The organism is Bradyrhizobium sp. Cp5.3, assembly GCF_000426265.1.
Lineage (GTDB): Bacteria > Pseudomonadota > Alphaproteobacteria > Rhizobiales > Xanthobacteraceae > Bradyrhizobium > Bradyrhizobium neotropicale.
Genome location: NZ_AUFA01000022.1, coordinates 1 through 57671 on the forward strand (window position 1 = coordinate 1; position 57671 = coordinate 57671).

General features: G+C 61.3%; 50 protein-coding genes and 1 pseudogene. 25 read left to right on the forward strand and 26 right to left on the reverse strand.

The window, feature by feature from the left end:
* The 3 genes from K289_RS48920 to K289_RS0125800 form a co-directional block, all read left to right on the forward strand.
* Nucleotides 1-332: transposase (locus tag K289_RS48920; protein ID WP_198024764.1), on the forward strand; the 332-nt coding region annotated here is incomplete at its 5' end.
* Nucleotides 333-342: 10 nt separating this feature from the next.
* Nucleotides 343-1128 carry a LysR substrate-binding domain-containing protein gene (locus K289_RS45040; protein WP_035685753.1) on the forward strand — a complete coding sequence of 262 codons (786 nt, stop codon included), beginning with the start codon at nucleotides 343-345 and terminating at the stop codon, nucleotides 1126-1128.
* A 215-nt stretch (nucleotides 1129-1343) separates the two neighbouring features.
* On the forward strand, nucleotides 1344-1742 hold the full coding sequence (locus tag K289_RS0125800) for a cupin domain-containing protein (RefSeq protein WP_027554186.1): 399 nt from the start codon (nucleotides 1344-1346) through the stop codon (nucleotides 1740-1742).
* Between the two features lie 27 nt (nucleotides 1743-1769).
* Here K289_RS0125800 and K289_RS0125805 read toward each other — a convergent pair whose 3' ends face one another.
* From K289_RS0125805 to K289_RS0125815, 3 genes are all read right to left on the reverse strand, one after another.
* Entirely contained in the window at nucleotides 1770-2399 is a 630-nt protein-coding gene (locus tag K289_RS0125805) for a GntR family transcriptional regulator (RefSeq protein ID WP_027554187.1), read from the reverse strand.
* A gap of 113 nt (nucleotides 2400-2512) precedes the next feature.
* Nucleotides 2513-2917 carry a RidA family protein gene (locus tag K289_RS0125810; protein WP_027554188.1) on the reverse strand — a complete coding sequence of 135 codons (405 nt, stop codon included), beginning with the start codon at nucleotides 2915-2917 and terminating at the stop codon, nucleotides 2513-2515.
* 34 nt (nucleotides 2918-2951) lie between these two features.
* Complete coding sequence (locus tag K289_RS0125815; protein WP_027554189.1) at nucleotides 2952-3986, reverse strand: PotD/PotF family extracellular solute-binding protein; 1035 nt, start codon at nucleotides 3984-3986, stop codon at nucleotides 2952-2954.
* Nucleotides 3987-4120: 134 nt separating this feature from the next.
* Here K289_RS0125815 and K289_RS45045 point away from each other — a divergent pair, with 134 nt between their 5' ends.
* Genes K289_RS45045 through K289_RS0125835 form a run of 4 tightly spaced genes read left to right on the forward strand, consistent with a single transcriptional unit; the run spans nucleotide 4121 to nucleotide 7924 of the window.
* Nucleotides 4121-5218, forward strand: a complete 1098-nt coding sequence (locus tag K289_RS45045) for an ABC transporter ATP-binding protein (protein ID WP_051310785.1) — start codon at nucleotides 4121-4123, stop codon at nucleotides 5216-5218.
* The gene (locus K289_RS45050) at nucleotides 5215-6105 is read left to right on the forward strand and encodes an ABC transporter permease (RefSeq protein WP_084788704.1); all 891 of its coding nucleotides are present in this window, start codon (nucleotides 5215-5217) and stop codon (nucleotides 6103-6105) included. The genes K289_RS45045 and K289_RS45050 overlap by 4 nt, the downstream gene beginning before the upstream one ends.
* Nucleotides 6106-6155: 50 nt before the next feature.
* Nucleotides 6156-6893, forward strand: a complete 738-nt coding sequence (locus K289_RS45055; RefSeq protein WP_198024765.1) for an ABC transporter permease — start codon at nucleotides 6156-6158, stop codon at nucleotides 6891-6893.
* Nucleotides 6894-6928: 35 nt separating this feature from the next.
* On the forward strand, nucleotides 6929-7924 hold the full coding sequence (locus K289_RS0125835; RefSeq protein WP_063614180.1) for a tripartite tricarboxylate transporter substrate binding protein: 996 nt from the start codon (nucleotides 6929-6931) through the stop codon (nucleotides 7922-7924).
* Nucleotides 7925-7926: 2 nt separating this feature from the next.
* Here K289_RS0125835 and K289_RS0125840 read toward each other — a convergent pair whose 3' ends face one another.
* The 11 genes from K289_RS0125840 to K289_RS0125890 all read right to left on the reverse strand — a co-directional run bounded on the left by K289_RS0125840 (nucleotide 7927) and on the right by K289_RS0125890 (nucleotide 19059).
* Nucleotides 7927-8928, reverse strand: coding sequence for an ornithine cyclodeaminase family protein (locus K289_RS0125840; RefSeq protein WP_245283992.1), 1002 nt, complete (start codon nucleotides 8926-8928; stop codon nucleotides 7927-7929).
* Nucleotides 8915-10075: a 3-isopropylmalate dehydrogenase gene (gene leuB, locus K289_RS45060; RefSeq protein ID WP_371260854.1), complete on the reverse strand. Its 1161-nt coding sequence runs from the start codon at nucleotides 10073-10075 to the stop codon at nucleotides 8915-8917. Before leuB ends, K289_RS0125840 begins: the two co-directional genes overlap by 14 nt.
* A 41-nt stretch (nucleotides 10076-10116) precedes the next feature.
* Complete coding sequence (leuD, locus tag K289_RS0125850) at nucleotides 10117-10728, reverse strand: 3-isopropylmalate dehydratase small subunit (protein ID WP_051310791.1); 612 nt, start codon at nucleotides 10726-10728, stop codon at nucleotides 10117-10119.
* Nucleotides 10703-12094 (reverse strand): 3-isopropylmalate dehydratase large subunit, encoded by a 1392-nt coding sequence (gene leuC / locus K289_RS0125855; protein WP_051310793.1) that lies wholly within the window; start codon nucleotides 12092-12094, stop codon nucleotides 10703-10705. The genes leuD and leuC overlap by 26 nt, the downstream gene beginning before the upstream one ends.
* A 116-nt stretch (nucleotides 12095-12210) precedes the next feature.
* A complete protein-coding gene (locus K289_RS0125860) occupies nucleotides 12211-13155 on the reverse strand; it encodes a LysR family transcriptional regulator (protein WP_051310795.1) in 945 nt (314 codons plus the stop codon).
* Between the two features lie 23 nt (nucleotides 13156-13178).
* Nucleotides 13179-14915: a putative 2-aminoethylphosphonate ABC transporter permease subunit gene (locus K289_RS0125865; protein ID WP_051310797.1), complete on the reverse strand. Its 1737-nt coding sequence runs from the start codon at nucleotides 14913-14915 to the stop codon at nucleotides 13179-13181.
* Nucleotides 14908-15999 (reverse strand): putative 2-aminoethylphosphonate ABC transporter ATP-binding protein, encoded by a 1092-nt coding sequence (locus tag K289_RS0125870; protein WP_027554196.1) that lies wholly within the window; start codon nucleotides 15997-15999, stop codon nucleotides 14908-14910. Before K289_RS0125870 ends, K289_RS0125865 begins: the two co-directional genes overlap by 8 nt.
* A gap of 107 nt (nucleotides 16000-16106) precedes the next feature.
* Nucleotides 16107-17177 carry a putative 2-aminoethylphosphonate ABC transporter substrate-binding protein gene (locus K289_RS0125875; RefSeq protein ID WP_051310799.1) on the reverse strand — a complete coding sequence of 357 codons (1071 nt, stop codon included), beginning with the start codon at nucleotides 17175-17177 and terminating at the stop codon, nucleotides 16107-16109.
* Nucleotides 17174-17920: a GMC oxidoreductase gene (locus K289_RS0125880; RefSeq protein WP_035685757.1), complete on the reverse strand. Its 747-nt coding sequence runs from the start codon at nucleotides 17918-17920 to the stop codon at nucleotides 17174-17176. Before K289_RS0125880 ends, K289_RS0125875 begins: the two co-directional genes overlap by 4 nt.
* 171 nt (nucleotides 17921-18091) lie before the next feature.
* A complete protein-coding gene (locus K289_RS50680; protein ID WP_156918184.1) occupies nucleotides 18092-18286 on the reverse strand; it encodes a hypothetical protein in 195 nt (64 codons plus the stop codon).
* A 185-nt stretch (nucleotides 18287-18471) separates the two neighbouring features.
* On the reverse strand, nucleotides 18472-19059 hold the full coding sequence (locus tag K289_RS0125890; protein ID WP_156918185.1) for a hypothetical protein: 588 nt from the start codon (nucleotides 19057-19059) through the stop codon (nucleotides 18472-18474).
* Between the two features lie 225 nt (nucleotides 19060-19284).
* Between K289_RS0125890 and K289_RS0125895 the strand changes: the two genes are divergently transcribed.
* A complete protein-coding gene (locus K289_RS0125895) occupies nucleotides 19285-19881 on the forward strand; it encodes a hypothetical protein (protein ID WP_027554201.1) in 597 nt (198 codons plus the stop codon).
* A gap of 51 nt (nucleotides 19882-19932) precedes the next feature.
* Here the strand turns inward: K289_RS0125895 and K289_RS45065 are convergent, their stop codons facing one another.
* Together K289_RS45065 and K289_RS50685 are read right to left on the reverse strand one after the other, a co-directional pair.
* A complete protein-coding gene (locus tag K289_RS45065) occupies nucleotides 19933-21129 on the reverse strand; it encodes an XRE family transcriptional regulator (protein ID WP_035685762.1) in 1197 nt (398 codons plus the stop codon).
* Nucleotides 21130-21176: 47 nt separating this feature from the next.
* Nucleotides 21177-21902 (reverse strand): hypothetical protein, encoded by a 726-nt coding sequence (locus tag K289_RS50685; protein WP_156918186.1) that lies wholly within the window; start codon nucleotides 21900-21902, stop codon nucleotides 21177-21179.
* A gap of 303 nt (nucleotides 21903-22205) precedes the next feature.
* Here K289_RS50685 and K289_RS0125910 point away from each other — a divergent pair, with 303 nt between their 5' ends.
* On the forward strand, nucleotides 22206-23753 hold the full coding sequence (locus K289_RS0125910; protein WP_198024767.1) for a Fic family protein: 1548 nt from the start codon (nucleotides 22206-22208) through the stop codon (nucleotides 23751-23753).
* A 328-nt stretch (nucleotides 23754-24081) separates the two neighbouring features.
* On the opposite strand, the gene K289_RS0125920 is transcribed toward K289_RS0125910, so the two are convergent.
* From K289_RS0125920 to K289_RS0125935, 4 genes are read right to left on the reverse strand one after another with little or no spacing between them, the layout of a single operon-like run.
* Nucleotides 24082-24549, reverse strand: coding sequence for a nuclear transport factor 2 family protein (locus K289_RS0125920; RefSeq protein ID WP_027554205.1), 468 nt, complete (start codon nucleotides 24547-24549; stop codon nucleotides 24082-24084).
* 1 nt (nucleotide 24550) lies between these two features.
* Nucleotides 24551-25330 (reverse strand): ribonuclease activity regulator RraA, encoded by a 780-nt coding sequence (locus K289_RS0125925; protein ID WP_027554206.1) that lies wholly within the window; start codon nucleotides 25328-25330, stop codon nucleotides 24551-24553.
* A gap of 11 nt (nucleotides 25331-25341) precedes the next feature.
* Nucleotides 25342-26541 (reverse strand): mandelate racemase/muconate lactonizing enzyme family protein, encoded by a 1200-nt coding sequence (locus tag K289_RS0125930; RefSeq protein ID WP_198024768.1) that lies wholly within the window; start codon nucleotides 26539-26541, stop codon nucleotides 25342-25344.
* 37 nt (nucleotides 26542-26578) lie between these two features.
* Nucleotides 26579-27940, reverse strand: a complete 1362-nt coding sequence (locus K289_RS0125935) for an MFS transporter (protein ID WP_027554208.1) — start codon at nucleotides 27938-27940, stop codon at nucleotides 26579-26581.
* Nucleotides 27941-28099: 159 nt separating this feature from the next.
* Here K289_RS0125935 and K289_RS0125940 point away from each other — a divergent pair, with 159 nt between their 5' ends.
* Nucleotides 28100-28984 carry a LysR family transcriptional regulator gene (locus tag K289_RS0125940; RefSeq protein WP_027554209.1) on the forward strand — a complete coding sequence of 295 codons (885 nt, stop codon included), beginning with the start codon at nucleotides 28100-28102 and terminating at the stop codon, nucleotides 28982-28984.
* Nucleotides 28985-29368: 384 nt separating this feature from the next.
* Here K289_RS0125940 and K289_RS0125945 read toward each other — a convergent pair whose 3' ends face one another.
* The 3 genes from K289_RS0125945 to K289_RS0125955 all read right to left on the reverse strand — a co-directional run bounded on the left by K289_RS0125945 (nucleotide 29369) and on the right by K289_RS0125955 (nucleotide 33929).
* Nucleotides 29369-31396, reverse strand: a complete 2028-nt coding sequence (locus tag K289_RS0125945; RefSeq protein ID WP_027554210.1) for a methyl-accepting chemotaxis protein — start codon at nucleotides 31394-31396, stop codon at nucleotides 29369-29371.
* An 86-nt stretch (nucleotides 31397-31482) separates the two neighbouring features.
* Entirely contained in the window at nucleotides 31483-32382 is a 900-nt protein-coding gene (locus tag K289_RS0125950) for a TRAP transporter substrate-binding protein (RefSeq protein WP_371260855.1), read from the reverse strand.
* Between the two features lie 596 nt (nucleotides 32383-32978).
* The gene (locus K289_RS0125955; RefSeq protein WP_027554212.1) at nucleotides 32979-33929 is read right to left on the reverse strand and encodes a LysR family transcriptional regulator; all 951 of its coding nucleotides are present in this window, start codon (nucleotides 33927-33929) and stop codon (nucleotides 32979-32981) included.
* 112 nt (nucleotides 33930-34041) lie between these two features.
* Here K289_RS0125955 and K289_RS0125960 point away from each other — a divergent pair, with 112 nt between their 5' ends.
* The 15 genes from K289_RS0125960 to K289_RS45085 all read left to right on the forward strand — a co-directional run bounded on the left by K289_RS0125960 (nucleotide 34042) and on the right by K289_RS45085 (nucleotide 53987).
* Entirely contained in the window at nucleotides 34042-34827 is a 786-nt protein-coding gene (locus K289_RS0125960) for an SDR family oxidoreductase (protein ID WP_027554213.1), read from the forward strand.
* A gap of 69 nt (nucleotides 34828-34896) precedes the next feature.
* Nucleotides 34897-36192 (forward strand): MFS transporter, encoded by a 1296-nt coding sequence (locus tag K289_RS45070; protein ID WP_198024769.1) that lies wholly within the window; start codon nucleotides 34897-34899, stop codon nucleotides 36190-36192.
* Nucleotides 36193-36233: 41 nt separating this feature from the next.
* The gene (locus K289_RS45075; protein WP_051310801.1) at nucleotides 36234-37211 is read left to right on the forward strand and encodes a dihydrodipicolinate synthase family protein; all 978 of its coding nucleotides are present in this window, start codon (nucleotides 36234-36236) and stop codon (nucleotides 37209-37211) included.
* Between the two features lies 1 nt (nucleotide 37212).
* Nucleotides 37213-38202, forward strand: a complete 990-nt coding sequence (locus K289_RS0125975) for a threo-3-hydroxy-L-aspartate ammonia-lyase (protein ID WP_051310803.1) — start codon at nucleotides 37213-37215, stop codon at nucleotides 38200-38202.
* Entirely contained in the window at nucleotides 38165-39418 is a 1254-nt protein-coding gene (locus K289_RS0125980) for an amino acid aminotransferase (protein ID WP_245283994.1), read from the forward strand. Before K289_RS0125975 ends, K289_RS0125980 begins: the two co-directional genes overlap by 38 nt.
* A 17-nt stretch (nucleotides 39419-39435) precedes the next feature.
* Nucleotides 39436-40500: a hydroxyacid dehydrogenase gene (locus K289_RS0125985; RefSeq protein WP_027554216.1), complete on the forward strand. Its 1065-nt coding sequence runs from the start codon at nucleotides 39436-39438 to the stop codon at nucleotides 40498-40500.
* 14 nt (nucleotides 40501-40514) lie between these two features.
* Nucleotides 40515-41477, forward strand: coding sequence for an ornithine cyclodeaminase family protein (locus tag K289_RS0125990; RefSeq protein WP_027554217.1), 963 nt, complete (start codon nucleotides 40515-40517; stop codon nucleotides 41475-41477).
* 192 nt (nucleotides 41478-41669) lie between these two features.
* Nucleotides 41670-44702 carry an FAD-binding and (Fe-S)-binding domain-containing protein gene (locus tag K289_RS0125995; RefSeq protein WP_027554218.1) on the forward strand — a complete coding sequence of 1011 codons (3033 nt, stop codon included), beginning with the start codon at nucleotides 41670-41672 and terminating at the stop codon, nucleotides 44700-44702.
* Between the two features lie 325 nt (nucleotides 44703-45027).
* A complete protein-coding gene (locus K289_RS0126000; RefSeq protein WP_027554219.1) occupies nucleotides 45028-46680 on the forward strand; it encodes an acetolactate synthase large subunit in 1653 nt (550 codons plus the stop codon).
* Between the two features lie 11 nt (nucleotides 46681-46691).
* Nucleotides 46692-48077, forward strand: a complete 1386-nt coding sequence (locus K289_RS0126005) for an aldehyde dehydrogenase family protein (RefSeq protein ID WP_027554220.1) — start codon at nucleotides 46692-46694, stop codon at nucleotides 48075-48077.
* A 38-nt stretch (nucleotides 48078-48115) separates the two neighbouring features.
* On the forward strand, nucleotides 48116-49306 hold the full coding sequence (locus K289_RS0126010) for an iron-containing alcohol dehydrogenase (RefSeq protein WP_156918190.1): 1191 nt from the start codon (nucleotides 48116-48118) through the stop codon (nucleotides 49304-49306).
* On the forward strand, nucleotides 49299-49958 hold the full coding sequence (locus K289_RS0126015) for a poly(R)-hydroxyalkanoic acid synthase subunit PhaE (protein ID WP_027554222.1): 660 nt from the start codon (nucleotides 49299-49301) through the stop codon (nucleotides 49956-49958). Before K289_RS0126010 ends, K289_RS0126015 begins: the two co-directional genes overlap by 8 nt.
* Complete coding sequence (phaC, locus tag K289_RS0126020; RefSeq protein WP_027554223.1) at nucleotides 49955-51052, forward strand: class III poly(R)-hydroxyalkanoic acid synthase subunit PhaC; 1098 nt, start codon at nucleotides 49955-49957, stop codon at nucleotides 51050-51052. The genes K289_RS0126015 and phaC overlap by 4 nt, the downstream gene beginning before the upstream one ends.
* Nucleotides 51053-51076: 24 nt before the next feature.
* Nucleotides 51077-53023, forward strand: coding sequence for an acyl CoA:acetate/3-ketoacid CoA transferase (locus K289_RS45080; RefSeq protein WP_035685772.1), 1947 nt, complete (start codon nucleotides 51077-51079; stop codon nucleotides 53021-53023).
* Between the two features lie 94 nt (nucleotides 53024-53117).
* Entirely contained in the window at nucleotides 53118-53987 is an 870-nt protein-coding gene (locus tag K289_RS45085) for an alpha/beta fold hydrolase (protein WP_035685777.1), read from the forward strand.
* Between the two features lie 176 nt (nucleotides 53988-54163).
* On the opposite strand, the gene K289_RS0126035 is transcribed toward K289_RS45085, so the two are convergent.
* From K289_RS0126035 to K289_RS53110, 3 genes and pseudogenes are all read right to left on the reverse strand, one after another.
* The gene (locus tag K289_RS0126035; protein ID WP_027554224.1) at nucleotides 54164-55165 is read right to left on the reverse strand and encodes an amidohydrolase family protein; all 1002 of its coding nucleotides are present in this window, start codon (nucleotides 55163-55165) and stop codon (nucleotides 54164-54166) included.
* Nucleotides 55166-55342: 177 nt separating this feature from the next.
* Nucleotides 55343-56752, reverse strand: coding sequence for an IclR family transcriptional regulator C-terminal domain-containing protein (locus K289_RS45090; RefSeq protein ID WP_245283995.1), 1410 nt, complete (start codon nucleotides 56750-56752; stop codon nucleotides 55343-55345).
* A gap of 51 nt (nucleotides 56753-56803) precedes the next feature.
* Nucleotides 56804-57010, reverse strand: a pseudogene (locus tag K289_RS53110) (helix-turn-helix domain-containing protein); the annotation flags it as partial.
* Nucleotides 57011-57671: the final 661 nt, after the last annotated feature.

Consider the following 57671-nt stretch of genomic DNA (forward strand, 5'->3'; position numbering starts at 1 on the left):
AAGACAACCTCTCGATCCATGCCCCCGGCGCCCTCTACCAGGCCTTTGCGCCCGCTGAGGCCCGCCGTATCCTGCGTCGCCTCGAGTTCCACTACACCCCGAAACATGCCAGTTGGCTTAACATGGTCGAGATCGAGATCGGCGTTCTCCAAGGGCAGTGTCTCAGCCGCCGAATCGACGATCCAAAACACCTCAGAAATGAGATCGCAGCATGGGAGCGGCAGCGAAACAAAGCTCGCGCCCGCATCAACTGGATGTTCACAACAGACAAAGCTCGCGCCAAACTGGGCCGCGCCTATCCAGATACGTCCAAAGAGTCAAAATCACGGTGACGAGCCACTAGTGCTCTTCAGGCGCTCGAGCCGAGGGATCGAACCGACTGAATACGGCCAGCGGCTAATTAACTGCGCGCGCGATATCACGGCCAAGATCGCGGATGCCGAAAAAGACCTCCGCGATATGAAGGAGGGCCGAGTGGGCCGCATTTCACTGGGTGTGTTGCCCGCCGCGGCGGTTCATCTCATTCCGCGCTTCATCGCCAAGCTCGAACAGGAGGACGTGTCGACGTCGGTCTTCATTCGCGAAGGAACGATGGACGCCCTGCTGCCAGGACTACGAGTGGGCGAATTCGACATCATCGTGGGGACGCTGCCGCAATCACCGCTTGGGCCGGAATACGCAACCGAGGTTCTCATGGACGAGCAGATCATCGCCGTCGCCCGCCGCGGACACCCACTGGAACGCAGCAGCAAGGTGAGTTGGCAGGACATCCAGAAATTTCCGATGGTACTACCCCCGCCAACGACGATGACGCGTGGCGCAATCGACGCAACGTTTTCACGCCACAGCACACGCATCCTGCACACAAACATCAACTCCACGTCCACGATGACGAATATCGGCACGCTGCAGCTCACCGATTCCATCGGCTTTCTGACCCGCTCGCTCGCCAGGCACTTCTCCGACTTGTCCGAACTTCATCTGGAGGTCCCGGGCATCCAGTTGCATGTCGGCCTCGTCTGGATGGTCGACCGGCCGCAGACCAACTCGCATCGTCTGACGCGCCGATTGATGCAGATTGCCTCCTCGGAAGTTCTGGGTATGAGCGGGCAACAACTTCTAGCCTGATAGCCAGCCGAACGAATTAACAGGCTGCGGCAAGCCTTGCGACCACGAGAGCACCTTGACAGCCACCCGCGGCCAGCCGCGATTCATGACGGCGGGCAACTGCACCACAAGAAATTTTACGCGCAGCTGCAGGCTCCCTCGCCTCTATAATGGCTTGACCGGTTTTGCGAAGTATCGTATTTTCAGTGAAATTTTACTGCGTCCATGAAACGCCGATGACCCAGGAACTGCTGATCCAGCTCAAGGATGTCGCGCCAGACCAATGGATCGACTTCCCCGACTACGGCTTCCGCCAATACTTCTTCTGGAAGAATCCGCAAACGGGCGCGAGCATGGCCGCGCTCGATTTCCAGGAGGGAGGCGGCGTGCCTGTCAAGCATTCGCACGCGTCCAACCAGTTCATGTACTGCATTGAAGGAGAGTACGAGTATACGGACAGCAAGCTCGTCCTCTTGCCCGGGTCTTTCTACATGAACCCGAAGGACCATCCCCACGGCCCTACCCTCGCTCGCAAACGAAGCCTGCTGATCGAGACCTACGACGGCCCGCACTATTACGAAAAGCCGACGTTCCACACGGACCAGACCATCGGCGGTTTTCTGGCAAAGAAATAGAGAGCCACCGCATCTGGTGCGGCGGCGTCAGGTCACAATGCGCGCGTCGACGATATTCTTGCGCAACGTATCGAGATGCGCGCGCATGGCCAGCGCTGCAGCATCGCCGTCCCGTGCGGCGATGGCACGAAACACCGTCGTGTGCTCTTCCTGGGTCTTCTGCAGATGATCCAGCTTCCAAGTCCGCAGGTGCCAGATCCTGGCTATTCGGTCATGCAGCGCCTTTAGCGTCTCGGAAAGAATGATGTTGCCGGCTGCGACGGCCACGATCTCGTGAAAACTACGATCGATTTGCGTGAAATCCTCGAAATCCTTCTGCTTGATGGCACGGCGGCCCAGGGCTAGATTTTGTTCGATTTGGTCGATAATCCGCGTATCGGAGCGATGAGCGGCAAAGCGGGCGAGTTCGCCCTCGATCACGCTCCGCGCCTCCAGGACATCAAGCGCGTCATGCAACGTATCGGGCATGATCCTGATGCCCTTGCGCGGAATGATCTGCACGAACCCTTGCGCACTCAACATCTGCAGGGCTTGGTGGACCGGCGTCTTGCCGATCCCGATCCGATCGCTCACAATCTGTTCATTGATGCGCTCCCCCGGCCGCAGTTGCAGGGTGACGATCAGGCGGCGAATTTCGTCGTACGCAGCCTGCTTCAAGCTTGGCTTCGTCTTTCGTCCCCCACGATCAGACGGCGAAACGCTTTGCACTCGTGAGGGGCGACTACTCCGCATGAGGATACTCCCGGCCAGACTTTCGGACGGCCACGAGTTCAGGCGCGGCTGGCCCCGATGTGAGCAACGCCCTCTATTTCCACGTTAATCGACGGATCCGCAAGGGCCGCAACCTGGACAAGCGAGCACGCAGGAAAATCACCGGTGAAAGACTCGCGTCGCGCGCGCCAGACCAACTCTCGCTTGGAGATGTCGGTTACGAAGATCGTCAGTTTAACGATATCAGCCATGGCGCCTCCGGCTGCCTCGACCATCCCTTTGAGCTTGCCGAAGATGATCTTTGCCTGTTCGTATTCGTCGAGTCCGCCGACCGGCTGCATCGACTTGTCGCGCGCGGTCATCCCGGAAAGATAGGCGATTCCATCGACCACGAGGCAATTCGACCAAAGGCCCGCGGGGGGTTCCGAAACGTCTGCGCTGATGGGCCGATTGATCTTGGACATTACGATTTTCCTTGAGATTTTCGACGAAAGGGTTTCAGCGGTTCACGACATCATTCCAGCTCGCAACCAGCGCACTGCGATTCTGCGAGAAATAATTCCAGTCGATTCGCCTCAGCTTGCTGATTTCGGGCGTGGCTTCCGCGATCTCGGCAGGCACTGGAACGTTGCGATTGGCAGGGCGCGTCCGACCGTTCTGGGTCCAGGCACTTTGGGCGGCATCGCTCAGGACGTGATCGATGAAGCGGTCAGCCATGGGATCGTTCGGCGCGCTGGCAGCCTTGGTGATGTTGAGCGGCACTGCATACCCCCCTTCGCTCGGCACCACAAACTTCAGGTCCGGGACGTCCTTATCCTGCATCAGCGCGAGGACGCTACCGCTGAAATAGGGCGTGGCCCAGATCTCCTCGGTCTTCAGCCATCCGATCGCGACGCTGTCCTGCTCCCAGAGCCCCGGGCCGGATAGCCGAATTTGCCGGATCGCCTTCATTCCTGCCTCGGGAGACCGCAAGCCTCCACTCGCAAGACTGGCGAGCGCGTCCAGCGAATAGATCGACGAATTGTATGTCACGTTCGGATGCGTCACGCGCCCCTTGAGATCGTCGCGCAACAAGTCCGCCCAGGAGACGATCGGCTTGCTGACCCGTTTTGCATTATAAACGATCCCCCAACTTCCGTAGGCCGCGGGAACGGCAAAGCTGTCCCAGATCATCAGCGCAGGGTCGACATTCGCAAGGTTCGGAATGCGCACAGGATCGAGCTTCGCCACGAGACCGGAGCGGGCAACCAGCGGCATCAAGACGTCGATGAAAGCCGCAACGTCGGTGTTAGGCCTGGCCCGGCTCGCTTGCATCTGGGTAAAGCGCGGACTGTCGAAGGACTCGGTGACGACCACCCGATCCTTGTCGGCAAATGTGTCCAGAAAGGAACGACGGAAGTTGGCACCCAGCACCCCCGGATACCAACTGACAGACAGCTTCGCCTCCTGCGCGCAAAGACGCCGCATGGGAGCAGCCAGCACGACAGACGCCAGCGAGGCGAGCGCTGTGCGGCGGTTGATCGACACCCTCATCACAAACACCTCTCGAACGCCGAAAATTGTAAAATTTCACTGGATGTGAATACGTACTGCAACTCATGTGATCTTGACAAGAAAATAGTGTAGATGAGAGTTTTGTAAAATTTCTTAAATCGGATTGCGTGACCATGTCCGAACTTCCCAGCAGGCCGCCCGCCCCTCTCAAGGTGTCCGTCAAAGGCCTGGATAAATCGTTCGGCAGCTACCGCGCGCTGCGCACGGTGGACCTTGACATCCACAACGGCGAGTTTCTGACGCTGCTCGGCCCGTCCGGCTGCGGCAAGACTACCCTGATGCGGGTCATTGCGGGCCTCGAAACGAGCGATGGCGGCAGGGTGACGATTGATGGTCGAGACGTCACGCACGAGAGCCCACGCCGGCGCGGGCTCGGGATGGTGTTTCAGAGCTATTCATTGTTCCCTCACATGAGCATCGCCGACAATATCGGCTACGGACTGAAGGTCGGCAAAAGGCCGAAGCAGGAGATCGCAGACAGGGTCCGCGAGATGCTGGACTTGATCCGCCTGCCGCATATCGCAGACCGGCGCCCGAAGGCGCTGTCCGGAGGGCAGCAGCAACGTGTCGCCCTGGCCCGCGCACTGGCAACCCGTCCTTCGCTGCTCATGCTCGACGAACCGCTCGGCGCCCTGGACCTCAAACTGCGCCGGCAATTACAGAGCGAGCTGAAGCGTATCCATCGCGCCACCGGAATGACCTTTCTGTTCGTAACGCACGACCAGGAGGAGGCGCTTTTCCTCTCGGATCGAATTGCGGTGATGCGAGACGGCTGCATCGAACAACTCGACGTCCCCGAAGCAATCTACCGCAGGCCAGTAAGCGATTACGTTGCCGATTTCATCGGTGACGTCACCCTTCTCGTCTGCAGCGCCATAGGACCGGACAGACGTCATGCCACGGTCCACGACTGGCCAGGCGCCGCGCCGGTCATCATCGAACAGCCGACGTGGCTCGATCGGTTTCGACTGGTGGTGCGCCCGGAGCAGGTCGAACTCGAGCCAGCCAGCCGCGGAGGCGGGCTACCCGCTGAAATCACCGAGATCATCAACGAGGGAAGCACGACGCTGGTTCTTTTGAAAGGCGCTGGCGAGACACAATTGAAGGCGAGACTGATCGGGCGACCGCGCTTTTCGTTGCAACGCGGCACGCCGGTTTGTGCGTATATCCGCGGTGCCGAGATTTGCCTTCCCATGGCGGTGGCAGCATGACGCCGCTTCCGACGGGCCGCTCCGTCGCACCACGCCGCCATGGCACGCTTATGGCAGTGCTTTTGGGTGTGCCGGCACTCGCCGTGATCATAGCGCTAGTCGCTATCCCCCTTATGCAAATGTTCGGCGCCAGCCTGCGACACCAGGAATTCGGCGTGTTGCAAACTGGCCTGACCTTGGACAACTACCAATCCCTGTTCAGCTCTTCTCAATACGCGGAACTGTTCGGAAAGACGATTCTGGCCGCCGCCCTGGTCACGGCGCTGTGCGCAGTATTCGGCTTCCCGGTGGCCCTGCATATCTCAAGCGCGCAACCGCGTCGCCGGGCGCTTCTGTATTTCCTGGTAACGGCTCCGCTGCTGATCAACACCGTGGTGCGCAGTTATGGGTGGCTGCTCATGCTCGGGAACCGCGGCCTGATCAACTCACTTCTGCTTGCGACGGGCATGATCAACGAGCCGCTGCCATTGTCGGGCAACCTGTTGGGCATGGTGATCGGCGCCACACAGGTGTTTCTGCCGTTCATGATCCTCTCGTTGACAACATCGCTCGATGGGCTCGACCCGAGGCTCCTCGAATCGGCAAACATCCTGGGCGCCGGCAGGGTCCAAACCTTTCTCGATATAACACTGCCTCTGACAATTCCGGGACTCATCGCCGGGTCTGTATTGGTCTTCAGCCTGATGCTCGGGGCGATCGTCACTCCTCTGATGCTCGGTGGCAGCGCCATCCGCTATCTGTCGGTCACCATTTATACGGACGCCCTGGTCTTGTTCGACCTGCCGCGTGCGACCGCCTCCAGCGTCGTGCTCCTGCTCGCGGTGGTCTGCCTCTATGGTTTTCAGCGCCGCTTCATCCGAAGCTACCAGGAAAAAGGCGCAGCATGACCCCACCTTCGCTGCTGGTGCGGATTGTCGCTATCGTCACATACGCCTTCATGCTGCTGCCGCTGGCAGTGATCGTCCTGTTCTCGTTCAGCGACCGCTCCTATTTCATGTTTCCACCGAGCGGCTTCTCGCTGCGATGGTACGTGCTGGCCTGGGAAGGCGGTCAGTTCCTGCTGCCGGCCATCCGCAGCATCGTCGTCGGAGTCCTTACCACCGGGATCGCCGCCCTTTTGGCGGTCGGTGGAGGTCTCGCCATTCGACGCCTGAAAGATCGTCCGGTAGCGCGCGTCGTGGAATTCGCGTTCCTTTCACCACTGATCGTGCCGCACCTGATCCTCGGTATCGCCCTGCTGCACTTCTTCAATCCACCAGGCCTGATCGACACGTTCATGGGCGTCCTGCTCGCCCATGTGGTGATCGTCTTTCCATTCCTCTTTCGTACGGTCCTCGTGAGCATCCACGATCTCAATCCCCAGTTAGAGGAGGCGTCAGCATTGCTCGGCGCATCGAGCGTGCAAACCTTTCGCCACGTGGTGCTCCCTGCGCTCATGCCCGGCCTTGCTGCCGGCAGCGTGCTTGGCTTCATCGTATCATTTGACCAATTCACGATATCGATGCTGATCACACAACGTGACGAGATCACCCTGCCGGTGGCCATCTACAAGTATCTCTACGACGTCAACGATCCCGTCGTGGCTGCGGTCTCCTCCGTGCTGGTCGCCTTTGGATTCGCGGTGACGCTGGCTATTCAGGGAATGCATCGAATGAAGGCGCCGCCGGCGGCCTAACCATCGTCTTCAACAGCAGATACCGGAGTTCGCCGATGACGACTTCCCGCCATTCCTCACTGGGGACGTTGAGCCGGCGAAGATTGCTGACGCTCTGTGCGTTCCTAGCCACTGGACAGGGACAGGCCATCGCTTATCCAAGACGCCAGGCTACGGTGGTTGTTCCCTATGCCGCGGGCGGCACCGCCGACATCATCGCGCGCCTGCTTGCTGAAGACCTGCAAAGGAGGGTGGGAACCACATTCGTGGTCGAGAACAGGGGTGGAGCAGGCGGCACGCTCGGCTGTGCCGCCGTAGCCAAGGCGGCACCTGACGGCGGTACCCTGCTCTTTACGGCGGGCGGCCCTCTCACCATTGGCCCGAGTTTGATGAAGACGGTGCCCTACTCCGCTGCGCAAGATTTCACGCCGCTGGCATTGATCTGCGAGGTGCCGAGCATGCTGGTCGTCAATCCAAAGGACTCGTCCCGAAGCCTGAAAGGTCTCATCGCCCGCGGGCGATCAAAGCCCTATGAACTGCGTTTTGCATCGCGGGGAATCGGCACTTCGGTCCACCTCATCGCCGAATTATTCCGGCTCGAGGCCGGGTTTGACGCCGTCCATGTGCCTTATCGTGGCGGCGCCCCTGCGATGAACGACCTGCTGTCCGGACAGGTCGACTATATGTTCGAAAACGTTCCGCAGTTGTTGCCGCAAGTGCAAGCCGGCGCGCTACGAGCGCTGGCGGTGACGTCGTCAACGCGGCTGCCATCTGTGCCTGACGTACCGACACTCAACGAAGCCGGCGTCGCCGGCGTCGAAGTCGGGACATGGTATGGCTTGCTTGGCCCCGCCGGACTTCCACCGCCCCTTCGCCTGGAATTGATCGATGCCGCAACCGCGTCATGCCGCGACGGTGGGTTTGGACGGCGGCTCGCCGAACAGGGCGCACAGGTCGATCTGCGCACCGGATCTGACTTCGAGGCCTTCATCCGTGGTGACGAAGCGCGGTGGCGCAACACGATCGAACGGGCCAATATCCGCCCGGGATGATCTCAGGACTGCTGGTCCGGAGGCGGATTACCAAGCGGGATACCAACAAGTAACGATGCGGCTGCCAGGTCCTCGAGCGCCGCCCCGACCGACTTGAAGAGCGTGATTTCATCGTCGTGGATGCGGCCGGGCCTTGCTCCGCGCGTGAGCTCGTGAAGGTCGCCACAGATCTCAGAAGGCTGCCAGGAGCCGGCCGAAATCGGCTGGAGGAGATCACCAGCCTCGGCCAGCGCTCCCCCATAGGTGTCAACGAAGACACGGCTGCGGCAGACGGCTTCATCATCACTCTCGCGCATGGTCGGCCTGAATGATCCAATCAGGTCGAGATGAGTTCCCCTCTTGACATGTTTGCCCATGACCAGCGGCTCGGTCGATGTCGTGGCGCAGCTGACGATATCGGCCTCGGCAATTGCTGCCGGCAGATCGACAACGGCCTGCGCCTCAAATCCTTCCCGCGAGAGTGCTGCTGCGAGTGCCACTGCTCGCTGTGGATTTCGACCCCAGACAAGCACCCGTTTGATCGGTCGTACGACCCGATGCGCCATCGGCAGAGACGCCGCAACGCGCCCAGTTCCGATGACCAGCAGCGTGTGGGCGTCCTTGCGAGAGAGATGCCGCGACGCGCGCGCGGATGTGGCCGCTGTACGCCGATTGGTCAATGCCTCTCCATCTATCATCGCCCGCGGCTGACCCGTCGTGCCATCGAGCAAGACATAGAGGGAGGACACCGCGCCGAGGCAACGGGAGGCATTCCCCGGAAAGACGGTTACGAGTTTGACGCCCAGCGCCGTTCCTCGCTGCCAGGCCGGCATCAAAAGCAGATGGCCGGGAGCGCCGAATGCTCCCACCTCATGACTTTGCCGTACCGGCATCGCCTCGCCGCCGCGCCGAAAGGTTTCGAACAAGGCATCGATCAGTCGCGGATAGTCGAGACCGGCCTCGACCTCGGCCGCGGAGAAAAAACGCAACAAGAGTTCCTCGTGTTTCAGTTCAGCGAGATCCAACTGAGGATCGGCAGATGGATCCAGAACCCGCCCCCGTGCCCTCGTGTTCGACCAAGGCGAGGTCAAGTTCAGCTACGAAGGCGCCCAATACCCTGTCACCCATCTCTTCCGTACCGATAGTTGCTTCGCCAGACCTGGCGATATCGGACGTGCGATAGCCCTCCGCCAGGGTCTTGCGCACGGCGCCCTCTACAGCGGAGGCGGCGTCCTCATGGCCAAAGCTCATTCTCAACATCATTGCGACAGAAAGAATGGCGGCCAGCGGGTTGGCGATGTTCTGGCCGGCGATATCAGGCGCGCAGCCATGCACCGGCTCAAAAAGCCCCTTGCCGGAGGCATTAAGAGAGGCCGAGGGTAGCATGCCTATGGATCCGACGAGCATCGAGGCCTCGTCGGAGAGAATGTCACCAAACAAGTTGGCGGTGACAATGACGTCGAACGCTTTTGGTTTGCGCACCAGCGCCATTGCGGCCGCATCAATATAGAGATGGCTCAGTTCGACATCCGGATACTCGCTGCCGACATCGGTCACGATTTCCCGCCAGAGTTCCATCGTCTCAAGCACGTTGGCCTTATCCACTGAGCAGAGCTTACCATGGCGCGCCCGCGCTGCGCGGAAGCCGGCATGAGCGATCCGGCGGATCTCGGCTTCCGTATAGCTCATCGTGTTGATGCCACGGCGCGAGCCATCGGGCAGAATCTCGATACCGCGCGGTTCCCCAAAATAGAGATCACTCGTCAGCTCGCGCAGGATCACTAGATCGACACCGTCGACGATCTCCGGTTTGAATGTCGTGGCGTCGGCGAGTTCTGGCCATGCGACGACCGGTCGGAAATTGGCAAAGAGATCGAGTTCGCGCCGCAGCGTCAGCAGTGCGTCGCCAGGACGCAGGTCGCGCGGCAGCGCTTCGTACTGGAAGCCGCCCTCGGCGCCGAACAGGATGGCATCGGCGTCCCGCGCAAGCGTTAGCGTATCGGCCGGCAGGGGATGACCGTGCGCTTCATAGGCGCAGCCCCCGATCAGCGCCTCATTCAGTTCGATGGCGAGGCCGTATCGCTCCGCGACGGCGCGCAGGACCTTGATGCCTTGGCGCGTTACTTCAGGCCCGATGCCATCGCCGGGCAGGACTGCAATTTTCATGGATATCTCCGATGTGCCAATGAAAAGGACGCGAGCGGACTGCGGCGTCACTCCTGTTCGCTCTCGAAATCGCTGACCCGATCCAGCAATGTCAGCGTGTAGTCGATCTCGTCGAGCCCGGCGAGGAGGCAGGTTCGGCCGAACGGATCGACCGAGAATGCGTACGCGGTCCCGTCGCTCTCGATCACTTGCTCGGTTTCGAGATCGACCGTGAGCGGAAGGCCAGGAGAAGCCGCAAGGCTGGCGCGTAGGCTCCGCACCGCCTCAGCGGGCAGTGTGACGGGCAGCAGGCCGTTCTTGAGGCAGTTGGTCTGGAAGATGTCACCGAAGCTGACCGCAATGACGCTGCGGATGCCGAAATCGGCGAGCGTGTGGACCGCCTGCTCGCGCGATGAGCCGCAGCCGAAGTTGCGGTCTGCCACGAGAATCGCCGCCTTCCGGAAGCCTGGCCGGTTGAGCACGAACTCGGTGCGCGGCTTTCCGGTGGAATAAAACCGCTGGTCGTGAGAGCAGTACTGTCCGTAGTCGAGGCGACGTTTGTGCATGAAGCGGGCCGGCAGGATCTGGTCCGTGTCGATGTCGCTTCCCTCAATCGGGGCGGCCACGGCCGTATGCGGGTAAAGGGCTCCATGATCATGCTCCACCCAGTTCGCGGACATCGACGAGGCGACCTGAGATGGCAGCCGCCGCCGCCATCGGTGGGCTCATGAGATGCGTACGGGAGCCTCGCCCCTGCCGTCCGACGAAGTTTCGATTGGTGGTGGAGGCGCAACGCTCGCCTTCCGAGAGCATGTCGCCGTTGATGGCCAGACACATCGAGCAGCCAGCATGGCGCCACTCGCAGCCAGCGTCGAGGAAGATGCGGTCGAGCCCTTCAGCTTCGGCCTGCGCCTTCACCTGGCCGGATCCGGGTACGATCAGTGTCGGCACTGCCGTGCGCCGCCCCTGCAGCACGGAAGCGGCCATGCGCAGGTCCTCGATCCTTCCATTGGTGCAGGAGCCGATGAAGACGCGGTTGACTGGCAGCCCTTCCAGAGCCGTGCCGGCGTCCAGTCCCATATAGGCGAGGCCCTTCTCGATCCTGGCGCGCCGCTCAGGATCGACGATAGCGCGAGGATCCGGCACCCGTCCGGTGATCGGCCCCGCATCTTCGGGGCTCGTGCCCCAGGAGACCATCGGCGCGAAATCGGCGGCGTCGAGCGCGACCGCGCGATCGAAAACCGCGTCATCCTCGCTTGCCAGCGCTGTCCAGCGAGCGACCACACTCTCCCATTGCGCACCCTTCGGCACGAAGGGGCGTTTCTTGAGATAGGCGAATGTTGCAGCGTCGGGCGCCACCATCCCCGCCCGTGCACCGGCCTCGATCGACATGTTGCACAGGGTCATACGGCCTTCCATTGTGAGGCCGCGGATGGTGTTGCCGGCATATTCGATGACATGGCCGGCCGCGCCCGCAACGCCGATATGGGCGATGATGCCCATGACGACATCCTTGGCGACCACGCCTGGCCCAGGCGCACCGCTCACCGTCACGCGCATGGTGCGCGGCTTGCGCTGCCAGAGCGTCTGCGTGGCGAAGACATGGCTGACCTCGGCCGCACCGATGCCGAAACCGAGCGCGCCGAGCGCGCCATGGGTCGAGGTATGGCTATCCCCGCAGACGATCGTCATGCCCGGCTGGCTCAGCCCCTGCTCTGGTCCGACGACATGGACGATGCCCTGCCGGGGATCGCTCAGCGGAAAAAGAAAGATCCCGTTCTCCGAAGTGAAGCGGACGAGTTCCTCGATCAGTTCGCGACGCTCGGCATCGACCGTATCGGCAAGGCTTCGGCTGCGGGTCGAAACGTAGTGATCGGGCATGGCGAAGGTCAGATCGGGCCTGCGAACCTTGAGCCCCTTGCGCCGCAAGGTCTCGAAAGCCTCGAGCGGCAGATCGTCGCCGACATAGTGCCGGTCGATATAGAGCAGCGTCTGCCCGTCCGGCCGCTCGTAGACCGTGTGGCGGTCCCAGATTTTCTCGAACATCGTCCCGGACACGACACAGGGCTCCCAGTCAAGCGAAGCCTGAAGCGGCTTCGGTCTTGGGATAGAAAGCCGGAACGGTCGGCGGAAGTCGTCGTTCGCCAAGCGAGCGGCGTGGCTCACGATGCTTGAGCAGCCTCGAGCAGATGGCGAAGCAGCAGGCGAGTAGCCACAGGGATATCGGCATCGTTGCGCACGCAAATCCTGTGCTCGCGAACCGCCCAGGTCTCCTCCAACGCGACGATCGCGATATCCATCACGGGACCGAGTTTGGCCGCAAGTCGGTCGGGGATAATGCCGAGTCCGAGACCGGCCTCCACCATCCGGCAGACGGCATCAAAGCCGCCAACCCGAACGCGCGAACGGGGGATGTTGCCGAGCTCACCGGCGTTCTTCAACAACAGGGTCTGGATCGAGCTGCGCGGCTCCTGCTCAATCAGGTCGTAGCCGAGCAACTCGGCGAAACCAACACCATCGCGTTTTGCCAGCGCGTGTCCGGCCGGCACAATGACGACGAGCCTGTCCTTGAAGCCGGAATGGACCACGAGCCCCCCAGTGGGCAGATCGCCGGAGAAGATCCCGATGTCGGCGCTGTTATCCATGACGGCCTGGATATTCATCGGGCTGAGATTGGATTGCAGCTCGACACGAACCTGCGGATAACGCTCCGCAAATCCCGCGAGCTGCTCCGGGATGAAACCAAAGAGCGTCGATTCATTGGCCCAGATCCGGACCTGCCCGCGCGTGCCTGCCGAGAAATCGACGAACTCCGCCTCCAGCTCCGCCAGATTGCGCATGATGAGCCGCGCATGCTGGAAGAGCGCCTGACCGGCGGCTGTCGGCTCGATGCCCTGGCGATGGCGCAGCAACAGCTCCGTGCGCAGAGCCTGCTCGAGATCCCCGATGCGCTTGCTGACGGCCGAGGCGGCAATACCCTCCCGATCTGCGGCGCGCGCAATGCTGCCCTCCTCGACGATTGCGACGAAGAGTCTGAGCGTCAGAAGGTCGATGCGGGAGCTGATATTGATCCGGATCGGCTCCGGAGCTCCCGTATATTGCCGCATTGCGGGTCCCGGGGTTCGCACCGTCAAGCCACTGATGAAGCATGTCCAATGTCGTCGATCAAGTCTCCTGCGCCGGGCTGGCGCCAGGCCTGGGTCCGCGCGACGATCACGGAGGTCAGGAACAACTGGATGAGCTTTACCGCCGCTGCGGTCAGCAAGATCATCAAAGCCATGGCGGCGGCAGCTGCCGTATCGCCCGTGTCGTCCATCTCGACCACCGCGACGGAGGCGCGCTTGGTTGCTGGGGAATAGAGGAAGACGACCGCGCCGATCGTGGTCATGGCATTGAGGAAGAAATAGGTCGCGATGTCGATGACCGTCGGCGCGCAGATCGGCAGGGTGACCCGCGCGAAGGTTCGCCAAAAAGCAACGCCGAGGGCTGCCCCCGCCTCCTCGATCTCATTGTCGATCTGCTTCAGCGCCGTCGCTGCCATCAGATGCGGAACGGTGTAATAATGTGCAACCGACGACATCACGAGAATCGACAGGCCGCCATAGACATCGCTCAGCGGGTTCGCCGCGCTGTTGAAGAAGAAGATGTAGCCGAGACCCAGCACCAGTCCCGGAACGGCGAGCGGCAGCATCGCAAAGCCGCGGTAAAGCGCGCGCGGCAGCGCGTGCCCCGGACCCTTCTCGACCAAATAGGCACCACCGAAGGCGCAGATCGTGCCGATCAGCGCGGTCAGCGCCGCCATCTTCAGAGAGTTGGCATAAGACGACCAGCCTGCGGCGTCATAGGATGAGAAATCGTAGTTCTTCAATGTGAGGCTGAGATCGTACGGCCAGAAGGACACGAAGGAGGCGAACGAGGCGGTACCGACGAGCAAGAGGATGAATGCCGCGATCACGCTCGTGACTGCCAGCATGGAAAGGTCGAAGGCACGGCGGGGCGCGGGGACCAGCACGACGGCGCGCGTCCCCAGCATCGATGTTTGCCGGCGCTTGACGTAGAGGTCGACGCCAAATGACAGAACCGCTGGCAACAGCAGCAATACGCCAACCACGGCACCCATGCGGAAGTTCTGCTGGCCGATGACCTGCTTGTAGATCTCGATCGAAAGGACGTTGAATTGCCCGCCGATCACCTTTGGCACGCCGAAATCGGTGACGGCGATGGTGAAGACGACGAAGGCGGTGCTGATCAACCCGAAACGTACGCCCGGCAGCGTGATCGTACGGAACATGCGAGAGCGCGATGCGCCGAGCGTCTCGGCCGCCTCGTAAAGGCGCGCATCTGCGAGCGCAAGCGCTGTGACAAGGATCATCAGCGCGTGCGGGAAACAGTAAAAGACCTGCGCCGAGACGATACCAGACAACCCATAAATCGAGCCGCCGCCGAGGAGCGCCTTGAGAAGGCCCTGGTTGCCGAAAAGATAGGTCAGTGCGATCGCCGGCAGCAGCGAGGGCGACAGGATCGGCAGAAGCCCGATACCGCGGAACAGAGGCTTGAACGGCATGCAGCTACGCGAGAGCGCATAAGCGTAGAGAAAAGCCAGGGACGCCGTAATTCCTGTTGTCAGCAGGCCGAGCACCAGGCTGTTGCCGATCGAGCGCGAAAGCGAGGGATTGGCGAGGTAATCTCGGAAATTGGCGAGGCCGACATTCTGATCTTCAAGACTTTTGCCAAGGATGGCGACAACCGGCAACAGCACCAATACGACCAATATCAAGAGCAAGATAACGGTCAGGATAAGCCGCAGCACGGGCTCGGAAAGGACGGGCGAGCGACATCGAGCGTCTCGCGCGATGGTGTCACGCATGGCCGGCGACCGGCAGCATTTGCAGACGTGCGGGATCGAGTACCACCGACACTGCGGCCCCCGGCCCGATCGCCAGTTCACGCATCTGGCGGGCAGCAACCTCCGCCGTAAGTTCGAGGCCACCCCAGGCCGGTACGACAATGCGCAGGCGGGTGAAAGAACCGAGGAATTCCGCGGCCGTCACTGTCGCGGCCGCACAGTTGGTGGCTGGTATCTGCGCCGCGGCCGAGATCTCGACGTCCTCGGGGCGTATGCAGAGTTTGGCCGGGCCATCCTGCCCGCCGGGCGCAAGTTCAAGCGTCATCGATGCATCTTGCGACCTGAACAGCATGCCGGAGATTCGTCCCGACAACACGTTCATCCTGCCGACGAAACCCGCCACGAAGAGCGAGGCGGGACGGCGGTAGATTTCGGCGGCCGTTCCGACCTGCTCGACCGTGCCGTGGTTCATCACCACGATACGGTCGGCCATGGCGAGTGCTTCCTCCTGGTCGTGTGTCACCATGATGGCGGTAATGCCGAGCCGGCGCTGCAGATCCTTGATCTGCTCGCGCAGATGGATGCGGACCTTGGCGTCGAGCGCGCTCAGCGGTTCGTCAAGGAGGAGCAATTGCGGGTTCGGTGCGAGCGCACGCGCCAGAGCGACGCGCTGTTGCTGTCCTCCGGAAAGTTGTGACGGGTACTTGCCGGCCGTGTCCGGCAGACCGACCATATCGAGCAAGTCCGCGACACGCGCGTCGGCAGCCCGCCCTCTCGCCTTCAGGCCATAGGCAATGTTCTGGCGAACGGTGAGGTTCGGAAAGAGTGCATACGATTGGAACAGGATGCCGAAGCCGCGCTCGGCTGCCGAGAGCTTTGAGATATCGCGCCCGTCACGAATGATCGCGCCGACGCTCGGCCGTTCCAGACCGGTAATAATACGCAGCAGCGTCGACTTACCACAGCCGGAAGGTCCAAGGAAGCTCACGAGCTCGCCTTCATAGATCTCGAGGTTGATTGCCTTCAATGCGGCATAGCGGCCGAAGGTCTTGCCCAGGCCGCGGATCGTGAGCAGCGGCGCGCTTTGGCCGGAAGAAGGAACCATGGAGACCCGGATGACATCAGATGACCCAGTGCGATTTCAGCGATGCGCGCCGGACTAACTGGAGGAGAGCTTTCCGTGATGGCCCGTCGGCCTCTCGGGTCGAGGGTTCAATTGGCCTTCGGCTCGGACTTGCCGTCGTAACGCTTGACCCATTCGGCGGTCAGCGCCTCGCGATCGAGCGCGCTCGCCGTCAGGTCCTGATCGGCCATGGCCGCTTCGGCTCCTGACGGATACGCCTTGGGCGTTGGAAACTCGCCGGGGTAGGCGACAATCGCCATGAACTTGTTGTACTGGTCGTTGGCTTCCTTGCTCACCGAGAAATCGGCGAGCGCCTGGGCCGCCTTGAGTTTCTTCGTGCCCTTGATGATCGCGGTGGCCTCGATATCCCAGCCAGTCTTATCCTTGGGCAAGATGATGTCGATCGGCGCACCCTTGGCCTTCAGTTGCGGCGAGGTGATGTCGGTCGAGATACCGATGACGTACTCGCCGGTCGCGGCCATCTTGCACGGCTTCGAGCCAGAATGGGTATAAAGCGCAATGTTCTCGTGCAGTTCATCCATGAAGGACCACGCCTTGTCGCCCATCGACTGCTTCCAGTGGTTGATGGCCATGTAGCCCGTATGGCTCGAGGCCGGGTTCGGCATGGTGATTTGGCCTTTGTAAATGGGCTTGGCGAGATCGGCCCAAGTCTCCGGCGCCGGAAGGTTGCGCTTCTTTGCCTCGATCGTATTGAAGCAGATCAGGCTCATCCAGGTGTCCATGCCAGTCCAGGACGGCGGGGTCTTGCTATCGCGAAAGCGGGACTTCAGCTTCTCGTACTCCTTTGGCGCATAGGGCTCAAGCATGCCAAGCTTTTCGAGGCTGACGAGGTGCATGAGCGGTACGCCCCAGACGGCATCCGCGCGCGGGTTGTCCTTCTCGGCAAGCAGGCGAGCCAGAATGATACCCGGGCTGTCGCGCAGCCAGGAAATCTCAACGTCGGGATGGGCCTTTTCGAAGGCCGCCTTATAGGGGGCGAGTTGCTCCTTCTCCAGCGCGGTGTAGACGGTGATGGTTTCCTTGGCGGTTTGGGCAACCGCGACCGAAGCCGTGCCTGCCAGCACAAATCCGGCGAGAAGACCGAAAAGGCGGAGCCGATCGACCCCAAAGCGCTTGGAATTTGCGAAATGTCCGGTCATGGTTCTTGCCTCATTGCCCTGTTTGACACGCTAGGCGCCGCATCTTGAGGTGGGAATGCGCGAAGCGGAAATCGTCCATCGCGAAACACGATGGCACCCGGGCGCCAGCCCCCCAAGCGGAAAGGGCGGGGATCAAGTAAATCCAGCGATAAGGGCAGGTTTCGCAAACGCAGGCCCCCTGCTATGGGATCTGCAGATTCCAATCGCGCACGAGCTTCTCGGCGCTTTCTCAATGCCAGGGCGCTTACAGTGAAGGTCGGATTGACCGCGCCTTCGGTTGGAAACAGGCCAGGACCGCCGATCCAGAGGTTTGGAATATCGTGCGTCTGGCCATAGGCGTTCGTCACCGACGTAGCGTGCGCATCACCCATGATCGTTCCACCGTGAAAATGGATGCCGCCCGGATTGGGATTGAACCAGGCTGCCGTCGCGCCTGCCGCGGTCATGATCCGCAGCCCTTCCTCATTGACATGACGCCAGAGGCTCGGGGCATTCCCATCGTAGGAATGAACGACCCGAGCGAGGGGAATCCCGAATTCGTCCTTTTGATCGGCCAGCATGATGCGATTGTCCGGATTGGGCAGTGCCTCATTGAGGCCCAGCATCCGGGTCAGGCCGCGCGCCGCCGCCTTCATGTGGGCATGCAGGCCCTCGCCAGACAATGCGCTGCGCGCATTGGCGAAGCCAAGGATATCGTTTGGCTTCTGGGCAAAACCAACCTGCCACATGGTGCTGCCGAACATTCCCGGCCGCTTGTCCTTTGCTAGCCGTCCTGAGACATCAATAGTTCGCCACTGATGCCCATGTGGTTTTCGACATCCTCGTCGAACAATCCCCAGACACCCGATCCAATTCGATCAGGTCGAACGCCAGAATAATTTATCTGCAAGAGCGACGGTTGGGAAAACAGATTATTAATGGGTCTCGCTCAGATCGGCAAAGGACAGCACCCGAAGGCGAGGCAAGAAGCAGACGCCGAACAAGCCGAAACAGACCGGAAAGCTGCCGCAGCAACCGTTAGCCTCAAGCAGGCTTGGCAACGTTATCTGGAAGCCCACCTGATCCGCAAAGGCCGGAGCAAGAAAACGATTAGCGGCTATCGCGCTCACGTGGAGCGCCTCTTTGCAGAGTGGCTTAGAGAAGGCGAGAGGAGAGTCGACACACACATCCTAAATACAAGAGGCGCCAGTGTCGCGAAGACATGAACAACGAGCTCTCGGCCCGAACGGTCTTGGTCCTCGTCAAGGGCGTACGGTGGCTGGCCGAAGTCCCCTGCCAAACCGCTTAGAATCGCCTAGGAGCGCTTTTTCAGCGGCCTCTTATACCCAAGGGTCTCTCCCCGAATCTCCCAGCGATTACCCACGAATCCGTGCGGCCCATTCCAGCCCTTATCAAGCAGGTGCACTAGCCTTTTCCCATAAGCGTGCATCACGCGCAGGTATCCGTCCCAAATCATCGCATAAAGCTGCTGCTCTTCTTCAGTCTCCTCGATTGTGAGCGCGCAAGGATACCGGAACCACGAGTCCAGGCCCGATTCGAAAGCTTTGAGGACCCACAGGTACCGCTTCTTAAACGGGACCAGGCTCGACTGATCTTGGAGCTTCGTGAGGCTGTGAGACTTCAGGTGTTTCGCCAGTCGGCCGTTGGAAATCCACGCGGGATGTTCATAAACGAGAAAAGCCTTGATGGCATTTTCCAGCGCGAAGCCACCGAGCAGAAAGACCGGTTTGTCGACGCCGCGCGTTTCCTGAAGTACAATCTTATCCGGGCCACGCCGCGTCAAGAGAGACGATTGGTCTCTCGTCGCATACAGCGCCGTAGCCTGTTCGTGCAAATTTTCTGCTGACAGCAGCCACGAGTGCGGATTGGCAAACTCCGCCACAAACCGCCTATTCTGATCGACCAGGCTTGCCTCCCGCCAAAAACACAGAAAGCCCCGCTCCGGGGCCTTTCCTGTTCACCATGCCGTAATGCATCGATATGTGATATCGCGAATCAGCTACTGGACGACAATCCCAATCTCCTTTTTGAGCGATTGTTACGACTCGCTTTGTAGCACGAAGTACCTGTTTTGCAGTCTTTTCCTGCATCTGAAGCCCGCGAACATATGAGCACGAAGCGCCCTGATCCACTCAAAGATCGCCCGACCGAGGATCAGCAAATCGACGTTCTGCAAGCCCTCAGAACGGCGCCTGACCACATGCTCGCGATTACGGCAGCTGCCGATGTGGACTACGCACTCGAAACGGTGATCCGGGAGCGCTTCCGGATCGACAATGACGAAGATGCGCGAACATTCGACGGCGCACAGAATGGCTTCCTGGCCGCGGCATCCTCGAAAATCACCATTGCTTATGCCGCCGGCTTTATCGAAAAGACGTCCCGGGACGATCTGCGCATCATCAACAAGGTGGGAAATATCTTCGCCCATTCGATGCACCAGATCGATTTCAAGCATACTGAAGTCTCTGCAAGGTGTCGGAAGCTGAGCCTGGTGCAGCGCCGAAGTGATATGTTTCCCGATGCGGCGATCGCAGATCCTCACTCCTCATATTGGATTACATGCCTCGATTTTTTCGCCGTATGGCAGTTCCAGCGCCGGGGAATCCGCGAGGGCGGTCGGAAAGCTGCGCTTCCGATAGCGGAAAGGACGATGTGGACGGTTTTGGGAATCAATGGTGGCTGGTGGCCGCGATCACTGTAGAGATCGGCCTGCGCAGCTATTTTTGGAACGGCCACTCCAAAACTGTGGAGCTCATTTCCGGGTGAAGGGGACGACAACGCCGCCCATTTCAGTGGAAGAAGGGCTACGGCTAGATGTCACCTTCAGCTGTACGACCTCAGCCGCTGGCGCAGAAAACCAACCAGGCGGCAGGGAGGCGAGATTTTCGACGTCTCCAGCAGACATCGTGAACTCGACCGCTAATAGATCTGCTTTTGTTCGCACGCCAGCATCGGCAATCAAGTTTAACGCATGCGCAAGCGTCCGCGGCTCCGTCAAAGGCCATTCGCAATCAAGCGGCTCCTCTCGATTCCACCCCTTTGCCGAATAGAGCTTGTAAAGATCGACGTCGTGACCTTCAGGAATGAGCTCCAGATCGGCCAAGCGCTTGATTTGCGCCTTGATGGAAACGCGCCACCTCTCCTTCAGAGTTTGGAGCATGGCGAGTGACGGTCGCTTGACCTCGTATGGATAGGTGGTCGACGGAAGTAGAAACGCACCCGCCAATCGCCGCGCTTGATCTTCAATCTGCTTGAGATCCTTTTTCAGCTCATCCTGCGAGACATTTTTATGTAGCACGGCATGGGCCATTTCATGTGCGGCATCCATCTGCCGGCGTGGAAATGACATCTTGTCAGTCGCCAGCAAGACATGCGGTCGCCCCTCTGGTTCCGACCAGGTGCAGACGCCGTCAAGTTTCGCTGTGCCCATCTCGATGGAGCCGACAATCGCGCCGACCCGTTCGAGCAGAGCGACCACATCCGTGCAGGGCCCCTCGCCGATCTTCCAGTGACGGCGGAGATCGAGTGCAATTCGTTCTATGTCTTCATCACGCAACTGCCTGTAGCTCGATTTCCCGAGGACATCGGGCACGTCGACTGCGGGGAAGTCGACATAATGCTGCAGGACAGAACTGATTTCCTGCAGCCAACGCAGCTGCGATTGTTGATAATCGATGTCGCGCACCAGCGTTGATGACAGCGAGCGATAAAACATCGCCCGAGAATTCTTTTGGATAGGCCTTAGAAAATACTCCCGGCGCACCTGGAGGGCGCTGGTAAGCGCCGTCATCGCATCCGCATCCGGGGCGCTCGTTCCGTCTTCCCAGCGCGCAACAGTGCTCGCGCTCATGCTGAGGCGCCGCGCAAGAGCCGACATGCTTGTTAACCGTCGCGCCGCCCGTACTTCGGTCAGACGCTCCGGTATGAATCCGGGTGTACCCACACGCATTTGTTCACCAAGATCGTTTCTATTGCCAATCGCTCAGGGATAATGGATCAGCCCTGAGCATCACCCTCCTCTTTGTTGACCGTCGGCGCCTCGGGCGGAACGAATGGCCTCATGACCTTTTTCAGCATCACTTGCGGCTGTTCGGCTTCCGGCGGAGCGATGGGCGTCGGCGGCGGAACGTCCGGGGCGACGCCATCTTCCCCAGCGAGGAATGAGTTCAGCGGTTCGTAGTAGAGAAAGCCCTCGTAGTTGGACTCGATCACACCCACTGCGATCTCCTCGATCTTGCCGGCGCGATCGCGATCGCGAGCGACAAGAAGAGCTACAAAAATGTCGCCGATCTTCGGCCCAGTACCGTCAAAGTCGAGGCGCAGCGAAAGCTCATAGTTGACGCTGACCCCGGCGAGGCGGGATTTGTTTTTCGCCGGCAGCGCGCCCGTCGCTGGCATGCTGGCGAGCGCCAGGATGATCCCCTGCCCTTCGTGTTCGAAGCGCATAAAGGGTTGGTGGATCCGCAGATCCGTTTTCGGCATCACCCCGCCCTCAAGGAGGTGCCCGCCATGCAATGAGCAGACGTCTTCGAAGCCTTGCTCACAACTGCGAAAACGCGCCTGGCCCTCGAGACCGCGTGCGCGCAAGGGCGTCAACCCTTCGAAACCGTCGCGAACCACTTCGTGTGCGCGCAGCGCTTCCGCCTTAATCCGATCCTCTAAATCAATCAACAAGTTACGCGAGAGAACGGTACGGAGCCTAGAACGAATGGGAGCGGTCATGCCTAACCTCGAATCATGCGTATATATGGATATTACCGCGAAAGTTTTGCGAAAAGAAAGAAAATATGTCCTTAGATCGACTCTAACAGGTTGAAAAAGATGTAATTGGACGGCGCGGCACGGGTCGGACCGGATGCTCTCCCTGAGCGCCTTCTGCCAGCGTTCCGGCGGGGAGCGCGCGATCACTTTTCGCAGATATCAGCTTGAGAGCATATTTTTCACGAAATTCGATTGTAATTCACCAAGTCTGGGTTCTCCCCAAGAGAATTCAGAGAACAGAGATCATTTATCAGAGAAATCCAATTGAGCGCGTCATTTTCAGGTCCAGTAAGTGTTTTTCGTGACCGACGGCTACCCGAGCCGGCCGTTCCAGCGGGCTATGCGGCCCTGATTGACGCTTACGATCTGTCCGTCCCGGTTCCCCGGGCACTTTCGGCCATCGGCACCAAACACCGCATCCTCGAACAGGGCGGCTGGCGCATCTACACGCCTCGCCATGCGCCCGAGGCATCGCTTGAGGGACACCTGACTTTTGCCCTCAAGTACGAAGGCCTGGATCTAGCCGTCCTGAAGCGGCTTTTCCTTGCCGTCACGGGAGGAGATATCGCAGAGCTCGTAAGGCAGAAGCCTACCGGTCTGTATGCGCGCCGAATTTGGTTCTTATACGAGTGGCTGCTCGGCCAGGAGCTGAACCTGCCTGCCGCAGACAAGGTCTCGTATGTGGATGCTGTCGATATCGACATCCAGTTCGGAGCCACGGGGCAGAACTCGGCTCGGCATCGTGTCCGCAACAACCTTCCCGGAACGCCGGAATTCTGTCCGCTTGTCTTCAGGACTCCAGCGTTGAAGGACTTCATTGCGCAGGACTGGAAGGAGCGCGCGCGCGCAGTTGTCAGCGCAGTGCCGAAGGATCTGCTAGCCCGTACCGCAGCCTTCCTTCTGCTGAAGGACTCAAAGTCCAGCTATGTGATCGAAGGAGAGAAGCCGCCACAGGATCGCGTCCAGCGCTGGGGCCGCGCTATTGGCGAGGCCGGCGGCGCAGCGCTCGACGAGCAGGAGTTCCTTCGCCTCCAACGTATCGTGATTGGGGACGAGCGTTTCGTGAAGCTCGGTTTCCGAAAGGATGGCGGTTTTGTCGGCGAGCACGATCGCGATACGCAGCGCCCTATCCCGGACCATATCAGTGCGCGCCACGAAGATATAGCTTCGCTCATGGCGGGACTCATCGCATTCGACCATAGCGCCGAGGGTGAATTCGATGCTGTGATCGCGGCCGCTATACTCGCGTTCGGGTTCGTGTATATCCACCCGTTCGAGGACGGCAACGGGCGCATTCATCGCTATCTGATCCATCATGTTCTCGCGCGTCGCGGCTTTAACCCGGCCGGCCTGCATTTTCCCGTGTCATCGGCTATTCTCGACCGGATTACCGAGTACAAAAGCGTCCTTGAGAGCTATTCGGACAGGCTACTTCCCTGCATCAAATGGGAGGCGACGCCGGCTGGCAACGTTAAGGTTCTCAACGATACTGCCGATTTCTATCGCTTTTTCGATGCAACGCCGCACGCGGAATTTCTGTATGCCTGCGTGCGCCAGACGATCGAGCGGGATCTTCCGAACGAAACTCGGTTCCTTCTCGGCTTCGACACGTTCCGCGCGGGCGTAGCAAGCATGATCGATATGCCGGAGAGGACGCTGAACAATTTGTTCGGCTTCCTCAGGCAGAATCAGGGCAAGCTGTCGAAGCGAGCGCGAGAGAACGAGTTCGCTGCTCTGACTGAGGACGAGGTTTCGAAGATTGAACAACTATACGCAGAATCATTCGACCAAGGCGGAGCCGTAGCTGGCTGAGGATAGTGACTTCACGATGCGTCGGCTTGACTTGCCCCATTGCTCCTCTGGCTCCATGACGTTCAAACGCATTGACTTCAGATAGAGCGACTGCGATCGACTTGCGCGCTCATGCAGCGACCGGCCCTTCCGCCGCATGAAGCGCCGTTTGCCGCCCCGACTTGCGTAGAGGTGCTCTTAGTCTTGGCTGTCGGCCATTGGCATCGCGAGCTTTCCAGCTTCGGTTTTGCCGACGGAGGTCAACGCCCATCATCGTGCAATTCATAGCCATCGATGTTGCCGTCTTCCGCATTCGAGACGTAAAGAACGTCATCGCGGAAGTTTCTGTTCATGACGCGCTCTCTCCAGAATCTTCCGAAAGATGATAGCCGCGGCCGCGATAGTCGAACTCGACGAGCTCGCAGATCCGAGCCGCGGGATTGGCGGGGGCCGCGTAATAGGCCCTGATCTCCTTGATGAGCCCGCTCGCCGCGTCGAACACGTACCATTCGTCACCGCGGAGCGCGGTGCTCTGCTTGCGCTTCCAATGGGTCCATTCGATCACCGCTTCCGGCGCGCGCGACGAGCACAGGATCTTTTCGATCGTCCACTGCGAGCCGAGATTCTCGACGCACCAGATCCATTTGCGCGCGATGGTCTCGGCGCCGCGCCAGGGTATATCTGGCAGGCCGGGCGGAAAATAGTGCACCGCGTCGGCGGTGAAGCACGACATCAAGGCATCGTAATCGGCCGCGTTGCAGGCGTCGAAATAGCGGCGGATGGTCGCCTCCATGGCGGCGGGGGATGTCTTGCTCATGTCATGCCCCCGCCCGGATCGTCGTCGCCCTCGCTGGATCGGCACCGGCCTTCTTCCAGGCCTCGAAATCGGCGCGCACCGAAGGCGTCGGCGGATAGACGCCATAGAGTGGCTCGCCGGCGGAGATGCGATACGACAGGTACTTTTCGAGCTGGTCGCGCCGCTCGCAGAGATCGGCCATCTCCGCCGCCAGGTGCCTGGGCACCACGGTGACGCCGTCACCATCGCCGACAATGATGTCGCCCGGGTAGACCGCGACGTCGGCGCAGGCGATTGGGACATTGAGGTCGGCGACGCGGTGATAGGACAGCCGCGTCGAGGCCGTGACCTGCCGCGCATAGGCCGGGAAGTCGAGCCGTGCCAGCTCCTGGCCGTCACGGAATGCGCCATCGGTGACGATCGCGGCCGCACCGCGCGCCTTCATCCGCGTCGGCAGCATCGCGCCCGCCGATGCCGCCCGCGGATCGTTGCGACTATCGATCACCAGGACTTGGCCCGGCGGAATGTTCTCGACCGCCTCCCATTGCAGATTGTCCGCGTTCGGATGCGGCGTGAGCGTCTCGATGGTGTCGAGATCCTCGCGCGCCGGGATCATGCGCATGGTGAAGGCCTCGCCGGCGAAGCGGACCGCGTCGTTGTTCATCGGCACGAGGCCGACCAGGAAGCACTGGCGCAGGCCCTTCTTGAACAGCTCGGTGGTCAGCGATGCAGAGGAAACCTCCTTCAGCCGCTGGATGACGGAGGGATCGAGGGGACTGAGTTTCGTTTTCGGCTCGTACATAGCCATGCTCCTCAGGGACGCTTTCCGACCTCGTGGACGTCGCGGGCCCAGGCGCGCCCCTGCTCCGACAGGCTGAAGCCGAGGCCCGGCCGGTTCGGCACGATCATGCGGCCATTCACGACCTCGAGCTTCTCGTTGAACATCGCCTCCGACCATTCGAAATGCTCGACCCAGGGTTCGCGGGCATAGGCCGCCGTCAGGTGCAGATGGATCTCCATGCAGTAATGCGGCGCGAGCTGGAGCTTCTTGTGGTCGGCCAGCGCCAGGATCTTGAGGAACGGCGTGATGCCGCCGACGCGCGGCGCATCGGGCTGGATGAAATCGACGGAATTGTTGCGGATCAGCTCGTAATGCTCGTCGACGCTGGTCAGCATCTCGCCGGTCGCGATCGGGGTTGCGAGCTCGGCCGCGAGCGCCGCGTGGCCTTCGTAATCATAGGCGTCGAGCGGCTCCTCGATCCAGGTCAGGTTGAACTGCTCGGCGATGCGGCCGAAGCGCAGAGCCGTGGTGCGGTCCCATTGCTGGTTGGCGTCGATCGCCAAGGGAACGTCGCCGATATGGTTGCGGACCGCTTCGATGCGTTTGAGGTCGACCATCGGGTCGGGCTGGCCGACCTTGAGCTTGATGGCGCCGATGCCCTTGTCGAGCGCCATGGAGACGCGCTCCTTCACCTCCTCGATCGGCATCGAGAGATAGCCGCCCGAGGTATTGTAGCAGCGCACGGAATCGCGATGGGCACCCAGCAGCTTTGCCAGCGGCAGTTTGGCGCGCTTGGCCTTGAGGTCCCACAGCGCGATGTCGAAGGCGGCGATCGCCTGCGTGGACATGCCGCTGCGGCCGACCGAGGCGCCGGCCCAGACCAGCTTGTCCCAGAGCCGCGCGATGTCGCTCGGATCCTCGCCGATCAGCTCGCCGGCGATTTCCTTGGCATGCGCAAACTGGCCGGGACCGCCGGCGCGCTTGGAATAGCTGTAGCCGATGCCGCTATGGCCGTTCTCGGTCTCGATCTCCGCAAACAGGAACGCGATCTCGGTGAGCGGCTTCTGCCGGCCGGTAAGAACTTTGGCATCGCTGATCGCCTGCCCCAGCGGCAGGAAGACCAGCGAGGTCCGCACCCAGGCAATGCGGTCGGTGGTGGCTTCGCCGGCGGCAAGGCCTGCGGCGAGCGGGTTGGCGATGATGCGCGGGGTCACCTGCGTGTGTTGGTTCATGACGTTCTCCTGTGCTGTGGATTTTCGGGGGATGAGGTTATTCGGCCGCCACCGGCGCGGCGCGGATCAGGCCGCCGCCCTCACGGATGACGAGGCGTTCGATCGGGCCGACGATGACCCAGTAACAGAGCACGGCGAGCAGCCCGTGCAGGCCGACATAGAGCAGCGCGCCGTTGAACGATCCGGTGGCGGAGAGGATGTAGCCGATCGCAACCGGGGTCACGATTCCGGCGGTGTTGCCGATCGCATTGAACACGCCGCCGGTGAGCCCGATCACTTCCTTAGGCGCAGTGTCGGCGACAACAGTCCAGCCGAGCGAGCCAAAGCCCTTGCCGAAGAAGGCCGCGCTCATCAGCACCGTAATCAGCACGGTGGAGTCCGTGTAGTTGCAGCCGATGATCAACACCGTCATGACGAGGCCGATCGTGATCGGGGTCTTGCGCGCGATGCCGAGCGAGCCGGTGCGCTTGAACAGCCAGTCCGTGAAGAAGCCGGTGGCGACGCCGCCGATGAAGCCGCAGATGGCGGGAATGGTCGCGATCAGGCTGGCATCGAGCACCGATAGGCCGCGCGCCTTGACCAGATAAGTCGGAAACCAGGAGACGAAGAACCAGGTGATCGACGAGATGCCGTATTGCGCGAGGAAGATGCCCACCAGCATGCGGCTCTTGAAGAGCTCGCCGAGGTCGGACCAACGCGGCCCCTGCTCTGCCACCGCTGCCGGCGACGCGCCGCCGAGATCTACCAGCGCGCCGCCGGCGCGCAGATGGTCGAGCTCCGCGGCGCTGACTTTGGGATGACCGCTCGGCGGATAATAGGTAAGTGCCCACACCGCTGCGAACAGGAAGCCGAGCGCACCCATGACAGCGAAGATGTGCTCCCAGCCGAAGCGATGATCGAGGAAACCCATCAGCGGCGTGAAGATCACCAGCGAGACGTATTGCGCGCTGTTGAAGATAGCCCCCGCGATGCCGCGCTCGGTGGACGGAAACCATGCGGCGATGATGCGGCCGGCCGCGGGGCCGACGGGCGATTCGAAGACGCCTAGCATGAAGCGCAGGATCAGCATCACCAGGAACGGATAGCTGGCCCAGCCGACGCAGCTCATCAGGAAGGTGACGAGCGACCACAGGATCAATCCGCCCAAAATGGTCTGCTTCGCGCCGAGCCGGTCGGCGATCCAGCCCGCCGGGAGATGCGCCAGCACATAGGCCCAGGCAAAGGCCGAGAACATCCAGCCGAGCTCGACCGGCGTGATGCCAAGCGCCTTCGTCATGTTGGGTCCGGCGATCGACAATGTCGCGCGGTCGCCGCTGCTGAGCGCCAGCAGGATGGTGATCAACGCCAAAGTGACAAAACGATAATGCGTCCGTGCGGACGGCTTCTGCTCCGTGGTCACGCTGCTCCGCCCTTTCCCGTTTTGTTTGACCCGGTCGGACTTGCGCGACCGTGGATGTCCGCGAGACGCCAGCGGCGCTCAGGACGCGAGAAAGCTAGATCAGTGATCAATTCAGGTCTAAGCTCATTTTTGGATGAAATTGATCCAGAAAAGGTATCAATGATCGAGTTCGGGCAGGTGCGGGCCTTCGTGGCGGTGGCCGATGAGCTGAATTTCGGCCGTGCGGCCAAGCGGCTGAACATGACGCAGCCGCCGCTAAGCCGGCAAATCAAGCTCTTGGAAGATACTCTCCGGGTCACCCTGCTCGAGCGCACCAGCCGATCGGTGAAACTGACCGCGGCGGGTCGCGCCTTTCTTGGCGAAGCGCGCGCCTTGCTGCAGCAGCGCGAGCAAGCCGTGAAGACCGCACGGCAGGCCGCATCGATGGCGGGCGGCGCGCTGTCGATCGGCTTCGTGGGCGCAACGACCTATGGCTATCTGCCGTGGCTTGCGACGCGCGTAAGGGCCGAACTGCCGAACATCGAAATTACGTTCGAGGAACTGACATCGCGTCAGCAACTCGATGCGCTCAGATCAGGACGGATCGATCTCGGCCTGGTCAGGCCGATCGAAACGGAGAAGCCGATTCGAAGCGCGGCCGTCTTCCGCGAGGGCCTTGCGCTTGCGCTGCCGCTCAATCATCCGCTCGCGGTACGCCGGCGGCCGGAGCTGTCGCATCTCGAAGGCCAGCCTTTCATCATGTATTCGGCTGATGGACCTTATATGCGATCACTATTGACCGCGGCGTTTGACGCCAACGGCGTGCGGCCGCAGGTGGTGCAGTCGATGAGCCAGGCGCAGGCGATCCTGTCGCTGGTCAGCGCCGGCCTTGGCGTTGCCATCGTGCCGGAGGAGACCCGCAACGCCTGTTTCGACAATGTGGTGTTTCGCCCGATCAGGCTCGGGCCGTCCGTGTTCGCCGAGCTCCACGCGATCTGGCGCAGTGATAGCCGCAACGTCGCCCTGGCGCGGCTTCGCGAACTGGCGTTCCGACCAACGCGCTGAGGACAGGAACAAGAGCCAATCTTTGCAGCGGTCCTTCGCTGTTTCCTGAGAAGCAGCTATCTCGCGCCCTGCAATACGTCGATTCGTCGATCTTGATTCCACATCGATGGAGATTGCGGAGCACGAGCAAAAGCCTCGCAGACCGCATGCGCGCCCGTGAGGATTGCGGCGATGACAACCCGTCGGGTCTGACATCTGTGCTTTCGTCGATCCTTTTCTCTTAACATAAGAATCTTACTTCGACAGACCGGTCCGACTGCCTAGCACCACGAAACCTGGGCACAAGGCGGCTATTGGGGGGCTTCTGATCAGCCGCAAACTTCTTTGATGAATTTGATACCAATCAGCGCCAGCTTGCAAACCCATCGAGAGGCGTCAATCCACTCAGCTCGCCTTGCGCACCGTCTGTAAAAATTCCGCGACGTCACGTTTGAGCGCGACCGCCTGATCCTGAAGGGCAGAGGCTGCTGCGAGCGCGGCTTCGGCACCGATATCGGTTTCGCCGGCCACGGTGCGAACGGCGCCGACCTGCTCGCTCACGGCTGCGGTGCCGTTCGCGGCCTGCTCGACATTGCGGGCGATCTCGCTGGTTGCGGCGCCTTGCTCTTCGACAGCGGATGCGATCGTTGTCGCAATCTCGGTCATGGCAGAGATGGTCTTGCCGATTTGGCCGATCGCGGCTACCGATCGGCCGGTCGAGCTCTGAATCTCGGCAACAAGGCTCGATATCTCCTCGGTGGCTCGAGCCGTCTGCGTCGCGAGACTTTTCACTTCGTTGGCCACAACGGCAAAACCCCTGCCCGCGTCGCCGGCACGCGCCGATTCGATCGTGGCATTGAGCGCGAGCAGGTTGGTTTGGCTCGCGATCGCCTGGATGAGCTGGACCACTGTGCCGATGCGCTCGGCGGAATGTGATAGCGCACGCATCAGCGCCTCGGTGCGCGATGCCTCTTCCTTGGCTTGGTCAGACACCGACACGGAGCGGGCCACCTGGCTCGAGATCTCCTTGATCGAGGCCGCCAACTGGTGTGTCGCGGCAGCAACCGTCTGAACGTTGGAGGAGGCTTGAGTCGACGTAGCGGCCACCTGCTCGGCGAGTGAGCGGCCACGCTCGGCGACGCGAGCAAGGCTCTCTGCGCTCTGTCCCATCTCCTCGGCGCGGCTCGATACGCCGCTGATAACGCCTTCCATGCCGCGATCGAACCGATCAGCGAGTGTTCCCATCATCGCCGCACGCTCGGTCTCGGCCGCAACACGTTGTGCTGCAGCCTCGCGCTCCATGCGGCGAACGGTCTGTGCATTCTGCCGGAACACTTCGACGGCACCGGCCATATGTCCGATCTCGTCGCCGCGATCGCCACCTGGGATCGCCTCGTCGAGCTCGCCGGCCGCAAGCGACTGCATGCGCGAGGTCATCTGGCTGATAGGGCGCGACACACTCCGTCCGATCCCCCAAGCGAGCAGCGCGCCAAAAATGAGTGCGGAGCCTGCGACGGCGATCACCAGACTGTGGGTGTGCTCGACCGACTCCGCCGTCAGCCGGCTCTGTTCTTTGCGCGCGGCACCAAGCGCCTGACTGATCCGACTGGTCTGCGCGTCGATAACATTGCTTGCCCTGCCAAGATCGGCTTGACCTGCGCGCAGTTCACCGACCGCAGTCACGAGATCCGTTAAGTTCGCCGATTGATCCGCGAGCGTTTTCTTGAGTGCCGCGATCAGCATTTTTAGACGCGGGAGATCGGCGCCGCCGATCTCCGTCTCGCTATCGGCAATCGCGGCTTGGGCATAGGTGATTGACCGAACGACATCGTCGGCGTCGACTTGTGCCTCACTCGCGATATACCTTAGTACCACGATACGCACCGTGTCGGCCGTAGCTGCTATCCGCAGCGGGTTGAGTACATGTTCTGACTGGTTGGCAAGCGTCGTATTGATGGCACCGACGGTAAGGCCCGCCGATGCACCGAGTGCATCGCTCTTGGTGCTGGCATTCCGGAGATGGTCGACGGCGCCGGTAACTCCCGAAAAGGATTTCTTGTACCCATCGAGAGCTTCCACCAGCACGCCGCGGCCCGACGCGATCGCCGGCAAATGGCCGAATTGCTTGTCGATCTCGTCGAAGGTCTGGCCGAACCTGTCAATCGCCTTGGCGGCGCTGTCACGGTCGCCGAGATTGCGCGTGCGCACAAATTTTTCGACCGCTGCGTTGGCCGACAAGAGCGCAGCATGGACGCGCGACATACCAGCGTCCCCGTCCGCGCTGGTCACGAGATCGCCGACTGTGCCGCCGATCTCCGAGATTCGCACGACGGCCAGAAGCGCGAGCACCAAAAGGAACCCAAGGATCAGAGTGAAGCCGCCAAAGATACGCTGGCGGATGCCGATGTAAGACAGGAGCTTGAAGGAATTCATGGCTCTGAACCCTAACCACACACAATCATGTTTGAAGGCCACCGCATTCCTGCCGCCGATGTGGATGTACGGGGCTGGATCATGCTCTACGGAGTTGCACGGATTTGGGCGAGCAGATCCTTACCGAAACGCCTTTCGAACTCGGGCTCGAGCGGCTTCAAGGCGTCGATGAAGAGCTGGCGATCGACCTTCTCGATGATCTCCATGCCTCCCTTGCGCAATTCGTCAAGCTTCTTCGCCTCACCTTCGACACCGTACTTCCAAGTCGCTTCAGCACCAGCCTTAGCGGCGGCAATGATGATCGCCTGATCGACAGGCTTGAGCGCCTGGAACATGTCACGATTCGCGACGAAGGCGATTGGCGAGAAGAAATGTCCGGTCAGGCTGACGTGCTTCTGAACTTCGTCGAGATGGCTGGTGGCGATGGTCATGACGGGATTTTCCTGCCCGTCGATGCGGCCGTCCTTCAGGGCGGAATAAACGAGCGTGAAATCCATCGGCACAACCTCGGCCCCAAGCGCCTTGAACGTCATCGCATAGATATCGTTAGGAAGCACTCGGATCCTGAGGCCTTTAAGATCCGCGGGCGTGCGGATCGGCCGTTTCGAGTTGGTCAGGTTTCGGAAGCCCTGCTTGCCGATCGCGAGCAGCACAAGGCCTTTGTCGGCGAAACGTTTGGCGAGCGCAGCACCGACCGGCCCGTCTGCGACCGCCTTGGCTTGCGCGGCGTCACGAAAGAGAAACGGAACGTCGAACACGCCGAATTCAGGCACGACGGCACTGACAATGGAGCCCGAGAGAGTCGCCATGTCGATCACACCGCTGCGCGTTGCCGCGAGAATCGCCGGCTCTCCACCCAGAGAGGGGCCACCACGCTCATCCAGGATGATGCGCCTCTCGGCGATCTCGCCGAGCTTGCGGCGGAATTCGTCCGAACCGATTTGTTGCGGCCCCTCTGGCGCCGAGTTGAAAACCAACGACACCATCTGTGGTGTTCCGGTCGCGGGCACGAGTCCCAAAGACAACAACGTCAAGATAGTGCCGAGCCAACCAACAGTTTGCCACTTCATCGAACGCTCCCCCCAAGCGTCGCGATCATATCGAGATCAACTACAAGAATAGTTAAGCTTAGGCCGCAGAATACCTGATGGCTGCCAGCCGATGGCGCTCTTCATGCCGCGCAGCCGTAGTAAAATCGCGAAGAACGAGCCGGTTAAAATGGGCGGGCCGGTACCGCAGACCGCATTGTGCGGAAATACTTCACAATCGCCAACTAAAATTCGCTAATCGACTACTCTGCAACAGGCGGGGCTCAAGCTACGGCCCCAGAATTCGCGAGATCGGCGCCTGACCTAGGGTCATCCGAAGAATCTCTCGAGAGCGACCACAGCAATTTCCGACAGGGATCGGGCCTCGTCGAATCTTCTCGACAAGCGCAGCGGCGTGTCCCGACATCATCCGAATATGCAATCACCTATACATTGACGAACCGGCCCGATTCAGCGCGGAAAAATACGAGCGCTGCAAGCAGCCTGATCGGCGGCCGCTGCCGATGCGGCAGACGTTCGGTACTGACAATCGCCTACTTATCCTCGAAGGATCTGTGACCTTTCAAAACGACTTGGCGCGCCAGATCAGCCAATCGTTTGGCGGCGGGCGACAAAGCCCGGTCGCACCGCGATATCAAAGCGATGCTCCTGACTAACTTCTCGGGTCCAATGGGAATTCCGGTCATCTGGGAACTTGCCGTCAGCCTAAGCACCGAGCGCGGAAGGATTGCAACGCCGAGGCCAGCCTCTGCCATCGCCAGCAGCGTCAGACTATGGAGACAATCGTATTTGCAGGGCGACGGAAGACCACGCTTCTTCATCTCAGCGTCGAACAGCTGACGCATCGAAGTCGCGGGTGCAAGGTGCAGAAGCGGCAACTTCGAAAGCTCTTCAAGCGAAATGCTGCGCCGAGGTTTAGGAATGATGCTTTTCGGCGCGAGCGCAACTATTGGATCTTGTAGCAACACGTCGACTAATAGGTCGGGCTCTGGCGGAACGGCCTGCGCTATTGCGAAATCGATTGAGCCGTCGCGCAGGGCCGCGAGCAGTCCGTCCGAAGCAATCTCGCGCAGAAAGACTTTCACGTTAGGGTAATCGCGTTCGAACGTTGCCAGTATGGTCGGCCCGCAGCTTGCCGCAATCGTCGGAGCACAGCCGAGAACAACCCGTCCGTGTCGTAACTCGGCTGTTTCGTTGATCACACGAAGACTATGCTCAATTTCCTTGAGAGCCAGTCGGGCGCCGTTGAGCAGCTCTTCGCCTTCTGGCGTCAAACCTACGGATCGCGTCGTTCGATGCAGCAGCGCCAACCCGAGCTGACGTTCCAACTCCCTCACTTGCGCAGATACCGCTGATTGGGACCGCGCCGTCATCTCTGCCGCAATCCTGAAGCTTTTGTGCTCGGCAACAAGCACAAAGGTTTGCAGCAGCTTCGGATTGAAGTTCATTAAGTTGAGTGCCGGCTTGACCATGTCCTGCGTCATCCTCCGCGTCTGTGGATTGTCCTGCAAAATTGCTTAATCACCAAGATAAATTCGCTTCACCGGCTACATCGAGGTTTCCACAATGGCTGGATAAGGTCGGGAGGACTACGAGATGGACATTGGCGTTAAGGACAAGGTCGCGCTTGTTTTCGGCGCGGGCGGCGGACTTGGCGGCGCAATCGCGAAAGCGCTTGCAGCCGAGGGGGCCCGGATTGCATTGGCTGATATCGCCGAGGACGCCGCGAAGGCCACCGCCGCGGAGATTGCGAAGTTTGGCGGTACCGCCCGCGTCTATCAATGGGACCTCGCCGACATCGCAGGCATCGCTCACAAGATCGCGCAAATTGAATCAGATCTAGGCCCCGTCGACATCCTGATCAACAACACCGGCGGCCCCCCTCCGACACCCGCAGCGGGCCAGGACGCAGCTCTCTGGTCGAAAAGCTTCGAGAGCATGGTGCTCTCCGTCATCAAGGTTACGGACAACCTGCTGCCCGGGATGCGCGCGCGGAAATGGGGTCGCATCATCACGAGTACGTCGTCCGGTGTCGTGGCTCCGATTCCAAACCTCGGCATCTCCAACGCCTTGCGGTCCAGCCTCGTTGCCTGGTCGAAAACGCTGGCCCGCGAGGTCGGAGCCGACGGAGTGACTTGTAACATTGTCCTTCCGGGACGCATCGCCACGCCGCGGATCAAGTTTCTGGATGAGAAGAAGGCCGAGCGCGAGAAGCGCCCAGTTGCCGAGGTCGCGCACGAAAGCGAGAGCTCGATCCCGGTCGGCCGATATGGCGATCCCACCGAGTATGGGGCCGTCGTCGCCTTTCTGTCGGGGCGATCTGCGTCCTATGTGACCGGGTCCGTGATCCGCGTCGACGGTGGACTGATCGCAAGCATTTAGGAATTCTCGCAAACATCGCGCACTAAGACGCGACGCGAGCAAACGATACAATATTGGGAGAAAAGGCTCATGAGTGCTACGACCAGTCACGTCGGAGAGATGTCGACGATTGGAGTTGGAAGAGCGAGATGGCTGATTGTCCTGCCGGCGGTCTTCATCATGTATACGATCTCCTTTTTTGATCGTGTTAACATCGGCATGGCTCTCCCGCACATCACTCCGGAGCTCGGGCTGACGCCGGTCCAAGCCGGGTGGGTCGGTGGATCGTTAGCCTGGGGCTATGCCATCACGCAGCTCGCGGGCGGCTTCCTGGCGTTGAAATTCGGCTCGCGCCGGCTAATCGGTCTGTGTTTGGTGCTATTCGGCGCGACGGCCATCGCGACGGGACTGGTCCGGAATTTCTGGGAACTCGTCGCAGTCCGCTTTCTGCTTGGTCTGTTCGAAGGTCCCATCTACGCAGCAACGTCCATGTTCCTGGCCCAATGGTTCGTGAAAAGCGAACGGGGCCGCGCATTCGGCATCTGGAACCTGAGCCTCGGAATTGGCGGCTTTCTCGCCGGGCCGATTTCTGGCGCGCTGTTGTCGGCCTATGACTGGCGCCTCACGATGGTCGTGGAAGGCGTTCCGGCCTGGATCTTCTGCGCGGTCTGGTTCATGTCGATTCCAAAATCGATCGACGCCGCCTCTTGGCTGTCCGAGGCAGACCGCAAGCTCATCAAGGACGAGCTTGCCGCCGAGCAGGCGGCCCATTCCACGTCCATCTCCGAACCGTGGTGGCGGATTTTCAGTGAGCCTGCTGTGTGGCTGATGACGGCCGGCTTTGGTCTCAACAGCGTCCTCCTCTACGGGTTCACGCTCTGGCTGCCCGCGATACTCAAATCATACGGGACGCTGAGCGAATTCATGGTCGGCCTGTATGCCGGTGCACCGTTCCTCACGACGATGCTGGGCATCCTCTACATTACAAATCGGTCCGACAAGCATGGTCAGGAGCGTCGCTGGCATGCGGCGGTGCCGACGATGTTGACGGGTATGCTGATGATCGGGGCGGCCTTCATTCCCGTGCATCTCTATGCGGTCCAGATCGCAGCCTTCATCATCATCGGCTTTCTCATGAAAATGCTGGTGCCGCTAATCTTTGCCCGATTGACCGAGATCCTGCCGCTCAGCAAGGCCGTTCCGGCGGTGGCATTCGTCAGCGGCGTCGGGAATCTTCTCGGACAGTTCTTCGGTCCGCTGATCATCGGATATGCGAAATCAATTTCCCCGACCTTCACGCTTTCGCTGGTCATCATCGGAATCTGCTCGGTCGCGGGCGGCATCTGCGTTGCGCTGTCCCGCAGCCGGACCGTAGCTTCGACCTAACCACTGCCGCCTCGCTTAACTGCCTCTTGAGAGACCACGACATGACAAAACTGATCGATGCCACGGCCCGAGGGGTCTATCCGATATCTGTCACCCCGTTTCTGGACAATGGCGCCATCGACTTTGCGAGCATGGACAGGCTCGTCGACTTCTTCCTTGAGATCGGCGTGCCCGGAATGACCCTGCTCGGTCTTCTGGGTGAGGCCAACAAGCTGTCCAAGGAGGAGTCGATCGACCTCGTGCGTCGCGTCGTCCGCCGTCTCGACGGCCGCGCCCAGGTGATAGCCGGCGTTTCGCAGGCCGGCTTCGACGAGTTTGCCTCGCTCGCGGCGGCGGTGATGGGCGAAGGCGCATCCGGCATCATGGTCGCGCCGGCCCCATCGTTGAAGACCGAGGATCAGGTGCTCGGCTTCTTCGAAGCGATTTCCTCGCGCATCGGCGAGCATGTGCCGATTGCGCTCCAGGACTATCCGCAGAACACCGGCGTGTATATGTCGGTTGACACGCTTGCCCGCATCATCGAACGCGTGCCAAACGTCCAGATCGTCAAGCACGAGGAAGGCTCGGCGTTGCGCAAGATCACTAAGATGCGAGCGCAGGAGTCCAGCGGCGGTCGCCGCCGGGTTTCGATGTTGGTCGGCAACAGCGGCCTGCATCTGCCTCAGGAGCTCGCGCGCGGCGTCGACGGTGCCAATACCGGCGTTGCCTTCCCCGAGATCCTGATCGAAGTTTGCAATCGCTTTTTCGCAGGCAATCCTGAAAGTGCCGAGGATCTCTACGACATCTTCCTGCCGGTCATTCGCCACGAATGGCAGGTCGGGATTGGGCTCGCAATTCGCAAGGAAATATTCCGCCGCCGCGGCCTGATCGCAACGGCCAAGGCGCGTGCGCCGGGTCCTTCGCTCTATCGCGACGATCACGTAGAGCTGACGCGTCTGCTGGCGCGCCTCGAGCGCCGCGCGGAGGCGGCCGGAGAGTCCGGCCTCATCCGTTCCTATCGCGTGAAGCAGGCGGCCTAAGATGAGTCAAGCGCTCAAGCTTCAGCCCGAGTCCGACACGCTGCCAGTGCTCGATGATGTCCGCGCCGCTGCATCGCGCCTCGACGGCGTGGCGCATCGCACGCCTGTCATGACCTCCACCATCGTCGACGCGCGCGTCGGCGGCCGGTTGTTCTTCAAATGCGAGAACTTTCAGCGGATGGGCGCCTTCAAGTTCCGCGGCGCCTATAACTTCATCTCCCAGCTGAATGACGCGCAGCGACGCGCAGGGGTGATCACCTTCTCATCGGGCAACCACGCTCAGGCGACGGCGCTGGCCGCCAAGCTGCTGGGAGCCCCGGCGCGAATCCTGATGCCGCACGATTCCGCGGCATCGAAAGTCGCGGCGACCAAAGGATATGGGGCAACCGTCCAGATCTATGACCGCTTCTCGACCGATCGTGACAAGCTCGCCGCAGACATCGCCGCAGAGCACGGACTGACGATTGTTCCGCCATATGACCACCGGCATATTGTTGCCGGCCAGGGCACGGCGACCCTCGAACTGATCGAGGACGCTCCCCCTCTCGATATGGTCGTGGCGACGCTTGGCGGCGGTGGCTTGCTCTCGGGCGTGTCGGTCGCGGTACACGGCACTAACCCGAATTGCAGGGTGATCGGCGTCGAGCCGGTTGGCGGCGATGACGGCCTTCAATCGCTTAGGGCAGGCCGGGTGATCCGCATCCCACCCCCGAAGGGCCTTCCTGAAGGCGCGCTCGCAACTCACCTCGGCTCGCTCAACTTTGAGATCATCCGCCGTCACGTGCACGATATCGTGCTGGTCACGGACGACGAGATCATCGCGGCGATGAAATTGCTTACCCAGCGCATGAAGCTCGTCGTGGAGCCGACCGGCGCCCTCCCGTTGGCCGCGCTGCTGGCGGGCAAGCTTGACGTCGCGGGCAAGAATGTCGGCGTGATCGTTAGCGGCGGCAATGTCGATCTCGATCGCTTCGGTCGGCTTATCTCCTGAGGAAGCACTCATGTCGTCTTTGTTCTCGAACATTCCCTCGATCCCGATTGATCCGATCATCCGGCTCTGGCAGGAGTTCACGGCCGACCGCAATCCAGAAAAGCTCAATCTGGTGCTCGGGGTCTACACGGACGCCAATGGCGCCGTGCCGAGACTGCGCTCCGTTCAGAAGGCCGAGCGCAGATGGATCGATCAGGCGCTACCGAAGACATACCGTCCGCTCGAAGGTACTCCGGGTTATCGCACCGCCGTCCAGGATCTGCTTTTGACGGCAAATGCCGGCGCGATCAGCCGGGAACGAGTCACGACCCTCCAGACGATCGGCGGTACCGGCGCTTTGAAGATCGGCGCCGATGTGCTGGCTCGCCTTTCTCCTGGGGCGACCGTGGCCGTCAGCAATCCGAGCTGGGAGAACCATCGCTCATTGTTCGATGCAGCGGGGTTTGCGGTCGTGAGCTACCCCTATTACTCGGCCGAACTCGGCGGCATCGATTTCGAGGCCATGCAGGCCTTCCTGCGTCGCATGACGGCGGGATCGATCGTGGTGCTGCATGCTTGCTGTCACAATCCGACCGGCAACGACCTGACGCCCGATCAGTGGCGGACCGTTATATCCATCCTGAAGGCGCGAGGCCTCACTCCCTTCATCGATATTGCCTATCAGGGCTTCGGGGATGGCCTTGATGACGATGCTTTGGTGCTTGGTGTTCTCGCCGAAGCTGGGATGGAATTCTTCGTTGCATCGTCGTTCTCGAAGTCCTTCTCGCTGTATGGCGAGCGGGTCGGGGCGCTAACCATCGTTGCCGAGAGCGCCGACGCCAAGAAGAAGGTTGAGGACCTTGCCAAACGCATCATTCGCACAAGTTATTCAAATCCGCCGACCCACGGCGCGGTTATCGTCGAGACGGTACTGACCACGCCGGAGCTCCGTGCCGACTGGGAACGGGAATTGGGCGAGATGCGCGAGCGCATCGTCTCGATGCGCCGGCGTCTGGCCGAAAGCCTGCAGCAGCAATTTCCCGAGCGCAGCTTCGATCGGATCAAGGCGCAGAAGGGCATGTTTTCCTATTCCGGCCTCACCGCGCAGGAGGTAGAGCGGCTTCGCGTCGCCCACGGCATCTATGCTGTCGACACAGGCCGCATCTGTGTGGCGGCTTTGAATGAACACAATATCGGGCGCGTCCTGGACGCGCTCGGCCAAGTATTGGCTGGCTGAACACTGGAGGATCACCCATGTCGCCTCCCCTCAAACGCGTATTCCGCTTCGATCTTTGGATCAATCCGGTCTTCGACGAGCGCATGCGCAGTCAGACTGACATCCAGCTCGATATCGGGCGCCTGGCCGCGCCGGATGATGACAACGCCGCCCTGCTTGAGCAGGCCCACATCTACCAGATCTCGCCGGCGCGGGATGAATTGCCACTCAAATGGCATGCGCGCGAGGATCTCCTGAAGCGCTTTCCAAATCTCCTGGCGGTGTCTTCGGGCGCAGCTGGCTTCGACACCGTCGATGTCGATGCCTGCACCCGCGCCGGCGTTGCCGTGGTTAATCAGGTCGGCGGCAATGCGCGCTCGGTCGCCGAGCTTGCCATCGGGCTGATGTTGTCCGTGTCGCGCAAGATTCCGTTGTCCGACCGGAAGCTTCGAACAGAGCGAGGCTTCTCACGCGAATCCCTGATGGGCCATGAGATTTCGGGGGCAACACTCGGCATCGTCGGCATCGGGCATACCGGAGGTCAGGTTGCGCATGTGGCAAAGGCGTTCGACCTGAAGATCCTGGCCCATGATCCGTTGCTCTCGGAGCAGGACATCCGGGCGCGAGGCGGTGAGCCGGTCGATCTGCCAACGTTGCTGGCCGCGTCCGATTTCGTCTCTCTACACTGCCCACTCGACAACACGACGCGCGGCATGTTCGGTGCGCACGCGTTCGCGTCCATGAAAAAGGGCGCCGTGTTCATCTCGACGGCGCGCGGCGGCATTCACGACGAAGCCGCGCTTGCCGAGGCGCTGACCTCCGGCCATCTCGCAGGCGCTGGGCTAGATGTGTGGATGCCGGAACCACCGCCGCTCGACAATCCTCTCCTTCGGCTCGAGAACGTCGTCGCCACCTATCACACGGCGGGCGTAACCCATGAAGCGCGCCGCAACGTTGCCGCATGGGCAGCGGATCAATTGATCGGGCTGTTGCACGGCGAGAAGCCACCGCGTCTTGTCAATGCCGAGGTCTGGCCGCTCGTCCTGGAGCGCAGCGGGAGCGTGCTTAAGGCCAACGTGCCACGCGCATTGCAATCGTCGTGAATGCGGAGAGAGCTGTGATTTTCATATCCGAGCAGGAGACTGCCGCCGCTATCAGTCACGAACTCGCGTTTGATGCGGTTCGTGAGGCGTTGATCCTTGCGGTGTCGTCCAATAGCAAGGTCTTTCCCGCCGTGATTGCCCATGGCTCGGACAGTGGCAATCGCTTCTCCGTCAAGGCAGGTATTGCGGGAGACATTGCCGGCACTAAGATGGGGTTCAATTGGCCGGCAAACAAGAAGCGCGGAATTCCATCGCACAATTCCGTGACGATCCTCATCGATCAGACGGTCGGCCGTATCGGCGCCGTCGTGGAGGCCGGGCTCGTCAACGCCTATCGGACGTCCGCGGCCGATGCGGTTGCCGCGGACAGTCTTGCACGCTCTGACTCGCGCAGCCTCGCGGTGTTTGGTGCGGGCAATCAGGCCGGATATGAATGTCTGGCCTTGGCCAAGATCCGACCGATCGATCGCGTTCTCGTCGTCACGCAAGACATCGCAACCGAGGGGGATCGTTTCATTGCGCGTCTCGCTAAACACGGCCTGCGTGCGGAGATTGCCAACGCCGAGGCCGCCTGCCGGGCAGCCGATATGATCGTCACGGCGACGCCGTCGACCGCGCCGTTGTTTGAGGCAGATTGGGTCAAGCCGGGAACGCATATTTCGTCTATGGGGGCTGATTCAAAAGGCAAGCAGGAACTGCCGCCCGCGCTGTTCAAGCGCGCAAAACTTTTCTGCGACCTACCGGAACAATCGACCACGATTGGCGAATTCCAGCATGCCGCGTCCCTCATCGCATCCGGCGGCGTCGCCTTGACCGCCATCGGCTTGGTCCTGACCGACAAAGCGACAGGCCGCACCTCGCCCGACGACATCACCATCTTCGACAGCTCGGGCATCTCGCTGCAGGACCTTTGCGTCTGCCAAAAGCTTGTGGAGTTGCTTCGGCCAGGAAAGAGCAAAACTGACGAACATCGGTAGGGTTCATCGACTGTGAGGCAGATCAACCGCATCTTCCGCGATGGCAACCATCCAACGTAGGGCGACCCTGCAGTTTACTCTAGAACAGAGTTGTTCTTGATCCCTCGCCCAACGCGCTTGCGTTGTTAGCGGCGCTTCAAAGAGAACGGGCCAGCCGTCAGTTAAGACGTCCAGCAGGCCTGGAGAGACTTTATGCTGCCACGCATCTCCGATATGCCGTCTTCTGCTCCGCTGCATGCTGAGCTCATCGCAGAGCTGCGCCTGCGCGGGTTCGAGGGCGATCTGACGCCAGCCGATGCCGACCGGATCGTCTCGGCGACCGACAACTCGATCTACCAGCTGCTTCCGCAACTCATCGCGTTTCCGCGCAACGTCGACGATCTGGTGCGCCTTGCGCGCGTCACAGCGGGAGAGCGCTTCAAGGACATCGTGTTCGCGCCGCGCGGTGGCGGAACCGGCACCAATGGCCAATCTCTGACTGAAGGCATGGTGGTCGATGTCTCGCGCCACATGAACCGCATCCTCGAAATCAACCCGGAACAGCGCTGGGTGCGGGTGCAGGCCGGCGTCGTGAAGGATCAGCTCAATGCCGCCCTCGCCGAACACGGCCTGTTCTTTCCGCCGGAGCTCTCCACCTCCAATCGCGCCACGATCGGCGGCATGATCAGCACGGATGCGAGCGGCCAGGGTTCCTGCCTCTATGGCAAGACGCGCGACCACGTGCTGGAGCTGACGGCCGTGTTGCTCGACGGCACGGTCTGGACCTCGCGGCCGATCGAAGACGAGGAGCTGCAGCACATCAAGCGCCGCAGCGACCGCGTCGGTGCGGTTCACCGGCTGGTCGACGCGATCCAGCGCGAGCAGGCGGACCTGATCGCAGCCCACTTCCCTAAGCTGAACCGCTGCCTGACCGGTTACGATCTCGCGCATATCCGCGATGAGCGCGGACGCTTCAACCTCAATTCGATCCTGTGCGGTAGCGAAGGCACGCTGGCACTGATCGCCGAGGCCAAGCTCAATGTGGTGCCGATCCCGAAGCACAGCGCCCTGGTCAACGTGCGCTATGGCAGCTTCGACGCCGCGTTGCGCGATGCGCAGGAGTTGATCCGGTTCGGCGCCGCCTCGATCGAGACTGTGGATTCCAGAGTGCTCGGCCTCGCCCAGGACGACGTGATCTGGGACTCCGTCCGGCAATACTTCCCCGAAGACGACGGACAGCGCGCCACCGGCGTGAATCTGGTCGAGTTCGTCGGCAACGTCGAGGCCGATGTCGAGACGTCCGTGCGCAAGGTGACCGACGCGCTCGCGTCCGCCGGGCCATCGCGCGGCCGCCGTGGCTTCACCGTGGCGCGCGGCGAAGCCGATGTCGGCGCGATCTGGGACATGCGGAAAAAATCGGTCGGCCTGCTCGGCAACATGCAGGGCGACAAGCGGCCGATCCCCTTTGTCGAGGACACCGCCGTCCCGCCGGAGCACCTCGCCGACTATATCGCCGAGTTCCGCGCCGCACTGGACGCCCGCAACCTCACTTACGGCATGTTCGGCCATGTCGATGCCGGCGTGCTGCACGTGCGGCCGGCGATCGACATGAAGGATCCGGCACAAGAGCTGCTGATCCGGGAGATCACCGAAGACGTGGTGCGGATCGCCAAGAAATATGGCGGGCTGCTGTGGGGCGAGCATGGCAAGGGCGTTCGTTCCGAATTCTCGCCGCGCTTCTTCGGCCCGCTCTATCCGACCCTGCAATCCATCAAGGCCGCGTTCGACCCGCGCAACCAGCTCAATCCGGGCAAGATCGCTGCGCCCGAGGACGGCAAGCTGCTTGCGATCGATGGGCTGACGACGCGCGGCCAGCTCGACCGGACCATTCCCCGCTCCGTCCGCGCCGCCTATGACGAAGCGCTCCACTGCAACGGCAACGGCGCGTGCTTCACCTGGGATGCGGACGAGGCGATGTGTCCGTCCTACAAGGCGACGCGCGATCGCCGGCATTCGCCGAAGGGCCGGGCCTCGCTGACCCGTGAATGGCTACGTCAACTGGCGGCGGTTGGCGTCGACCCGATCGCGGAAGCCAACAAGCTTCGCGGTGGATCGCCGTGGCGAGGGCTGCTCGCTCGGCTACGCAACAGCTGGAGACGCGAGCCGGATTTCTCGCACGCCGTGATGGATGCGATGGACGGCTGCCTCGCCTGCAAATCCTGCAGCGGGCAGTGTCCGATCAAGGTCGACGTTCCCACGTTCCGGGCAAAATTCCTCGAGCTCTACTACGGCCGCTATCTGCGCCCAGTCCGCCACCACATGGTCGCTTCTCTGGAGGCTATGCTGCCGGCGCTCGGCAAAGTGGGCTGGCTGTACAATTTGCTCCTCGACAACCCGGCGGGTCGCGCCGCGATGCGGGCGATCGGCCTGGTGCACACGCCAAAATTCTCCGCCATTTCGATGCGGCAGGAATTGGCGACGCGCGGGATTGCAATGGCAACGCCGGAGGCGCTGGCTGCGCTGTCGGCCGAAGAGCGCGCGCGCAGCGTGGTTCTGGTGCAGGACGCTTTTACGAGCTGGTACGAAACGCACGTGGTGTTGGCGGTGCTCGATCTGATCCAGGCCATCGGCTTCAAGCCGTTCGTCGCGCCCTTCCTCCCGAATGGAAAGCCGCTGCACGTGCATGGCTTCCTCTGCGCCTTCGATCGCGCAGCCTCGCGCAACGCCGCCATGCTGCGCGAATTGGCCGCGACCGGCGTCGAGCTGGTCGGCGTCGACGCCTCGATGACGCTGACCTATCGCTCGGACTACAACATGCTCGCGGAAGTGGACCGTCCGCCGCCGGTGCTGCTGATCCAGGAATGGCTCGCCCGTCACCGCGATGCAATTCCGAGATCGTCGAACTCCGCTGGGGAATATCTGCTGCTGCCGCACTGCTCAGAGCGATCGCTTGCCGTGTCCAGCTTGAAGGACTGGCAAGCGGCATTCAACGCGGCGGGTGCGGCTCTGCGCGTGCTGCCTTCAGGTTGTTGCGGTATGGCCGGGACCTATGGCCACGAAGTCGACCACCGCATCACATCTGAGCGAATCTACGCGATGAGCTGGGGGCCTCGGGTTGCGGAATCGGCGAAGAGCGGTCGTTTGCTTGCGACCGGCTACTCATGCCGGTCGCAGGTTCAAATTGTGGACCGGCAAACCCTACTTCATCCAGCGCACGCGCTGACAGCCTTGTTGCGCGGGCCTTGACTGAGCGCAGTTCGCGCTCATGACCTCCGATGGCGCTGCATCGCGCCTATCACGGGCCATAAGGACTGCTCTCTAACTCGGCGGCGATCTTCAGTGGATGAACTACATATGACAACTTCATCAACCACCGGAGAATGCCGTGATTAGCGCTGTATCACTATTTGAGACAGGAAGTCCCTGTAGCTCTGCAGGCCGGTGCTCCAAATTGGCAAGGCCGTAGTCGAGTGTCGAATAAAACTGAAACAGATCGAACGAGTAAACCGGCCGATGGGGAGATTGGTGCGTACTCCATGCACCATGCAAGTCGGCAGCAAGGAGTGGAATGATGACGAAGGGTTCTGATCTACTTGTAGCGGCGTTGGAGCATGAAGGGGTCGACCGGATATTTGGCGTGCCGGGCGAGGAAAATCTCGATGTCGTCGAGTCCTTGCGTAATTCGAAGATCGAGCTGGTGTTGACCCGCCACGAGCAGGCGGCGGCATTCATGGCAGCAACCCATGGCCGGCTGACCGGCCGGCCCGGCGTCTGTATCTCGACGCTCGGTCCGGGTGCCCTGAACTTCTCGACCGGCGCGGCCTATGCCCATCTTGGCGCCATGCCGATGCTGATGATCACAGGCCAAAAGGCGATCATGACCAGCCGGCAAGCACGGTTCCAGATCGTCGACGTGGTCGCCTCGATGAAGCCGCTGACGAAGATGTCGCGGCAGATTGTCAGCGCGGCCTCGATCCCCACCCTGGTCCGCGATGCCTTCCGTGTAGCAATGGAGGAGCGGCCGGGCCCGGTCCTGCTCGAGTTGCCCGAAGACATCGCCGGTGATGAGGTCGAGACGGTGCCGATGGTACCGATCCACCCAATCGAGATCCCCGTCGCGCACCGCGCGGCGTTAGATCGTGCGGCCGAGATGATCTTGGCGGCGAAGCGCCCGCTAATCATGCTCGCGGCCGCCGCCAGCCGCCCGCGTTCGACCTTTGGTCTCGCGGGCTTCGTGCGCCGCACCGGCATTCCCTTCTTCACCACGCAAATGGGAAAGGGCACCGTTCCCGGCGGCACCAACCTTTATATGGGCACAGCCGCGCTATCGGAGCGCGACTATGTACATGAAGCGATCGATCAGGCCGACCTGATCATCGCCATCGGCCACGACACCGTGGAGAAGCCACCGTTCATCATGGGTCCCAAGGGGCCACAGGTGATTCATGTCGGCTACTCGCCAGCAACCGTGGAGCAGGTCTATTTCCCGCATTCTGAGGTCGTGGGCGATGTCGGCCCAAGCCTGGAGTTGCTCGCGGACCGACTCGAAGGCAAGCTGCCGAACGCAAAGGCCTTGCTGCCGCTGCGCGACGGCATTCTCGGCCGCATTTCCGACCGCAATACTGAAAACCGCTGGCCGGTGACGCGGCAGCGGCTGGTGCACGACGTCCGTCAGGTGATCCCGGAGAATGGCATCGTCGCGCTAGACAACGGCATGTACAAGATCTGGTTCGCGCGCAACTACCGGACTTATGTCGCCAATACGCTATTGCTCGACAACGCGCTGGCCACGATGGGCGCCGGCCTGCCCTCGGCGATGATGGCGGCAATGCTCTATCCGGATCGCCGCGTCATGGCGATCTGCGGCGACGGCGGTTTCATGATGAACAGCCAGGAGCTGGAGACGGCGGTCCGCCTCAAGCTCAACCTGGTTGTCCTGATCCTCAATGATGGCGCCTACGGCATGATCCGATGGAAGCAGGCGGTCGACACCTTCCCGGATTTCGGCCTCACCTTCGATAACCCGGATTTCGTTCGCTACGCGGAGTCCTACGGCGCCAAGGGCTCGCGCGTCACCTCGGTCGATGGGCTCGTGCCGGCGATGGAGGCGGCATTCAAGGGCGGCGGCGCGCATCTCGTCGATGTCGCCATCGACTATTCCGAGAACACGCGGGTTCTGGTCGACGAGTTGCGCAATCGCAAGCTCGGAGTCGAGCCTAACTGAGGAGCATTGCGATGTTGCAGGTAGTACAGGCGTTCGACCGAGCCCTCTTTGCGGAGGTCCCGGTCGACGATGCCGATGCCATGGAAGTGAAGATAGTGGCGGCACTTGGCGTCCTCGCCGACCGTGATGGTTGGCTGGCGCCACATGTCCGCGCGGCGGTGTTGCGGCGGGCGGCGACGTTACTGGATGGACGGCGCGACCATTTCGCGCGCCAGATCGCGCGCGAGGGCGGCAAGCCGCTCACCGATGCAATCGTCGAGGTAACACACGCAATTGACGGCCTGCATTGTGCGGCCGATGAACTCAGGAACTTCGCCGGCCGTGAAATCCCGATGGGGCTGACGGCGGCGTCCAGCAGCCGCTGGGCGTTCACGACACGCGAGCCGATCGGCGTGGTGTTCGCGATCTCGGCGTTCAATCATCCGCTCAATCTGATTGTGCATCAGGTTGCGCCGGCGATCGCGGTCGGCTGCCCGGTCATCATCAAGCCGGCGAGCGCGACGCCACTGAGCTGCCTCGATTTGGTGGCGCTCCTGCGTGAGGCGGGTCTGCCGGCAGCATGGTGTCAGACCTTCATCCCGCGCGGCTCGGCGCTTGCCGAGCAGTTGGCCTGCGACCCACGCATCAGTTTCCTGAGCTTCATCGGCTCGGCCAGCGTTGGCTGGCGGCTGCATGGCAAGCTTGCGCATGGCACCCGTTCTGCGCTCGAGCATGGCGGCGTGGCACCAGCGATCGTCGACCGCAGCATCAATCTCGACCGCGTCATTGAGCCGCTGGTGAAGGGCGGCTTCTACCATGCAGGCCAAGTCTGCGTGTCGACTCAGCGCATCTTCGTGCATGAAGCCATCTACAACGCCTTCACCGAGAGCCTGGTCGCCCGCGTCGCCAAGCTGCGGACCGGTGATCCGATCTTGCTGGAGACCGAGGTCGGGCCGCTGATTAATCCCAAGGAGGTTGACCGCGTCACCGATTGGATTGGGGAAGCGACTGCTGCCGGCGCAAGACGCGCAATCGGCGGCGAGCGGCTGTCGGCGACCACAATGCAGCCGACGGTCCTGCTTGAGCCACCGGCGGACGCGAGAGTGTCGCGCGAGGAGGTGTTCGGTCCGGTCGTCTGCGTCTACCGCTATGCGCAGCTGGATCAGGCTATCTCGCAGGCGAATTCGCTGCGTGTGCCGTTCCAGGCTTGCGTGTTCAGCGATGACATCGACGTGGCGCTCCGTGCCAGTGAGCGGTTGGACGCGTCGGCGGTCATGATCAATGATCCCACCACGTTTCGGACCGACTGGATGCCATTCGCCGGACGACGTGAGGCCGGTTACGCCGTCGGAGGCATCCCTTATACCATGCGCGATATGACGCAGGAAAAGATGGTGGTGCTGCATCGGCGCGCGTGACGCTGGGCACCCACGCGACGAAGAGGAGCGGGAACATGATCGGAAAATTCACCTTCCAAGCGCCAGCAAACATCTTGTTCGAGCCGGGCGCCTCCGGGAAGATCAGTGAGCTGGTCGCGGGCTACGGCGCCAAGCGCGTGATGCTGGTGACGGACAAGGGCGTCCGCGGCGCGGGGCTGACCAAAGGCGCCGAGGCCTCGCTTGCAGCAGCCGGCATCAAGCTCAGCGTGTTCGACGACGTCGTTGCCGATCCGCCTTCGCGTATCGTCGAAGCCGCGGCGGGCGCCTGCCGGGTCGACGACATCGAGCTGGTGCTGTCGATCGGCGGCGGCAGCGCGCTTGATACCGCCAAGCTCGTCGCCTATCTCGCCAAGACGCCGGATCGTCTCGACGACATCTACGGCGTCGGGCTGGCGAAAGGAAAGCGCCTACCGCTGCTGCTGGTGCCGACCACCGCCGGCACCGGTTCGGAGGTGACGCCGATTGCGATCGTCACCACGCCGACCACCGAGAAGAAAGGCGTGGTCTCTCCGGTGCTGATCCCGGACTGGGCGATCCTCGATCCCGAATTGACGCTGGGCCTGCCGGCGCCCGTGACCGCCGCGACCGGGATCGACGCGATGGTGCATGCGATCGAGGCCTATACCAGCAAGGTGAAGAAGAATCCGATATCCGACCAGTTGGCGCGCCAAGCGCTGGCGCTGCTGTCGGCCAATGTGCGAAAAGTCTGCCAGGACGGCGGCAATCTCGAAGCCCGCGCGGAAATGCTGCTCGGATCGATGCTCGCCGGCATGGCCTTCGCCAATGCGCCGGTCGCCGCGGTCCATGCGCTGGCCTATCCGATCGGCGCGATCTTCCATGTGCCGCACGGTCTGTCCAATGCGCTGGTGCTGCGTCACGTGCTTGAGTTCAACCTGCGGGCGGCGGAAGGGCTTTATGCCGAGCTCGCCGAGATCATCAAACCCGGTCTGCGCGGCAGCCAGGCAGAGAAGGCGCGGGCCTTCATCGACGAGATGACGTCGATCGGCCGCGACTGCCAGGTGCCGGCCTCGCTCGCCGATGTCGGCATCGGCCGCGACGATCTGAAGAAGCTCGCCGAAGACGCAATGAAGCAGACCCGGCTGCTGGTGAACAATCCGAGAGAGATGACGCTGGACGATGCCTACGCGATCTATAGCGCCGCCTTCGGCGACGGCAGCAACCGCTTCGCGCAGGCTTCCCATGGCTGAGGAGAGCCGGGCTAATCCGTTCGGTTCGATCGCCGCGCAATGGATGGACTCCTGGCGGGCGATGGCCGCGTCTGCCGCTGGTGTCAGCGAGACCTGGTCGAACTCGATGCTGCCCTTCATCGTGAAGCGCGCCGCCGAGAGCGGCTTTGGCATGACGGCCGGCAACGACCTCGCCGAAGCCATCGAGCGGATGGCCAAGGGGCCGCGACTGGCCGATGTGCTCGATTTCGACTGCAAGCTCGCGAATCTGACCGCGGCCTGGAACGAGCTGCAGGGCAAGCTCGCGGCTTATCAGGTCGTGGCTGCAAGGCCCTGGATGCGCGCGGCGGAGCAGTTCAGCACGCGGCCGCAAGATCAGAAGGCGAAAGACATCAACTGGCGCGCGCAACTCGGCGCCTGGAACGAGCTCGCCAATGAAGAGCTGATCGCTAACCAGCGCACCGAGGAATTCCTCGCCGCGCAGAAGCAGTTGCTGCAGGCTGCCGTCGAATTCCGTGCGCGGCAGTCCGAGATCTCCGACACCATCGCCGCGATGCTAGGCATCCCGACCCAGCGTGACTTCGATGAGGTGACGCGCCAGCTCACCGAGCTGCGGCGCGAGGTGCGGGCGCTGGAGCGTCGGGTCGAGGCGGGATCGCGGGGGAATGCATGAGCAGCGAGAAGCAAGGCTGGAACGCGGCCGGCCCGTTCGCCGAGATGACCGACAAGATGCTGAAGGCCGGCAAGCTCGTGTCTGCAATCAAGGACGACGACGTCGATGTCGGCGCGACACCGAAGACGCTCGTCATGCGCCGCGACAAGGTCGAGCTGTTCCGCTACACGCCGACCGCCGAGCAGAAGGTGATGACTCCGGTGCTTCTGGCCTACGGCCTGATTGGCCGCTACACCATGGCCGATTTGCAGGAAGACCGCTCGCTGGTTCGCAGCCTGCTGCGCCAGGGGCTCGATCTCTGGCTGGTCGATTGGGGTCAGCCCAACCGCACCGAGCGCTGGCTGACCATCGACGATTATGTCGACGACTACATCCAGGCCGCGGTGGAGCGGGTTTGCCGCGAGACCGGTCATGACAAGATCATGCTGCTCGGCATCTGCGAAGGTGGTGTGTTCACGACCTGCTACGCGGCGCTGCATCCGGACAAGGTCAAGGGCCTGGTGCTGACGATCACGCCGATCGACTTCCACGCCGACCGCGACGATCCCGATACGCACCACGGCTTCCTCAATCTCTGGACCCGCAGCTTGGAAAGTGCCGACATCGACAAGCTCGTCGATACCTATGGCGGACTGCCCGGCGAGTTCATGAGCTCGGTCTTCTCCCTGATGACGCCGATGCGCTCGCTGACGAAATACAATGTCGACCTGATCGACGTCGTCGACGATGAAGCCAAGCTGATGAATTTTTTGCGGATGGAAAAATGGCTCGCAGACCGTCCCGCGCATCCCGGCGAGGCGGCCAAGCAATGGCTGAAGGATCTCTACCAGGACAACAAGCTGGTGAAGGGCGAGTTCGAGCTGAATGGACGGCGCGTTGATCTCTCCAGGCTGACGGCACCGGTGCTCAATGTGTTCGCGCTCAACGACCACATCATTCCGCCGACATGCTCGCGCGCGCTCGGCGCCCATGTCGGCACCAAGGATTATCAGGAGATCAAGCTGCCCGGCGGCCATGTCGGCCTGTTCGTGTCCAGCAAGTCGCAGGGATCGCTCAGCAAGGGCATATCGGCGTGGCTCGCAGCCAGGGATTAGCGCGATGACCCAGGAACCAGCGCGATGACCAAGGACAAGATCGTTACTGCGGATGAGGCCGTGGCCATCATCAGAGATCGCGACACGGTCTGCACCTCCGGCTTCGTCGGCATCGGCACCCCCGACGAGCTGCTGATCGCGCTGGAGAAACGCTTTCGCGAGACGCGCCATCCGTCCGATCTGACACTGATGTTTGCGGCTGCGCCCGGCGATTCCGCCGATCGTGGTCTCAACCGGCTCGCGCATGACGGCCTTTTGAAGCGCGTGGTCGGCGGCCATTGGGCGCTGGTGCCCAAGCTCGGCGAGCTCGCACTGGCCAACCGGATCGAGGCTTATAATCTGCCGCTCGGCTGCATCTCGCATCTCTATCGCAACATTGCGTCGCGGGGGCCGGGCGTGATCTCCAAGGTTGGCCTGAGGACCTTCGTCGATCCGCGCGTGCAGGGCGGCAAGCTGAACGAGAGCACCACGGAGGACCTCGTCGAACTGATGCGGATCAATGACGAGGAATGGCTGCGCTACAAATCCTTCCCGATCAACGTGGCGCTGCTGCGCGGCACCACGGCCGATCCGGCCGGGAATATCACGATGGAGCGCGAGGCGCTGACGCTGGACAATCTCGCGATGGCGATGGCCGCGAAGAATTCGCGCGGCTTCGTCATCGTCCAGGTCGAACGCATCGCGGCCAGCAATTCGCTCAATCCACGCGAGGTACAGATCCCCGGCATCCTGGTCGACTGCGTCGTGGTCGCCGATCCCTCCAATCACGTCCAGACTTATGGGGCGACCTACAGCCACGCCTTCTCGGGCCGGCAGCGCGTGCCGATGGATCGCATCAAGCCGCTCGAGCTCGACGAGCGCAAGATCATCGCGCGGCGCTGTGCCTTCGAGCTGCCGCCCGGCGGCGTGGTCAATCTCGGCATCGGCTTGCCCGAGGGCGTCGCCGCGGTGGCGACCGAAGAACACATGCTGCAGTTCCTCACGCTGACGGCCGAGCCTGGCATCATCGGCGGTATGCCGCAAGGTGGTCTCAATTTCGGCACCGCGCTCAATCCGGATGCAGTGATCCACCAGAACCAGCAGTTCGATTTCTATGACGGCGGCGGGCTCGATCTCGCCTGCCTCGGCATGGCGCAGGTCGACAGTGCCGGCAATGTTAATGTCAGCCGCTTCGGCAAGCGTCTCGCCGGCGCCGGCGGCTTCATCAATATCTCGCAAAGCTCGAAGAAGCTGGTGTTCGCGGGCACCTTCAGCAGCGGCGGCCTCAAGGTCGCGGTCGAGGACGGCGCGCTCCATATTCTGCGCGAGGGTTCGGCGAAGAAGTTCATTGCCGCGGTCGAGCAGATTACCTTCAGCGGCGATCACGCCGCCGAGACCGGCCAGCCGGTGTTCTACGTCACCGAGCGTTGCGTCCTGCAGCGGACGCCGGTCGGTGTCGAACTGATCGAGGTCGCGCCCGGCATCGACATCGACCGCGACATCCTTGCCCAGATGGACTTCAAGCCGCTGATCCGCGACGTGCGCCCGATGGACTCGCGTATCTTCCGCGAGGGGCCGATGGGGCTCGCGCATATGCTGCTCGGCCGCAGCACGGCCGACCGGATCAGTTACGACGCCGAGCGCAACACGCTGTTCGTTAATTTCGAGGGCTTTGACGTCCGCACCGTCGAGGATGTCGACATGGTCCGCCGCGAGGTCGAGCGTGCCTGCCGCGCCGTCGGCAAGCCGGTCGCGCTGGTCGCCAACTATGACGGCTTCCATCTCAAGCCCACCGTCAGCGACACCTATTTCTCGATGATCGCCTATCTCGAGCAGCGCTATTACAGCTCGGCCTCGCGCTACACCACCAGCGCCTTCATGCGCCTGAAGCTCGGCGAGGGGCTCACCGAGCGCCACGTTGCCCCGCACATCTTCGAGACCCGCGCCGAGGCGCAGGCCTTTGCACGCAGCCAGCGCAAGGACGACGTCTGACAGGCGCGCGCCATATTCACCAGGGACTGAGATGTTTGAAGTGACAGGGGCCCCGACGATAGCGTCGACGCCGCAACCGGATCGTGAGGATGTCGTGCATGGCTTATCGCCGTCCGGCTTCCATCGGCTGGCCTACGCCGATTGGGGGCCGCTGGACGACAAGCGGCCGATCATCTGCGTGCATGGGCTGACGCGGCAGGGCCGCGACTTCGATCATCTGGCGGAGCGGCTGGTGGCCGCCGGCCGCCGCGTGATCTGTCCGGATCTGCCGGGGCGCGGGCGCAGCGGCTGGATCAGCAATCCCGATCACTACGCGCTGCCGCAATATTGCGCCGATATGAACGCCGTGATCGCGCGGCTTGGCGTTGCCGAGGTGGATTGGGTCGGCACCTCGCTCGGCGGCCTGATCGGCATGATCATGGCCGGCTTCTCCGGCAGCATTGTGCGCAAGCTCGTGATCAACGATATCGGACCGTTCATGTCCTCGACCGGCCTGCAGCGCATCGGCCAGTACATCGGCAACATGCCGTCGCTGTTCAAGACGATCGAGGAGGCCGAGGCGTATTTCCGTAAAGTTCTGGCGCCCTACGGCAAGCTTGCCGATGAACATTGGCGGCATCTGGCCGAGCACAGCGTTCGCTGGGACGATACCAGGCAGGGCTACGGGCTGTTGTGCGATCCGACGATTGCGAAGGGATTCCGCTTGCCGTGGTACGCGGCGCTGAACCTCTGGGAATATTGGGAAGCGATCAACGTCCCGGCGCTGGTGCTGCGCGGCAAGCAATCTGATTTGCTGTCGTTCGAGCTCGCCGCCGAGATGCGCAAGCGCAATCCGCGGGCCAACGTCTTCCAGTTCGACGATTGCGGCCATGTGCCGCCATTGATGGCGCCGGAACAGATCGACGTCGTCACGCAGTTTCTGCTCAAGGACACGATTTCCGGCTTGGGACAACGACATGGTTAGCAAGCGGGAAGAGATCGTCGGGAAGCGATCTACGATGTGTCGGCGGATTGGGCGAAGCGTGCCGATCTACGTCGCACGATATGTGCGGTGAGGCCCGACGACATCGACCCATGGCGTGGCTCACGGCCGCTGGGTCTCAAGAAGGCAGCCCAACAGCCGATTGCCGATGCAGGAGTCTAAAAGCCAAAGAGACGAGCGGGGTTGTCGACAAGGATAAGCTTACGAGCGGTCGCGTCGGGGACCCATTCTGCCAATCTGTTTAGAGCCCGCCCGTCGTCTACCTCGCGAGGAGGTGCCAGGTCGGTCGGTTTACGTCCGGGTACCGGTGCGCTGCCCGGATGCGGGAAATCGCTGCCCCAAAGAATTCGTTCCGGATTCGCGGCCACAAGCGCTCGAGCAAAGGGAGCGATGTCGGCATAGTCAGGGAGACTTTCGGACGAATAATATGGGCCGGATATCTTTACATAGACTTTGCCTGATTTCAGAAGATCCAGCACGAAGGCAAATCCAGGCTGGTCGAGTCCTGCGCTAGTGTCGAGCCCAGCGAAATGATCGAGCACGAGCGGAACCGGAACCGCAGAGATTTGTGTCTTCAAGGCGTTTAGTACGGGTAGGCGAGCATACGTCTGAATATGCCAGGGCAGGCCGCCGATTTGCTGGCTGGTCACTTCGAAACGTCGTCCAGCCTCTTTGGCGTCAACATCGGCGGTCAGGCCCAGGAAAACCCTTACTGCTCGGATTCCACCGGCATTTAGGCGGTCAAGTTCCTGCCGAGCGGTACCTCCTTCAATTAAGGCGACGCCCCGAGCGCGGGAGATACCGATTTTGCGAATGGCATCGAGGGTCGCTGAGTTGTCCGTACCGTAGACGGTAGCAGTGACAATGACGGTACGTTCAATGCCCATCGCTTTATGCAACGCATTGAGATCATCAGCCGTGCTCGGAGGTGGCGTATAGGTGCGGTTCGCTGCGTATGGAAATCGCTCTGGATCGAATACGTGACAGTGTGCGTCCGTCGCTAGTGGAGGCAATGCGACAGTAATGGGAGTTTTTACGGTCGGCGAAGCGTCAACTGCTGCTCGTGATCGTGTACCGTCCAGTATCGTTGCGGCGGCTCCAAGGCCGAGTGCAAGGACGCGCCGGCGCGGCAATGCCTGCGGCAGATTTCTGTAGGACATCTATTCATCCTTACTGTTCGCAGATATTCGTCATGTTCAGAGCGGCATGCCATTGGACGAAGGCGGGCAACGCAGCCTAGCGATATCCGTGAAGCCCTTCCATTGCACAATTCTGAATGACTTCGCTGTCGTCTCACTATGTGGGACGATCAACTCTGCATGCGCTACCGTCTCATCTCAAGAGATTGGTGCGGACCAGTCAATTTCGGGTTCAGCAACCCCGGCAACGCCCGCTTCAAATGCGAGAAGCCGACCTGATTGTGGTGCGGATTCGAGAACGTCCAGGCTAATGCCGTGCCTGGCGGTCGTCACAAACAGCGTCTGCAGATCGCTCCCGCCGAAACATATATCGGTCGGTCTCGCAACGGGTAATGGGATCACACGCGCTACCTCCCCCTCGGCATCGAGTCGGACCAAGCTCCAGCCGTTGTACAATGCAGTCCAAATTCCGCCAGCAGCATCAACTGCAAGACCGGTTGGCCGTCCGCCGCCTGGTGGAAGATGAGCGAGCACCATGGGAACAGATCGCTTGGGGTCGAGCCTGAAGATCTTTCCGGAATCTGGAACAGAGATGATCAACCCATCTCCATTCGGCATCCAGGCCAATGCCGTTGCCTTGCCGGGGAGCCGCCAGACGGGTTTCATGAACCCATCCGTTGATATGACACCGATGACGCTCGATGACCCATCCAGGTCGAGTTTGCTCGCCCAGAGCTGGCCATCGGGCGCCGGTCGCAGCGTCAGCAGCCGTGAGAGCTCCGATATCGGTTGGCGTGCGCGCACGCCGTCGTCGTCGATCCAGAACACAACGCCGGCTGAATCTATTGCGACCGCCCTTCCATTTGCCGCTATCGTAAGCGCCTTCAGCGGCTCGTCGGTCTTCGCAATAAGATAGTCAGGTGCCGATGCCGAGGTGCAACGAATATCGGGACCCAGCGTGTCGACCCACCAGAGATGGTTTTTGCCGGTTGACCATCTCGGGCTACTTCCGTGGAAGGCAGCCGAACCGATCGGCCTTATGGCAACATCGGTTGCGCTGCCAGCAGAGCTGCGCATCTGTGTTCCGATCCGTCGTCCGGCTGCGGCGACTTCGGGTCCAAGCAGTTCAAGGCGCTCCACCGTTAATCGCCAGGACGGCCCTGCAATGCTGACCGATCCGAGCAGACGGCCTTCGGATGAGATTACTGGCGCCCCAACACAATGGACGCCTTCAACGATCTCTTCCAGGTCGATCGCAAATCCCCTCGCCCGAACGATGCTCAAATCGGTCTTCAAGCGGTTGCGATCGGTGATCGTGTTCGGCGTAAGCGCCTTTAACGTGAGCTTGCGCAGCAATGCCTCGCGCTCATCGTCGGGCAGGAACGCCAGCATTGCCTTGCCCTGACTCGTACAATAAAGCTGCTTGCGCTGACCTGGCGTTGCAGACGAACGCAAATCATGCGCACCTTCGCACTTGCTGAGCTGCACGGCCTTGCCGCTCTCGAGTACGGCAAGGTACGCAGTTTCGCCGGTCACATCGCGCAGTCGTCGCAGTTCGGGCTCGGCGATCGTGGCCAGATCGCGCGCGGACCAGACGTTCTGCGCCATTTCAACGAGTCGAAAGCCTAATGCATAGGTCTGTCTTACGGGATCATGGCGCAACAGCCCACGTGCTACCAAGCCCGATAGTATCCGGTATAGTGTGGCGCGCGGCAATCCGACGCGCGTCTGAAGTTCGAATTGATTGACTCCATCACCGGCCGCGCTAACGGCTTCCAGAACGTCACATGCCTTTGAGAGGAGCGCCGCGCCCTCGGGGCGCGAGACTTCTTTCAGCCTATCAGACCCTCTTGCTCCTCGCGGCATCAATGCGTGTCCTCTGTCTATTCTTTTGAGGACATTAGCTATCACGCGTCAGCGTGCAGGTGCGCCCTGCCCCTTGGCCTTGGGAGATCGGTCGTGGCGTGCGTCTCGTACCGATTGTCCAAAGCTTTCCATGGCTTGGAGCATCACTGTCTATGAAGAGCTCGCGTGCGGCAAGCGATCCATAACCGCAAATCTCATGATGTGAGACGCGCGCTCAAGGATATGACGCAAGATCAGGTTCGTAATACTCAATCGCCGATTGGGTAGTGCGGAAAGGCATCGAGTTTCTGCCGATGCAATTCGACATATTGTGAGATCACGGATTTGCTCACATTAAGTAGCTCTCGGCCCAACGCGAAAATCGCCTGAACAAGCATTACCAAACTCCCCCGATCAATACTGATGGAAATAACGGATCTTCGTTTCTTTCTAGTAGCTTGCTGCGATGCAGCAAATCATTATTTTGGCATGGCCGATGTGCAAAATGAGGTGCATTGACGCGCAATGGACGGTGGCTGTTGCGCTTCCGGATTTGAGACGTCGTTTGCGACGGCAGATGGCTGATCACTTTGGGCACCTCGCCCGCAGAATCCTTTCGGATCCGCCCTCGATATCTCGCGATGGTGAAAGAATCCCATACCACCGGCAACAAAGATCTTCG

Bases quoted from the DNA above. Each gene is read 5' to 3' on its own strand.
- K289_RS0125800 (WP_027554186.1), top strand. From the start codon at position 1,344: ATGACCCAGGAACTGCTGATCCAGCTCAAGGATGTCGCGCCAGACCAA.
- K289_RS0125810 (WP_027554188.1), bottom strand. From the start codon at position 2,917: ATGTCCAAGATCAATCGGCCCATCAGCGCAGACGTTTCGGAACCCCCC.
- K289_RS0125815 (WP_027554189.1), bottom strand. From the start codon at position 3,986: ATGAGGGTGTCGATCAACCGCCGCACAGCGCTCGCCTCGCTGGCGTCT.
- K289_RS45045 (WP_051310785.1), top strand. From the start codon at position 4,121: ATGTCCGAACTTCCCAGCAGGCCGCCCGCCCCTCTCAAGGTGTCCGTC.
- K289_RS45050 (WP_084788704.1), top strand. From the start codon at position 5,215: ATGACGCCGCTTCCGACGGGCCGCTCCGTCGCACCACGCCGCCATGGC.
- K289_RS45055 (WP_198024765.1), top strand. From the start codon at position 6,156: ATGCTGCTGCCGCTGGCAGTGATCGTCCTGTTCTCGTTCAGCGACCGC.
- K289_RS0125835 (WP_063614180.1), top strand. From the start codon at position 6,929: ATGACGACTTCCCGCCATTCCTCACTGGGGACGTTGAGCCGGCGAAGA.
- leuD (WP_051310791.1), bottom strand. From the start codon at position 10,728: ATGTCCGCGAACTGGGTGGAGCATGATCATGGAGCCCTTTACCCGCAT.
- leuC (WP_051310793.1), bottom strand. From the start codon at position 12,094: ATGTTCGAGAAAATCTGGGACCGCCACACGGTCTACGAGCGGCCGGAC.
- K289_RS0125860 (WP_051310795.1), bottom strand. From the start codon at position 13,155: ATGCGGCAATATACGGGAGCTCCGGAGCCGATCCGGATCAATATCAGC.
- K289_RS0125865 (WP_051310797.1), bottom strand. From the start codon at position 14,915: ATGCGTGACACCATCGCGCGAGACGCTCGATGTCGCTCGCCCGTCCTT.
- K289_RS0125870 (WP_027554196.1), bottom strand. From the start codon at position 15,999: ATGGTTCCTTCTTCCGGCCAAAGCGCGCCGCTGCTCACGATCCGCGGC.
- K289_RS0125875 (WP_051310799.1), bottom strand. From the start codon at position 17,177: ATGACCGGACATTTCGCAAATTCCAAGCGCTTTGGGGTCGATCGGCTC.
- K289_RS0125880 (WP_035685757.1), bottom strand. From the start codon at position 17,920: ATGTTCGGCAGCACCATGTGGCAGGTTGGTTTTGCCCAGAAGCCAAAC.
- K289_RS0125895 (WP_027554201.1), top strand. From the start codon at position 19,285: ATGAGCACGAAGCGCCCTGATCCACTCAAAGATCGCCCGACCGAGGAT.
- K289_RS45065 (WP_035685762.1), bottom strand. From the start codon at position 21,129: ATGCGTGTGGGTACACCCGGATTCATACCGGAGCGTCTGACCGAAGTA.
- K289_RS50685 (WP_156918186.1), bottom strand. From the start codon at position 21,902: ATGACCGCTCCCATTCGTTCTAGGCTCCGTACCGTTCTCTCGCGTAAC.
- K289_RS0125920 (WP_027554205.1), bottom strand. From the start codon at position 24,549: ATGAGCAAGACATCCCCCGCCGCCATGGAGGCGACCATCCGCCGCTAT.
- K289_RS0125925 (WP_027554206.1), bottom strand. From the start codon at position 25,330: ATGTACGAGCCGAAAACGAAACTCAGTCCCCTCGATCCCTCCGTCATC.
- K289_RS0125930 (WP_198024768.1), bottom strand. From the start codon at position 26,541: ATGAACCAACACACGCAGGTGACCCCGCGCATCATCGCCAACCCGCTC.
- K289_RS0125940 (WP_027554209.1), top strand. From the start codon at position 28,100: ATGATCGAGTTCGGGCAGGTGCGGGCCTTCGTGGCGGTGGCCGATGAG.
- K289_RS0125945 (WP_027554210.1), bottom strand. From the start codon at position 31,396: ATGAATTCCTTCAAGCTCCTGTCTTACATCGGCATCCGCCAGCGTATC.
- K289_RS0125950 (WP_371260855.1), bottom strand. From the start codon at position 32,382: ATGGTGTCGTTGGTTTTCAACTCGGCGCCAGAGGGGCCGCAACAAATC.
- K289_RS0125955 (WP_027554212.1), bottom strand. From the start codon at position 33,929: ATGACGCAGGACATGGTCAAGCCGGCACTCAACTTAATGAACTTCAAT.
- K289_RS0125960 (WP_027554213.1), top strand. From the start codon at position 34,042: ATGGACATTGGCGTTAAGGACAAGGTCGCGCTTGTTTTCGGCGCGGGC.
- K289_RS45070 (WP_198024769.1), top strand. From the start codon at position 34,897: ATGAGTGCTACGACCAGTCACGTCGGAGAGATGTCGACGATTGGAGTT.
- K289_RS45075 (WP_051310801.1), top strand. From the start codon at position 36,234: ATGACAAAACTGATCGATGCCACGGCCCGAGGGGTCTATCCGATATCT.
- K289_RS0125975 (WP_051310803.1), top strand. From the start codon at position 37,213: ATGAGTCAAGCGCTCAAGCTTCAGCCCGAGTCCGACACGCTGCCAGTG.
- K289_RS0125980 (WP_245283994.1), top strand. From the start codon at position 38,165: ATGTCGATCTCGATCGCTTCGGTCGGCTTATCTCCTGAGGAAGCACTC.
- K289_RS0125985 (WP_027554216.1), top strand. From the start codon at position 39,436: ATGTCGCCTCCCCTCAAACGCGTATTCCGCTTCGATCTTTGGATCAAT.
- K289_RS0125995 (WP_027554218.1), top strand. From the start codon at position 41,670: ATGCTGCCACGCATCTCCGATATGCCGTCTTCTGCTCCGCTGCATGCT.
- K289_RS0126000 (WP_027554219.1), top strand. From the start codon at position 45,028: ATGACGAAGGGTTCTGATCTACTTGTAGCGGCGTTGGAGCATGAAGGG.
- K289_RS0126005 (WP_027554220.1), top strand. From the start codon at position 46,692: ATGTTGCAGGTAGTACAGGCGTTCGACCGAGCCCTCTTTGCGGAGGTC.
- K289_RS0126015 (WP_027554222.1), top strand. From the start codon at position 49,299: ATGGCTGAGGAGAGCCGGGCTAATCCGTTCGGTTCGATCGCCGCGCAA.
- phaC (WP_027554223.1), top strand. From the start codon at position 49,955: ATGAGCAGCGAGAAGCAAGGCTGGAACGCGGCCGGCCCGTTCGCCGAG.
- K289_RS45080 (WP_035685772.1), top strand. From the start codon at position 51,077: ATGACCAAGGACAAGATCGTTACTGCGGATGAGGCCGTGGCCATCATC.
- K289_RS0126035 (WP_027554224.1), bottom strand. From the start codon at position 55,165: ATGTCCTACAGAAATCTGCCGCAGGCATTGCCGCGCCGGCGCGTCCTT.
- K289_RS45090 (WP_245283995.1), bottom strand. From the start codon at position 56,752: ATGGCGCAGAACGTCTGGTCCGCGCGCGATCTGGCCACGATCGCCGAG.